The organism is Scandinavium lactucae (assembly GCF_033843265.1).
Lineage (GTDB): Bacteria > Pseudomonadota > Gammaproteobacteria > Enterobacterales > Enterobacteriaceae > Scandinavium > Scandinavium lactucae.
Map to the genome: position 1 here is coordinate 1 of NZ_JAWXRD010000028.1, position 57,671 is coordinate 57,671.

General features: G+C 56.7%; 47 protein-coding genes (1 of these 47 running past the window's edge). 24 read left to right on the top strand and 23 right to left on the bottom strand.

The genetic code is table 11. The features are described from left to right. Positions 1 to 144: 144 nt before the first annotated feature. The 3 genes from eptB to SIK69_RS09510 all read right to left on the bottom strand — a co-directional run bounded on the left by eptB (position 145) and on the right by SIK69_RS09510 (position 4,217). Positions 145 to 1,827: a kdo(2)-lipid A phosphoethanolamine 7''-transferase gene (gene eptB / locus SIK69_RS09500; protein WP_319627153.1), complete on the bottom strand. Its 1,683-nt coding sequence runs from the start codon at positions 1,825 to 1,827 to the stop codon at positions 145 to 147. Positions 1,828 to 2,072: 245 nt separating this feature from the next. Beyond that, positions 2,073 to 3,275, bottom strand: coding sequence for an L-lactate MFS transporter (locus SIK69_RS09505; RefSeq protein ID WP_319627154.1), 1,203 nt, complete (start codon positions 3,273 to 3,275; stop codon positions 2,073 to 2,075). A gap of 231 nt (positions 3,276 to 3,506) precedes the next feature. Next, positions 3,507 to 4,217 (bottom strand): autotransporter domain-containing protein, encoded by a 711-nt coding sequence (locus SIK69_RS09510; RefSeq protein ID WP_374941300.1) that lies wholly within the window; start codon positions 4,215 to 4,217, stop codon positions 3,507 to 3,509. 143 nt (positions 4,218 to 4,360) lie between these two features. Between SIK69_RS09510 and tag the strand changes: the two genes are divergently transcribed. Then, entirely contained in the window at positions 4,361 to 4,942 is a 582-nt protein-coding gene (gene tag, locus SIK69_RS09515; RefSeq protein WP_319627155.1) for a DNA-3-methyladenine glycosylase I, read from the top strand. Beyond that, positions 4,920 to 5,360 carry an N-acetyltransferase gene (locus SIK69_RS09520; RefSeq protein WP_319627156.1) on the top strand — a complete coding sequence of 147 codons (441 nt, stop codon included), beginning with the start codon at positions 4,920 to 4,922 and terminating at the stop codon, positions 5,358 to 5,360. The genes tag and SIK69_RS09520 overlap by 23 nt, the downstream gene beginning before the upstream one ends. On the opposite strand, the gene SIK69_RS09525 is transcribed toward SIK69_RS09520, so the two are convergent. Beyond that, positions 5,329 to 7,662, bottom strand: a complete 2,334-nt coding sequence (locus tag SIK69_RS09525) for a molybdopterin guanine dinucleotide-containing S/N-oxide reductase (RefSeq protein ID WP_319785977.1) — start codon at positions 7,660 to 7,662, stop codon at positions 5,329 to 5,331. The genes SIK69_RS09520 and SIK69_RS09525 overlap by 32 nt on opposite strands. A 167-nt stretch (positions 7,663 to 7,829) precedes the next feature. Between SIK69_RS09525 and SIK69_RS09530 the strand changes: the two genes are divergently transcribed. The 6 genes from SIK69_RS09530 (at position 7,830) to ghrB (ending at position 13,798) form a co-directional block, all read left to right on the top strand. Then, positions 7,830 to 8,492 carry an OmpA family lipoprotein gene (locus SIK69_RS09530; protein WP_319627158.1) on the top strand — a complete coding sequence of 221 codons (663 nt, stop codon included), beginning with the start codon at positions 7,830 to 7,832 and terminating at the stop codon, positions 8,490 to 8,492. 132 nt (positions 8,493 to 8,624) lie between these two features. Then, positions 8,625 to 9,641, top strand: coding sequence for a LacI family DNA-binding transcriptional regulator (locus SIK69_RS09535; RefSeq protein WP_319627159.1), 1,017 nt, complete (start codon positions 8,625 to 8,627; stop codon positions 9,639 to 9,641). 110 nt (positions 9,642 to 9,751) lie between these two features. Then, positions 9,752 to 10,498, top strand: coding sequence for a sugar phosphate isomerase/epimerase family protein (locus tag SIK69_RS09540; protein WP_319785978.1), 747 nt, complete (start codon positions 9,752 to 9,754; stop codon positions 10,496 to 10,498). A 3-nt stretch (positions 10,499 to 10,501) separates the two neighbouring features. Then, positions 10,502 to 11,443, top strand: coding sequence for a sugar kinase (locus tag SIK69_RS09545; protein ID WP_319785979.1), 942 nt, complete (start codon positions 10,502 to 10,504; stop codon positions 11,441 to 11,443). Between the two features lie 80 nt (positions 11,444 to 11,523). Then, the gene (locus SIK69_RS09550) at positions 11,524 to 12,804 is read left to right on the top strand and encodes an MFS transporter (protein ID WP_319785980.1); all 1,281 of its coding nucleotides are present in this window, start codon (positions 11,524 to 11,526) and stop codon (positions 12,802 to 12,804) included. A 22-nt stretch (positions 12,805 to 12,826) separates the two neighbouring features. Further along, on the top strand, positions 12,827 to 13,798 hold the full coding sequence (gene ghrB / locus SIK69_RS09555; RefSeq protein ID WP_319785981.1) for a glyoxylate/hydroxypyruvate reductase GhrB: 972 nt from the start codon (positions 12,827 to 12,829) through the stop codon (positions 13,796 to 13,798). Positions 13,799 to 13,845: 47 nt separating this feature from the next. Here ghrB and SIK69_RS09560 read toward each other — a convergent pair whose 3' ends face one another. Then, positions 13,846 to 14,556: a DUF3053 domain-containing protein gene (locus SIK69_RS09560; protein WP_319627164.1), complete on the bottom strand. Its 711-nt coding sequence runs from the start codon at positions 14,554 to 14,556 to the stop codon at positions 13,846 to 13,848. A gap of 387 nt (positions 14,557 to 14,943) precedes the next feature. On the opposite strand from SIK69_RS09560, the gene SIK69_RS09565 reads away from it, so the two are divergent. Beyond that, on the top strand, positions 14,944 to 16,311 hold the full coding sequence (locus tag SIK69_RS09565; RefSeq protein ID WP_319785982.1) for an MFS transporter: 1,368 nt from the start codon (positions 14,944 to 14,946) through the stop codon (positions 16,309 to 16,311). 250 nt (positions 16,312 to 16,561) lie between these two features. Beyond that, positions 16,562 to 16,852 (top strand): HTH-type transcriptional regulator, encoded by a 291-nt coding sequence (locus SIK69_RS09570; protein WP_319627166.1) that lies wholly within the window; start codon positions 16,562 to 16,564, stop codon positions 16,850 to 16,852. Between the two features lie 32 nt (positions 16,853 to 16,884). Here the strand turns inward: SIK69_RS09570 and SIK69_RS09575 are convergent, their stop codons facing one another. From SIK69_RS09575 to SIK69_RS09595, 5 genes are all read right to left on the bottom strand, one after another. Next, positions 16,885 to 18,507, bottom strand: a complete 1,623-nt coding sequence (locus SIK69_RS09575; RefSeq protein ID WP_319785983.1) for an ABC-F family ATP-binding cassette domain-containing protein — start codon at positions 18,505 to 18,507, stop codon at positions 16,885 to 16,887. Positions 18,508 to 18,797: 290 nt separating this feature from the next. Next, on the bottom strand, positions 18,798 to 19,319 hold the full coding sequence (locus tag SIK69_RS09580) for an anti-virulence regulator CigR family protein (protein WP_319785984.1): 522 nt from the start codon (positions 19,317 to 19,319) through the stop codon (positions 18,798 to 18,800). 212 nt (positions 19,320 to 19,531) lie between these two features. Next, positions 19,532 to 21,601, bottom strand: a complete 2,070-nt coding sequence (glyS, locus tag SIK69_RS09585) for a glycine--tRNA ligase subunit beta (protein WP_319627169.1) — start codon at positions 21,599 to 21,601, stop codon at positions 19,532 to 19,534. 9 nt (positions 21,602 to 21,610) lie between these two features. Continuing rightward, entirely contained in the window at positions 21,611 to 22,522 is a 912-nt protein-coding gene (gene glyQ / locus SIK69_RS09590) for a glycine--tRNA ligase subunit alpha (protein ID WP_319785985.1), read from the bottom strand. 147 nt (positions 22,523 to 22,669) lie between these two features. Beyond that, on the bottom strand, positions 22,670 to 22,972 hold the full coding sequence (locus SIK69_RS09595) for a YsaB family lipoprotein (protein WP_319627171.1): 303 nt from the start codon (positions 22,970 to 22,972) through the stop codon (positions 22,670 to 22,672). 184 nt (positions 22,973 to 23,156) lie between these two features. Here SIK69_RS09595 and SIK69_RS09600 point away from each other — a divergent pair, with 184 nt between their 5' ends. Beyond that, a complete protein-coding gene (locus SIK69_RS09600) occupies positions 23,157 to 24,152 on the top strand; it encodes an acyltransferase (protein ID WP_319627172.1) in 996 nt (331 codons plus the stop codon). Here SIK69_RS09600 and SIK69_RS09605 read toward each other — a convergent pair. The 4 genes from SIK69_RS09605 to xylA all read right to left on the bottom strand — a co-directional run bounded on the left by SIK69_RS09605 (position 24,108) and on the right by xylA (position 28,534). Further along, positions 24,108 to 25,064, bottom strand: coding sequence for a GlxA family transcriptional regulator (locus SIK69_RS09605; protein WP_319785986.1), 957 nt, complete (start codon positions 25,062 to 25,064; stop codon positions 24,108 to 24,110). The genes SIK69_RS09600 and SIK69_RS09605 overlap by 45 nt on opposite strands. Beyond that, complete coding sequence (locus SIK69_RS09610) at positions 25,061 to 25,600, bottom strand: isochorismatase family protein (RefSeq protein WP_319627174.1); 540 nt, start codon at positions 25,598 to 25,600, stop codon at positions 25,061 to 25,063. Before SIK69_RS09610 ends, SIK69_RS09605 begins: the two co-directional genes overlap by 4 nt. Before the next feature lie 89 nt (positions 25,601 to 25,689). After that, positions 25,690 to 27,144: a xylulokinase gene (gene xylB / locus SIK69_RS09615; protein WP_319785987.1), complete on the bottom strand. Its 1,455-nt coding sequence runs from the start codon at positions 27,142 to 27,144 to the stop codon at positions 25,690 to 25,692. A gap of 67 nt (positions 27,145 to 27,211) precedes the next feature. After that, the gene (xylA, locus tag SIK69_RS09620) at positions 27,212 to 28,534 is read right to left on the bottom strand and encodes a xylose isomerase (protein WP_319785988.1); all 1,323 of its coding nucleotides are present in this window, start codon (positions 28,532 to 28,534) and stop codon (positions 27,212 to 27,214) included. Positions 28,535 to 28,902: 368 nt separating this feature from the next. On the opposite strand from xylA, the gene xylF reads away from it, so the two are divergent. The 4 genes from xylF to xylR all read left to right on the top strand — a co-directional run bounded on the left by xylF (position 28,903) and on the right by xylR (position 33,910). Beyond that, positions 28,903 to 29,895 (top strand): D-xylose ABC transporter substrate-binding protein, encoded by a 993-nt coding sequence (gene xylF / locus SIK69_RS09625; protein ID WP_319785989.1) that lies wholly within the window; start codon positions 28,903 to 28,905, stop codon positions 29,893 to 29,895. 64 nt (positions 29,896 to 29,959) lie between these two features. Next, positions 29,960 to 31,501, top strand: coding sequence for a xylose ABC transporter ATP-binding protein (locus SIK69_RS09630; protein ID WP_319785990.1), 1,542 nt, complete (start codon positions 29,960 to 29,962; stop codon positions 31,499 to 31,501). After that, a complete protein-coding gene (gene xylH, locus SIK69_RS09635; RefSeq protein ID WP_319785991.1) occupies positions 31,479 to 32,660 on the top strand; it encodes a xylose ABC transporter permease XylH in 1,182 nt (393 codons plus the stop codon). Before SIK69_RS09630 ends, xylH begins: the two co-directional genes overlap by 23 nt. Positions 32,661 to 32,731: 71 nt before the next feature. Continuing rightward, positions 32,732 to 33,910 (top strand): D-xylose utilization transcriptional activator XylR, encoded by a 1,179-nt coding sequence (gene xylR, locus SIK69_RS09640; protein WP_319627180.1) that lies wholly within the window; start codon positions 32,732 to 32,734, stop codon positions 33,908 to 33,910. A 65-nt stretch (positions 33,911 to 33,975) separates the two neighbouring features. Here the strand turns inward: xylR and SIK69_RS09645 are convergent, their stop codons facing one another. Then, the gene (locus tag SIK69_RS09645; RefSeq protein ID WP_319627181.1) at positions 33,976 to 34,803 is read right to left on the bottom strand and encodes a protein bax; all 828 of its coding nucleotides are present in this window, start codon (positions 34,801 to 34,803) and stop codon (positions 33,976 to 33,978) included. A gap of 314 nt (positions 34,804 to 35,117) precedes the next feature. Here SIK69_RS09645 and SIK69_RS09650 point away from each other — a divergent pair, with 314 nt between their 5' ends. Together SIK69_RS09650 and avtA are read left to right on the top strand one after the other, a co-directional pair. Next, positions 35,118 to 37,148, top strand: coding sequence for an alpha-amylase (locus SIK69_RS09650; RefSeq protein ID WP_319785992.1), 2,031 nt, complete (start codon positions 35,118 to 35,120; stop codon positions 37,146 to 37,148). Positions 37,149 to 37,290: 142 nt separating this feature from the next. Next, positions 37,291 to 38,547, top strand: a complete 1,257-nt coding sequence (gene avtA, locus SIK69_RS09655; RefSeq protein WP_319627183.1) for a valine--pyruvate transaminase — start codon at positions 37,291 to 37,293, stop codon at positions 38,545 to 38,547. A 22-nt stretch (positions 38,548 to 38,569) separates the two neighbouring features. Here avtA and SIK69_RS09660 read toward each other — a convergent pair whose 3' ends face one another. Beyond that, positions 38,570 to 39,391, bottom strand: coding sequence for an AraC family transcriptional regulator (locus tag SIK69_RS09660; protein ID WP_319785993.1), 822 nt, complete (start codon positions 39,389 to 39,391; stop codon positions 38,570 to 38,572). 248 nt (positions 39,392 to 39,639) lie between these two features. Between SIK69_RS09660 and SIK69_RS09665 the strand changes: the two genes are divergently transcribed. Then, positions 39,640 to 41,040 (top strand): MFS transporter, encoded by a 1,401-nt coding sequence (locus tag SIK69_RS09665; protein ID WP_319785994.1) that lies wholly within the window; start codon positions 39,640 to 39,642, stop codon positions 41,038 to 41,040. A 10-nt stretch (positions 41,041 to 41,050) separates the two neighbouring features. Then, positions 41,051 to 43,006 carry a glycoside hydrolase family 127 protein gene (locus SIK69_RS09670; RefSeq protein ID WP_319785995.1) on the top strand — a complete coding sequence of 652 codons (1,956 nt, stop codon included), beginning with the start codon at positions 41,051 to 41,053 and terminating at the stop codon, positions 43,004 to 43,006. A 191-nt stretch (positions 43,007 to 43,197) separates the two neighbouring features. On the opposite strand, the gene SIK69_RS09675 is transcribed toward SIK69_RS09670, so the two are convergent. Further along, entirely contained in the window at positions 43,198 to 43,689 is a 492-nt protein-coding gene (locus tag SIK69_RS09675) for an REP-associated tyrosine transposase (RefSeq protein WP_319627341.1), read from the bottom strand. A gap of 277 nt (positions 43,690 to 43,966) precedes the next feature. Here SIK69_RS09675 and SIK69_RS09680 point away from each other — a divergent pair, with 277 nt between their 5' ends. The 3 genes from SIK69_RS09680 to SIK69_RS09690 are packed head-to-tail and all read left to right on the top strand — an operon-like array spanning position 43,967 to position 47,176. After that, positions 43,967 to 44,422, top strand: a complete 456-nt coding sequence (locus SIK69_RS09680; protein ID WP_319627187.1) for a MarR family transcriptional regulator — start codon at positions 43,967 to 43,969, stop codon at positions 44,420 to 44,422. A 26-nt stretch (positions 44,423 to 44,448) separates the two neighbouring features. After that, on the top strand, positions 44,449 to 45,624 hold the full coding sequence (locus SIK69_RS09685) for an HlyD family secretion protein (protein WP_319785996.1): 1,176 nt from the start codon (positions 44,449 to 44,451) through the stop codon (positions 45,622 to 45,624). A 10-nt stretch (positions 45,625 to 45,634) separates the two neighbouring features. Beyond that, positions 45,635 to 47,176, top strand: a complete 1,542-nt coding sequence (locus tag SIK69_RS09690) for a DHA2 family efflux MFS transporter permease subunit (protein WP_319785997.1) — start codon at positions 45,635 to 45,637, stop codon at positions 47,174 to 47,176. Between the two features lie 89 nt (positions 47,177 to 47,265). Here SIK69_RS09690 and exaC read toward each other — a convergent pair whose 3' ends face one another. The 6 genes from exaC to SIK69_RS09720 form a co-directional block, all read right to left on the bottom strand. Next, complete coding sequence (exaC, locus tag SIK69_RS09695) at positions 47,266 to 48,804, bottom strand: acetaldehyde dehydrogenase ExaC (protein ID WP_319627190.1); 1,539 nt, start codon at positions 48,802 to 48,804, stop codon at positions 47,266 to 47,268. Positions 48,805 to 48,890: 86 nt separating this feature from the next. After that, on the bottom strand, positions 48,891 to 50,750 hold the full coding sequence (gene selB, locus SIK69_RS09700; protein ID WP_319785998.1) for a selenocysteine-specific translation elongation factor: 1,860 nt from the start codon (positions 50,748 to 50,750) through the stop codon (positions 48,891 to 48,893). After that, positions 50,747 to 52,135: an L-seryl-tRNA(Sec) selenium transferase gene (selA, locus tag SIK69_RS09705; protein ID WP_319785999.1), complete on the bottom strand. Its 1,389-nt coding sequence runs from the start codon at positions 52,133 to 52,135 to the stop codon at positions 50,747 to 50,749. Before selA ends, selB begins: the two co-directional genes overlap by 4 nt. A 93-nt stretch (positions 52,136 to 52,228) precedes the next feature. Then, the gene (locus SIK69_RS09710) at positions 52,229 to 52,837 is read right to left on the bottom strand and encodes a glutathione S-transferase (protein ID WP_319786000.1); all 609 of its coding nucleotides are present in this window, start codon (positions 52,835 to 52,837) and stop codon (positions 52,229 to 52,231) included. 62 nt (positions 52,838 to 52,899) lie between these two features. Then, a complete protein-coding gene (locus SIK69_RS09715) occupies positions 52,900 to 54,036 on the bottom strand; it encodes an HlyD family secretion protein (protein ID WP_319627194.1) in 1,137 nt (378 codons plus the stop codon). Between the two features lie 5 nt (positions 54,037 to 54,041). Next, positions 54,042 to 54,368: a DUF3302 domain-containing protein gene (locus tag SIK69_RS09720; protein WP_319627195.1), complete on the bottom strand. Its 327-nt coding sequence runs from the start codon at positions 54,366 to 54,368 to the stop codon at positions 54,042 to 54,044. Between the two features lie 539 nt (positions 54,369 to 54,907). Between SIK69_RS09720 and SIK69_RS09725 the strand changes: the two genes are divergently transcribed. Both SIK69_RS09725 and mtlD read left to right on the top strand, forming a co-directional pair. Continuing rightward, complete coding sequence (locus SIK69_RS09725; protein ID WP_319627196.1) at positions 54,908 to 56,830, top strand: PTS mannitol transporter subunit IICBA; 1,923 nt, start codon at positions 54,908 to 54,910, stop codon at positions 56,828 to 56,830. A 105-nt stretch (positions 56,831 to 56,935) separates the two neighbouring features. Next, positions 56,936 to 57,671, top strand: the 5' portion of a protein-coding gene (mtlD, locus tag SIK69_RS09730) for a mannitol-1-phosphate 5-dehydrogenase (protein WP_510463470.1). Its footprint extends 413 nt past the window's final position; 736 of the gene's 1,149 nt are visible here — the first part of the coding sequence; it begins with the start codon at positions 56,936 to 56,938; the stop codon falls past the right edge of the window.

The window sequence follows — 57,671 nt, forward strand, 5'->3', positions numbered from 1 at the left end:
CCTCCGACCCACTGGTCCCAAACCAGTTGCGCTACCAAGCTGCGCTACTCGCCGAATGCGGAGCGCATCTTACTGCTGCGATGCTACCCCGTCAATCCCTTTTCCACAAAAGCCAGACTGATTGGCGATAAACTCGCCATTGATTTACTGGCCTTTTGCCGGAACGTGACACCAGTTGTTGTTCTCGTTGATCCCGCCGTCTGGCGAGGTGTATCCAAGACAGCCCATGATGGTGTCATATAGCTCCACATGACGACGTGGCACCTTCATGTCGGCTTCCTTCTTCAACTGCTTAAACGCCTGCTGATGCGCGGGGTTTTCCAGATACTTATCGGACATCCACACCAGCATTGGCACCCGGAACTGCTCTGGTGGGGCCAGGTTGCGCGGCGTACCGTGCAGGTGCTCTTTCTCGTTGATCGACTCACCGTGGTCAGCGGCGTAGAAGACGATGGCCTTCTTATCGCGCAACTGGTCGAGCACGTCGCTGATAAAGGTATCCACGTACAGTACCGAGTTATCGTAGGCGTTAATCAATTCTTTCTTGCTGCAATAATCATTGATGCCGACACACTCTGGCTGCCATTGGGCAAAATCGCGGGTGTAGCGCTGGTAGTAACTCCAGTGCGACCCTTTGGTGTGCAGGATAATCAAATGCTTACCGTTCGGATGGCCTTCCAGCGATTGCGCCACTTCAGGCAACAGCAGTTTATCTGCCACGTCTTTGCCACGGTTACGTGGCTCAGCGCCAATCTGCTCGCGATAAGCGATGTTATCGGCCATGGTGTTGCTGTAGAACCACATCTCACTCTGCATCGCGAACAGATCTGAGCTAAAGCCCAGCTGTTTCAGCACCGCAAACACGTTCTGCTCTTTCAGCGTACGCTGAGGATTGTCCTCCGCCCCGCCCTGACGCACAAACATGCAGCGCAGTGACAGCTTGGTGGCGGTGTCGCAGGATGTGCCGCGATAGGCCACCAGGTTTTTCTCCTGCGACAGCTTCGGCGTAGTATTCCGGTCATAGCCGAGGATGCCCATGTGATCCCAGCGGGTCGTTTCCCCGATGATAAACACCACGTAGGTGTCATCCAGGTCGTTACCCGGTGCCACGTAGGTGAATTTCTTCGCCGGGTTGATTAAGGATCGACTGTCAGAGGATTCGTCCACCTGCGCCCAGGCATATAACCCGAGGGCCGACACCCAGTTTGAGGGCAGGTAGGAGTTGGCTATCACCCCCCCGTAGCTCGGCATATCACCCTGAGACGTTTTCTCGACCTGTTTTTGATGGCGATCCATCAAACGAATCGGGGCCCAGACCAGCAGCCCGGCCATCAGCACCACGGCAAGATTACGCGTGCGCTGTCCACGGGTGCGCAGCTGGCGTAACAGCGTATAGCGGCAGCGGTTGCTCCAGATGAAGAACAACGGCGGCAGGCTCGAGAGCACGGTCCACATCAACAGGCCGCGACCCATCACTTCTTTGGACAAGTCAACGTCGGTGGTCATCACCGAGGCCACGATGCCATAGCCAATGACCACGTTCATAAAGGTCATGTAATAACTGGCTGCGGCGGAAATAATCACCACCAGAGAAGTAAGAACCTGCCACGGACGGCGGCCAAACAGCGACAGCAAGCGCAGTAAGAAGAAGGTGGCAAGGACTGAGCCACAGAGTTCGATGACGGCAAAAATTCCATTTTGTGCCGAGAAATCTTCGAAGTAACCCAAGAGACGACGGACCAGCACCGCACCATTCAGGAACAGGCCGATGTAGAGCGCAAGGAACAGACACAGCCGTTGTTGCGTTAACGATTTAATATAATTCATTCAAGCAAAACCCTGGGAAAAGGGGTACAAAAAACCCACTTATCTATCGGTATGACAGTAAGCAGATTAAGGAATCGCGTAAGAAACGGTTATCAGAAACGTCTATAAGCGCCACAAGTAGACCATAGCGGAAGGGAAAAGTGTCATCAGGAAGTGTGATCCGGGCAATATTTACAAAAATAATTACCCGGACCGAATGATTTATTGCAGGAATGTGTTAAGAGCGGGTTAAAAGTCTTTCTAAATCAGGCGTGGGCCTGTTGAAGAGCCTGGGTTTTTGGCTGACGAATGGTGGTCGACAGCGCCAGAGAGAGGATCAGCAGGGCAAAGATGACGCAGAAGGTCACGTAGAAACCGCCGAACAGGGAGGCGATAATCGAACCACAGATGCTGCCAATCCCGAAGCCGAGATAAATCACTCCGTAGTTTTTCGCCAGGTTGTTCAGACCGAAGAACTCGCTCACCAGCGACGGGAACACGGTGATGGTGCCGCCGAAGTTGAAGGCCACACAGGCAATCGCCGCGAAGAAGCTCACCGCATTCAGCGGGGCGAACAGCAGTGCAGCCATACCGACCAGGGAAATGACCTGCCCGATAGTAATCACCCGGATACGAGCAATTTTGTCGGACAGGATCCCGAGTACCAGACGGCCACTCAGGTTGGCGATGGAAATCACAGTCACCGCATTCGCCGCGGTCATCACGTCCAGATGGACCATGCCCTGGGCGATATCTTTCGCCACGCCAATCACATACAGACCGCTCATGCAGGCGGTGAGGAACATCACCGCTAACATCCAGTACTGCGGTTTACGCATCGATTCCGCGAGGGTGAAGTCATTCTCAACCACGCCGTTGGTGGTTTTCACTTCCTGCTGCGGGGCGTCTTTCATTAGCGTCGCGCCGAAGACAATCATCACCAGCACAATCGCGCCCCAGATAATAAAGGTCTTCTCCAGGCCTACGGTCGCCAGCAGATGGCTGTCGATGAATTTAAAGCCGAGGCTGCCCAGGCCGTATGCCCCGATGGAAAACGCAGAAATCAGCCCTTTACGCTCGGGGAACCACTTCACGCAGTTCGACAGCGTCAGCAGATAGCCCGCACCGTCCGCCAGCCCTACCAGCACGCCCGCACTCAGCCACAGCATCAGCAGGTTGTTGGCATGAGCGGTGAGGAAGAAACCGACCCCGAGCAGGATGCCCGAGGCCATGGTGACGCGTTTCACCCCAAAACGTTCCTGCAATTTCCCGGCGACGGAAGACGAAATCGCCAGACCGAGGCTTAACAAACCGAAGGAAAATGCCACCTGACTCACCGGTGCATCCAGTTTCGCAGACAGCGCACCGTTGAACAGACTCCAGGTATACACCGAGCCCAGTGCAAACTGGGTGATAATTGTCCCGACCAGCGTCAGCCAGCGAGTAGAAGGGCGGATTGCAGCGTTCATCGCGTATTTGCCTTATCAAGATTAACTGCTGCCAAAATAACGAAGTGCCGTTGATGCCTGGTTAAAAAAGGCATGAACTGCCGTCAGTGCGGAATGAAATGCATTGAGAGGAGAATGAATGACATTGCGGAAAACGAAATACGCCTATTGTTAGTGCTTACTATCGCGCTACAAGCCGCCGTTATTGTGAATTAACAGGAAACGCGATGTACTTAAAACGCTGAATAAATGTTAAAAACGGGCGCTCACCCCCATGATATAGAGGTAATTCGGGCCTTCACTGAGATTATCGGCCTGCGACAGCGACGCATAGGCGGCGATGCTCGGATTGAGCAGCATATCCGCGCCGACGGTGACATCCATCCAGTTACCGTCCTGGGTGGTAGTCGGGGTGCGGTTCAAACCCGACTGCGTTTTCCACTGATTGTCGCCGAACTGTTGGTTGTAGCTGATTTGCGCCCATGGATGCACGCCCCACAGCGGCTGTGAATCAAAGCGCCAGCCCAAGGTGCTGATGCTGGCGTGCCACATAGGGTCGTTGAGCGCGGTAGTGCTGGTCCCGCTGTCGCCAAACTCATTCCAGGTTGAGGTAGCGGACCCGTCATAGTGCCAGCTCGCCACCGGCCCGGTGGTGAACAACGCGCTCAGGGGGATATTCCACACCATGCTCAGGGTGCGCGTTGCATCCATCGGTGTATCATCGGGGAGGTTCATGGCCACGCCGGGCTGAATTTGCGCCGCACTGATGCGCTCCGCCAGAATATCGTCATAACGCGGTTGGTGATCGCTATCCCAGGTATAGCGTTCAGGCGTATTACTTTGTGGGTCAGTAACGATATATTCCTGTTGCCAGGCAAATGAAGATGTCACCAAAGACATCCACACAAAAAAAGATACCGGGCACAGACCACCCCGGAAGCCATTGCATTTCTTAACACTCATTTTTGCGACTCCGAAAGAGCCGAATCCGGCATTGTTGTTATGATTTTTTTCGCGACTGCGTATTACTAAATATTGTCATTTTATTTCTGTCGTCAAGGCAGGTTGAACAATTCTTCATCGACATCAAACAGTGGGAGAATCAGATGGAACGTTGCGGTTGGGTCAGTCAGGATCCGCTTTATATCGACTATCACGATAACGAATGGGGGGTCGCCCAGCGGGATAACCAAAAACTGTTTGAAATGATCTGTCTGGAAGGCCAGCAGGCGGGGCTTTCGTGGATAACGGTGCTGAAAAAACGTGAAAATTATCGCGAGGCCTTTCACCAGTTCGACCCGAAAAAAGTGGCAGATATGAATGAAGAAGACGTTGAAAAACTGGTGCTCAACGCAGGGATCATTCGTCATCGGGGAAAAATTCAGGCCATCATCGGTAACGCCCGTGCCTTTCTGGCGATGGAAGCCAACGGCGAACCCTTCGCTGATTTCGTCTGGTCGTTTGTCGATAACCAGCCACAGGTGAGGCACGCCACCACGCTGGCAGAAATCCCCACCCACACCCCCGCGTCAGATGCGCTGGCAAAAGCGCTGAAAAAACGCGGCTTTAAGTTCGTCGGCACCACGATTTGTTACTCCTTTATGCAGGCCTGTGGGCTAGTGAATGACCACACCACCGGCTGCGTCTGCTATCCGGGAGGGGATAATGATCCGCAAATGGCAAAGTAGCAATCGCCAGCCGCTGTTAACGCTGTGGCTAGAAAGCACCCTTTACGCGCATCCGTTTATTGAAGAAAGTTACTGGTACGACAGCGAACCGCTGGTGCGCGACGTGTATCTCCCCGCCGCGCATACGTGGGTATGGGAAGAAGAAGGCGAGTTGCAGGGATTCATCAGCGTAATGGACCAGCGCTTTATCGGGGCATTGTTTGTCGCCCCGCCCTGCATCGGGCGCGGCATTGGCCGGGCGCTGATCGCCTACGTCTGCGATCGCTACCCGGATTTAAGCCTTGAGGTGTATCAGAAAAACAGCCGGGCGGTGAATTTCTACCATGCGCAGGGTTTTCGGATTGAAGACAGCGCATGGCAGGATGAAACCCGGCAGCCGACGTGGATTATGCGCTGGCAGGCGGATCGAATGCTGTAAGCGGCAGCGCCGGTCCGCGGTATTTCTCCAGCCACACCAGGGCCGTATTTCCCGCACAGCCATTCCCCAGCTTCGAGCTGGGGATATCTTTGGTCAGCACGTTCACCGCCCCGTTTTTGCAAATCCCGCCCGCTTCAGGGTCGAGATCTGGCCATGCGCCTTCATGCAGACAAATCACGCCCGGACGAATGCCGTCGGTGACCACTGCTCCGGCCAGCACCTGCCCTCGCCCGTTCCACACCCGCACCAGGTCGCCATCGGCAATCCCGCGCATGTGGGCATCGTCAGGATGAAGCGTCAGCGGCTCACGCCCCGCTACCGCATAACGCTCGCGCAGCGAGGTGTAATTAAGCTGGCTGTGCAACCGGTGCGCCGGATGCGCCGATAGCAGCTGAAGCTGTTCTGGCTGCGCGTTGCCGTGCCATTCATCCGGCTCAAGCCAGGTTGGATGGCCCGGACAATCGGCATAGCCAAACCCGGCGATACGCTGCGAGTAAATCTCAATCTTTCCGCTGTCGGTTTTTAACGGATTGGCCTGCGGATCGTCCCGGAAGGCGGCGAAGCGCACGAACTGCGCGTTCTGCTCGCTCTGCGGCATCTCTATCAGCTGATTAGCCTCCCAGAACGACGGGAACGGCGGGAGCGTCACCTGCTGGCTGGCCCCACGCTGCCCGGCAATCTGATAGAAAGTCTCCAGCCATTGCAGGTCGGTTTTGCCTTCGGTAAAGCGTTCGCGCCCGCCCGCCTCCCAGCGTTCGCTCAGCTCGGCGAACACCTCAAAATCATCCCGCGCCTCATCACGCGGCGACACCACGCGTTTCATCGGCACCAAATGCTGATTGCTGTAGTCGCCGGTCATGGTCAAATCGTTGCGTTCAAACGAGGTGGTCGCGGGCAGGACGATGTCCGCATGACGCGCGGCGGCGGTCCAGAAACACTCGGAGATGACGATAAGTTCCGGCTTCTGCCAGGCGCGGATCAACCGGTTGGTGTCCTGATGGTGGGTAAAGTTGGCCCCACCCGCCCACCAGACAAAACGAATATCCGGGAAATGGCGGTCCATGCCGTTGTGCTGATACGGCGCGCCGGGGTTTTCCAGGGCTTCAACAATGCGTGCCACCGGGATTTTATCCACTGCATCGGTGCCATTGGCCACGCTACCCTGCATCGACGCCAGAACCGCCGCACGCCGGGTCGGGTTGCCGCCGTTAGCAAAATGATAAGAAAGGCCGAAGCCACCGCCCGGGGTGCCGATTTGCCCCAGCATCGCCGCCAGCGTGACCAGCATCCAATGTTTCTGCTCGCCAAACTGCTGACGCTGCATCCCCCACCCGGACATCAACATGGTGGTGTTTTCATGGAATAACTGTGCCAGTTCGCGAATTTTCGCCGCATCAATGCCGCATATCTCTGCCGCCCATTCGGCGTTTTTCGCCACGCCGTCGCGTTCCCCGGTCAGGTATGCCGCAAAATGGTCATAGCCGGTGGTGCAGCGTCCCAGGAACGTAGCATCGTGCCAGTTGTTTTCCACCAGGGTGTGGGCGATGCCGAGCATCAGCGCCACGTCGGTACCCATGTGCGGGGCAATCCACTCCATTTTGTCGCCAAAGAAGTCGACGGTTTCTGAGCGCATCGGGTCGATACAAATCAGTCGTTTACCGCTGTTTCGCAGTTTGTCGAAGAAGGTAATGCCCTGCTCATCCGACGCGTTCCAGGCAATTTTCAGGGTGTTCAGCGGGTTGGCGCTCCACAGCACCACCACGTCGGTATGTTCCAGAATCAGCGGCCAGCTGGTCTGCTGCTGATACACCTCATTTCCGCCAACCACGTACGGCATGATGGCCTGCGCGGCTCCGGTAGAATAATCCCCCAGATGCCCGGTGTAGCCGCCTGCGAGGCTCATGTAACGCTGCAACAGAGTGGCGGCCTTGTGCAATACCCCGTTCGAGCGCCAGCCGTATGACCCGGCAAAAATCGACGCCGGGCCATGGGTGGCGCGAATGCGTTGATGTTGCTGGTGAATCAAATCCAGCGCTTGATCCCAGCTTACGCGGACAAACTCATCCTGGCCGCGCACGCCCTGTGGGCTGTCCGGTGAGGCGAGGAAACCTTTACGCACCATCGGAAATCGCACCCGCGTTTTGCTATGTACCTGGTCACGGACCACGCTTTGCAGCGAGTTCTCAAAAGTGCCAGATAATGCACCGCGCGAGGCCAGCACGGTATCGCCATCAGTTTCGACCAGCATCGGCCCCCAATGGGCGGCGGTCAGAACGGTTTTTGTTGTAGATGAGTTTGCCAAAACGGGCTCCTGATTAACGGATGCAGGTGTTGCGACGGCGTATTTTTCATCACCATTCGATTTATTTACACATTTTCGGATCGTTCTGGAATTTTCCACACAATCGCACGTCATAATCAACCGCCACGTTTGCGCTGGCAAAGAATAAAAAGGATTAAGGAAAGAAGATGAAAAAACGCGTGATCATGATTGCAGCAATGGTAAGCGGTGCGCTGGCCCTTTCAGGCTGTACCACCAACCCGTATACCGGCGAGCGTGAAGCCGGGAAATCCGGCATTGGGGCGGGCATTGGCGCGTTAGCGGGGGCGGGCATCGGGATGCTCTCTTCCTCGAAGAAAGACCGCGGTAAAGGCGCACTGATTGGGGCCGCCGCCGGGGCCGCCGTCGGCGGTGGCGCGGGCTATTACATGGATGTGCAGGAAGCAAAACTGCGTGAGAAAATGCAAGGCACCGGCGTGAGCGTCACCCGTAGCGGCGACAACATCGTGCTAAACATGCCGAATAACGTCACCTTTGACAGCAGCAGTGCCAACCTGAAACCGGCCGGGGCCAACACTCTGACCGGGGTAGCAATGGTGCTGAAAGAGTATGAAAAAACCGCGGTGAATGTGGTCGGCTACACCGACAGCACCGGCAGCCAGGACCTGAACATGCGCCTGTCTCAGCAGCGTGCCGACTCGGTCGCCAGCGCACTGATCACTCAAGGCGTGGCCGCCAACCGCATCCGCACCACCGGGATGGGTCCGGCGAACCCTATCGCCAGCAACAGCACCGCCGAAGGCAAAGCGCAGAACCGTCGCGTAGAAATCACCCTCAGCCCGCTGCAGTAATCGTTGTTCCGGGCGGCGGCGCTGTCGCCCCCGGTCAACACCTCGCCCTGCCATAACCCCTCCAGCATTAACGGCTTGCCATCGTCTATTTTCGCGCTAAGGTGTTCACACATTCAGGTGAAGGAAGCCCTCATGGCGAACAAGGCACGAGCCACCATCAGCGACGTAGCGAAAGCGGCAAAAACCGGTAAGACCAGCGTGTCACGGTATCTTAATGGCGAAAAGCACCTGCTTTCCGATGCCCTCCTGGCGCGTATCGAACGCGCTATTGCCGATCTCGATTACCGCCCAAGCCTGATGGCGCGCGGCCTGAAGCACGGGCGTACCCGGCTGATAGGTCTTATCATCGCCGATATCACCAATCCCTACTCCGTCAACGTGCTCAGCGGCATTGAAGCCGCCTGCCGCGAGCAAGGGTTCACCCCATTGGTCTGTAACACCAATAACGAGGTGGATCAGGAACGCCATTATCTCGACCTGCTGCGCAGTTATCAGGTGGAAGGGATCGTGGTCAACGCCGTGGGGATGCATGAAGAAGGGCTGAATCGTCTGCAACAGTCGGCGCTGCCGATGGTGCTTATCGACCGTAAAATTCCTGATTTCGCCTGCGATGTGGTCGGGCTGGATAACACCCAGGCCGCCACCACCGCCACCGAACATCTGGTCGAGCAGGGCTTTGAAGCCTTACTGTTTCTCAGCGAGCCGCTCGGCAGCGTCAATACGCGCCGGGAGCGTCTGGCCGCATTTCGCGCCACCCTGGCACGCTATCCGGGGATCAGCGCCGCGAATACCGAAGTGCCGCTCAATGACGGGGCGATGATTGATAACGCCCTGCGCCAGTTCCACGCCACCCATCGCGGAATGCGCAAAGCGGTTATCTCTGCCAACGGCGCACTCACGTTACAGGTGGCCCGCTCGCTCAAACGCCTCGGCCTGCACTGGGGCAGCGACATCGGCCTGCTCGGGTTTGACGAGCTGGAATGGGCCGAACTGGCGGGCGTCGGCATTACCACCCTCAAACAGCCTACCTGGAAAATCGGCCATGCCGCCGTAGAGCAGGTGGTACGCCGGATCGAAGGCAGCAACGAACCTATTCGTGAACAGGTTTTCTCGGGCGAACTGATCGTCCGCGGATCCACCAGCCGCTAATTCCCTTGTGATGGCGATCATAAATCGGGCAAGCCGATCTTTTCTTTGGAACCGGTTCCATCTAGCGTATTAAAGAGAAACCCCTTCTCTTTTCACTCTGGAGTGACCAGATGGCCAGAAAAATTATCGTTGTCACCGCCGCTTACGGCCACGATCGCCTACAGGCTCTGGGTGGTCAGCGTGCCGTTTTGCCCGTGATTGCCGCTGCGGGTGCCGACGGCGTTGAAATTCGCCGTGAACTGTTCACCCCGCAGGACATTGACGCCCTCCCGCAGCTGGGCGCAGAAATTACTCAACACCTGCTGCTGGCCTGTTATTCCGCGCCAGAAGCGCTGTTCGAGGCCGACGGCAACCTGAACCCACGCCTGGGTGCCCTACTGCTGGAAGCCAAAGCCCTTAACGCGCTGTGGCTGAAACTGTCACTCGGCAACTTCACCCAGCCCACCGCGCTGGAAGCGCTGCGCGCTATGCTGGCGGAGGGCAACGTTCCGCTGGTGGTGGAAAACGATCAGAGTGAATACGGCAAGCTGGCCCCGATGCAGCGCTTCCAGGCCGCCGTTCAGGAGCAGAATTTATCGGTCAGGCTAACCTTTGATATGGGCAACTGGCTGTGGCTGGGTGAATCCCCTGAACAAGCCGCGCACCATCTGGCTCCCTCGGTCGGCTATGTGCATGTGAAAGCTGCTGTCCCGCATCATAACGGTTGGCGTGCCGTGCCTCCGGATGCCGATCCGCGATGGTCTGCCCTGCTGCAATCCTTACCCACCGACGTACCGCGTGGGATTGAGTTCCCGCTTGAGGGCGACGATTTGGTCGCCGTCACCCGGCGTTATGTCCACTGGTTACGCGAGGAGTAAGCCATGAATCAGGCACTGGATGTCATTACCATTGGCGAAGCCATGGCGATGTTTGTCGCCCAGCAACCCGGCCCGCTCAGCAAGGGTGAAACCTTTGTGAAACGCATTGCGGGTGCCGAGCTGAACGTCGCTACCGGCCTGGCACGACTGGGGCTGAACGTCAGCTGGGTCAGCCGCGTGGGCGATGACAGCTTCGGCCAGTTCGTGCTGGAATCTCTTCAGCAGGAAGGGATCGACCCCGCAGGCGTCACCCTCGACGCACGCTATCCGACCGGATTCCAGCTCAAATCTAAAGTTGAAAATGGAACCGATCCCATTGTGGAATACTTCCGCAAAGGATCGGCGGCCAGCCACCTCAGCCCGGACGATTTTAACGTCGAACTGTTCACTCGCGCGCGCCATTTGCATCTCAGCGGCGTGGCGGCGGCGCTGTCAGCCAGTTCATTTGAATTACTCGATCATGCCGCGAAGGTCATGAAAAAGGCCGGAAAAACACTCTCTTTTGATCCGAACCTGCGCCCGGTGCTATGGAAAAGTGAAGCCGAGATGGTCGAGAAACTCAATCGCCTCGCCTGCCAGGCCGACTGGGTGCTGCCGGGTCAAAAAGAGGGTCAGATCCTCACCGGCGAAAGCTCGCCCGAAGGCATTGCTGAGTTCTACCTTAGCCGGGGCGTGAAAACGGTGGTGATTAAAACCGGGGCCGACGGGGCTTGGTATCAGACCGCAAGCGGTGAAAAAGGGGCTATTGCAGCGGTAAAAGTCGAGAACATCGTCGATACCGTCGGTGCAGGTGATGGTTTTGCCGTGGGGGTGATCAGCGCCCTGCTGGAAGGCAAAACCGTGGCGCAGGCCGTTACGCGCGGGAACAAAATTGGTTCGCTGGCGATTCAGGTGCAGGGCGACAGCGAAGGTCTGCCCACCCGGGACGCGCTCGGCGAGGCATAACGCTCAGAACATGACCCAACAACGCTACCCTGTACCCTACCAACAGCGGTAGCACACACCTCACCAACAGAGGCTCGCTTATGAACCGTTCAAGCCATGCAACCAAACGCTGGTGGTACATCATGCCAATCGTGTTTATCACGTACAGCCTGGCGTATCTCGACCGCGCAAACTTCAGTTTCGCTTCCGCCGCCGGGATCAACGACGATCTCGGCATTACTAAAGGCGTCTCCTCGTTGCTCGGGGCGCTGTTCTTCCTCGGTTATTTTTTCTTCCAGATCCCCGGGGCGGTGTACGCCGAACGGCGCAGCGTGCGCAAACTGATTTTCGTCTGCCTGATCCTGTGGGGCGGCTGCGCGTCGCTTACCGGGATGGTGAACAACATCCCGATGCTGGCGGCGATCCGCTTTATTCTCGGAGTGGTGGAAGCCGCAGTGATGCCCGCGATGCTGATTTATATCAGTAACTGGTTCACTAAATCAGAACGTTCGCGTGCCAATACTTTCCTGATCCTCGGCAACCCGGTGACGGTACTGTGGATGTCGGTGGTCTCCGGCTACCTGATCCAGTCCTTCGGCTGGCGGGAAATGTTCATCTTCGAGGGCATTCCGGCGGTGATTTGGGCATTCTGCTGGTGGGTGCTGGTGAAAGACAAACCGACCCAGGTCGGCTGGCTGTCAGAGGCCGAAAAAACTGACTTACAGCAACAGCTCGATCGCGAACAGCAGGGCATCAAAGCGGTGCGTAACTATGGCGAGGCCTTCCGTTCGCGCAACGTGATTTTACTGTGCCTGCAATATTTCGCGTGGAGTATTGGGGTGTACGGTTTTGTGCTGTGGCTGCCGTCGATACTCCGCAGCGGTGGGGAAAACTTAGGTATGGTGGAAGTGGGCTGGCTGTCGTCGGTGCCTTATCTGGCCGCCACTGTGGCGATGATCCTTGCCTCGTGGGCATCGGACAAAATGCAAAACCGCAAGCTGTTCGTCTGGCCGCTGCTGCTGATTGCAGGCTGCGCCTTTATCGGTTCGTGGGCCGTCGGGGCCGATCACTTCTGGATTTCTTACACCCTGCTGGTGATTGCCGGGGCCGCGATGTACGCCCCATACGGGCCGTTCTTTGCGATTGTGCCGGAGATGCTGCCGCGTAACGTCGCCGGTGGCGCGATGGCGCTGATCAATAGCATGGGCGCGCTCGGCTCGTTCTTCGGCTCATGGTTTGTCGGTTACCTGAATGGGGCCACCGGCTCGCCGTCCGCCTCCTACATTTTTATGGGGGTGGCACTTTTCGTCTCTGTGTGGCTGACTTTAATTGTTAAGCCTGCTAATAATCAGAAGATCCCTGTCGGCGCACGCCACGCCTGAACCTTTGACACTGGAGAGAGGAATGAAACCGTCCGTCATTCTCTACAAAAAGTTACCTGACAACTTGTTACGCCGCCTGGAAGCCCACTTCACGGTGACCCGCGTCCATGACCTGAGGGAAGAGACCGTCCGCAGCCACGCGCAGGCATTTAAAGAGGCCGTGGGCCTGCTCGGCTCAAGTGAAAAAGTGGACGCCGCGCTGCTGGACAACATGCCCGCGCTGCGCGCCACGTCGACCATTTCCGTGGGCTATGACAATTTCGACGTCGAGGCCCTCAACGCCCGCAAAGTGCTGTTGATGCACACCCCAACCGCGCTGACCGAAACGGTGGCCGATACACTGATGGCGCTGATCCTCAGCAGCGCGCGCCGGGTGGTAGAAGTGGCCGAACGTGTGAAAGCCGGGGAGTGGACCAAAGGCATCGGTCCGGACTGGTTTGGCACCGATGTGCATCATAAAACCATCGGCATCGTCGGCATGGGCCGTATCGGTCTGGCGCTGGCGCAACGCGCGAATTTGGGCTTCGGGATGCCGGTGTTGTATAACGCCCGTCGCCAGCACAAAGAGGCCGAGGCGCGTTTCAACGCCCGCCACTGTGACCTCGACACCCTGTTGCAGGAAGCCGATTTTGTCTGCTCTATCCTGCCGCTGACCGACGAAACGCGTCATCTGTTTGGCGCGGCGCAGTTCGCCAAAATGAAATCCTCGGCGATATTTATCAACGCCGGACGTGGCCCGGTGGTGAACGAGAAAGCGCTAATTGCCGCGCTGAAAGAGGGTGAAATTATGGCCGCAGGGCTGGATGTCTTCGAGCAGGAACCGCTGTCGGTAGAGTCTCCGCTGCTGTCGATGCCTAACGTGGTGGCGCTGCCGCACATCGGCTCCGCAACACATGAGACGCGCTACAACATGGCGGCTACGGCGGTGGATAATCTGATTGATGCGCTGAACGGTAACGTGGAGAAAAACTGCGTCAACCCGCAGGTGGCTTGACGGAAGAGAGGAGCCGGGCAGGCAGATGTGCCGCCCGGCTATTTCACTTAACGCGTGGCGTTAACCGCTGCGGTCCAGGCCTGATTAAACGCCTGGTGCTGGGAAGCCAGCGGACCAATCAGCGAGTTGTACTGGCTCGCCTGTTGAGAGGTCGGGAACTGAATACCGTTGGCAACGAAGCTCACCTGGGTGTCCTGCTGCGCGATAAAATCGCCCACCTGCACCAGCTGCTGGGTGAAGATCTGTGCCGCTGGGATCAGCGGTTGCATCGCATTGGCTGGCAGGGTCACGACTTTGTTGTACACCTGGTCATAGACCGGCTTAAGGTCGTCGTTCTGTTTCAGCGCCGCATGGGCCGCATCGGCCTGCATTTTGGCGTTTTCCAGCTGCTGGCTCAGTACGCCGAGCGAGCCATTAGCCTGACGCAGCGGTTCACGCTGGGTCAGGTAATCCTGCGGAACGCGAATAGCATTCACGCTGTCCACCACCGGACGCAGACCGGCATCCATCGCCTGGCTCACCTGCTGCGAGTAGCCATAAATCACCGCGTAATCGGAGACGAACGGACCAAACTGTTTTTTCTGATCGGTGGTCAGCGTTGGCAGACGTTCGCCGCTACGCATCACGGAATTCTGTAGGAAGTCGATGAACGCTTTGCGCTGATCGCCTTCTTTATCGAAACATCCACTCAGGCTAACTACCATCAATAACGCCGCAATAGACGCAAACCAGCGAGAGCAGGACTTTCCTGTCGCCATTTTCATACTCCTTCAGCCAAAAAAGCGCAAACTGGCACACACGTGCCTGACGTTGACAAGGATAGTCGACGAGCGCCTCGCAGGATAGACTTTCCTTCAATCACGCAGGGAAAAGTCGCACACGGTCCTCTCGCGGGATAAATGTTAATTATTTGTTGCCCACATCACAAATCACATCTTTATCGCTCTGCGCAACTTCACGCTTAACTTACTGAAAGACTACTCTTTTCTTCATCGTACGCGTCATCATCGCCACACGACGGACGATAATCGCACGCTTCCCCCGCTCGCCCCGTTGTCGAAAAACCGTGCAGATGGTTTGATTGAATGAACGATTAACGGATAGATGTTCGGTAATCGCACATTTTACCTTCCAGGAATCGCGCCATGACCAAAACCACAACCGATATCCAGGCCTTTATTAACGACAATCCATTCACCAAATATCAGTGGATGATCCTCGTGCTGTGCTTTATCACCGTCGCGATGGACGGGTTCGACACCGCCATCATCGGCTTTATCGCCTCTGACCTCGTGCAGGAATGGGGGGTGCAAAAATCCGCCCTCGGCCCGGTAATGAGCGCCGCGCTGGTCGGGCTGGCGGTGGGTGCCCTGACCGCAGGCCCGATGGCGGACCGCATTGGCCGTAAAAAGGTGCTGATTCTTTCCATCATCGTCTTCGGTAGTTTCAGCCTGCTGACCGCGGCAGCAACCAGCCTCAATCAGCTGACGCTGCTGCGCTTCCTGACCGGGCTGGGCCTCGGGGCGGCGATGCCGAATGCCGCCACGCTGATGAGCGAATATGCACCGGAACGCCGTCGGGCATTGCTGGTCAACCTGATGTTCGTCGGTTTCCCGATTGGCTCATCGCTGGGCGGGTTCATTTCGGCCTGGCTTATTCCGCATTACGGCTGGCAGAGCGTGCTGATCCTCGGCGGCGTCATGCCGTTGATCTTAGCGGTGGTGCTGATTTTCCTGCTGCCGGAATCGGTCCGCTATCTGGTGGCGAAAAACAAATCGCAGGCACAGGTGGCGACCATTCTGCGACGCATCGCCCCGCTGCCCGCCGATCCCCACTTTGTGCTGCATGAAACCGGCGGCATGCCGGATAAAACGGCTCTCGGCGTGATTTTCTCCCCACGCTACGCACTGGGGACGGTGATGCTGTGCCTGACCTACTTTATGGGCCTGCTGATTTTCTATTTACTCACCAGCTGGCTGCCGTTGCTGATCCGCGAAACGGGTGCCACCCTGAGCCAGGCTTCGATTGTTACCGCCCTGTTCCCTCTCGGCGGCGGGATTGGCGTGCTGGTGCTCGGCGCGCTGATGGATAAATTCAATCCGAACAAAGTGGTGGCCGTCGGCTGGCTGCTGACCGGGGTATTCGTGTGCCTGGTCGGCTTCTCCACCAGTAGTCTGGTGCTGATGGGGGTGATGGTGTTTATTGCGGGCAGCATTATGAACGGCGCGCAGTCCTCAATGCCCGCGCTGGCGGCAGGATTCTACCCGACTCAGGGCCGGGCGACCGGCGTGGCGTGGATGCTCGGCATCGGGCGTTTCGGCGGCATTCTTGGAGCCTTCAGCGGCGTATTCCTGATGCAGGCCCAGCTGTCGTTTGAAACCATCTTTATGCTGCTGGCTATTCCGGCGCTGCTGTCGGCCACGGCATTAATGGTGAAATATGCCCTGACTCTCCCAAAGCGTCAGTCCGCAACCACCTCCAGCGATCTCCCTAAGGCGACACAAAAAGCCTGAGACGAACACGGCGGGTGCCTGCACCCGCCTTTGCCAGAACTTTACTAACGATTTACAAAAAACGTTCTGAATAACTTTCCCGTTTCTTTATCAAATAATTAGTCGGCGTCTGCCCAGAGCTGAAACGGGTCCGGGAACCGATATCGCACGAATAGTCACCTCCGTGACCACTCCTCATCCTTTTTACTGACTATTCTTAAGAGGCTCTGAGTTGTTCACGTATCCACCGTGTGATGTAGAGGAGTTCTCAATGGAATCTAAAGATCCTATGTTTGAACTGTTGAGCAGTCTTGAACAAATCATTTTCAAAGACGATTCGCAGAGAATTACCCTGACCCAAAAGCCCACAGCCTTTACCGAGTTTGAGCAACTACGTAAAGGCTCCGGTTTGAAGATAGATGATTTTGCCCGAGCGATGGGCGTCAGCGTTGCCATGGTGCAGGAGTGGGAGTCGAGACGAGAGAAACCGTCGCCCGCCGAACTGAAGCTGATGCGCTTGATTCAGGCCGATCCACGATTAAGTAAGCAGCTGATGGAATGAAGTGACGACCCCCGCCTTGCGGGGGTTTTTGTTTACCTCTCACTGAACACCCAGCCTGACGCCTGCCATTCAAGGCTGTGGGTCAGCTGCAAACCATTTAAAAACGCCTCGTCATGAGACACCACCAGCATCGCACCGGGGAAGTTTGCCAGCGCGGCTTCGATGGCCTGCGTCGACGCCAGGTCCAGATGATTGGTCGGTTCATCTAACAGCAGCAGTTGGGTGGCTTCCCGCCGCCAGAGCACGCTGGCAAGGGCGGCTTTCAGGCGCTCGCCCCCGCTGAGCGATGACAGCGGCAGTCCCACCTTCTCTGCGGTCAACTGCAACTGGGCCAGGCGGCTGCGCAGTACCCCCTCCTCCAGCGGCGTATCGGCGAGACTCAAGTGTTCCATCACCGACTGCGACAGACTGAACTGGCTCAGATGCTGATCGAGCCAGGCGGCATTGACTGACAGTTTGCAACTGCCGCTCGCCGGGGGTTCCAGGCCCAAAATGGTTTTGAGAAAGGTGGTTTTTCCGCAACCGTTCGGACCCCGGAGCGCCACCCGCATCGGGCCGTCGAGACGCCAGGTCAGCGGCGCGAGCGCGCTATGTGCCAGCACCAGATTGTGCAGTTCCAGTACCTGTTTACCCGCCGCAACCTGATTCCCCGGCAGCGTCATCATCACAGGCATTTCATCCTCTACCCGCTCACGCGCCTGATTGACCGCCGCGTTCAGGGCATCGTTCTGCTCGCGATGCTGACGGCGCAGCGTGCCGGGCCGGGCTTTCGCCGCACCTTTATAGGCTACGCGTTCGAACGAGGCGATATTCAGGGAATCGACGGTGCGTAGGGTTTGGGCCGAGCGTCGCTGGCTATTATCGTGTTCTTTTTGCAGCCTGGCGCGGGTCCGGCGGCGCTCAGACGCCGCGTGGTCCAGCGCAGAACGCGCCGCCTGCTGTTCCGCATCACGTTGTTGCTGGTAGACCTCAAAATTACCGCCGTACTGCCGCAACGTTCCGGCTGAGAGTTCCAGAATGCGCGGCAGTTGCGCCAGCAATGCCCGGTCGTGGCTGGCAATCAGCGCCCCGCCGCGCCACTGGGCAAGTTGCTGATAAAACCACGCCCGCCCGGCGCTATCCAGGTGGTTAGTTGGCTCGTCGAGCAACAGATAATCGGCCCCGGAAAGAAACGCGGCGCACAGCAGCGCTTTCACGCGTTCGCCACCGCTCAGGGATGACGCCGGGCGATACGGGTCAAACTCCGGCAACGATAACGCCGTAAACGCGGCAGCCAGACGTTCTGATATATCCCAGTTATCCTCGAGCACATCCCCGTCTTCCGGCAGCATTTCACCCTGAATCACCCGATGCAGGGCGGAGAAGATGTTCGTTAATCCAAGCAAATCCGCCAGCGTACTTTGCGCAGCCAGTTCCGGCTGCTGAGCCACGTAAGCCACATTGGCAAAATATTCGATATGGCCTTGAGCGGGCGTTTCTGCGCCTGCCAGCAGCTGTAACAGACGGGTTTTCCCGCTGCCGTTACGCCCAACCAGGCCACACAGGGAACGTTCAAGGGAGAGATCCAGCGGACCGAATAACACATCGCCCGTCGCAAACTGACAGGTGACCTGATGCAAAATAAACGCAGGGGATTGCGCACAAAAATGAGCCATAAGCACTCCTGAATGAAATCAAAAACCATCCCCGCCAACGCGATTGCGTTATGTCAGGGCCGAATTCATCAGTCGTGATTGTTCATTTTCGGGATGCGCTCCAGAGAGAAGAGAAAAGTCGGGAGACAGGATAGCCGGATTCCGGCCAGGATTTCAAGGTTAAATGTTCGCCAGTGGGGCAGGGATAAAACGTCCGGTAATCATCTACGCTCAGTGAGTTTGCGAGCACGCTTCAGGAAATAACAGGAGTCATGAATCACCGGATGGCGATTCATGACTGAAAGACGGGATTAATCAAAAACACCCTTAATGATCGACGTCACGATGGCGGTACTCAGGGCAACCAGTACTAAATCGTTGCCGACGGTCTGCCATTCATAGCCTGGATAATAGGGCAGTTGATTGAGCATCGAACCGGGAACCGTTCTTTTTGCAATGCCTGGAGGTAACGGCTTACCCCGGGCGAGATTTTTAGCAATCCCGGGAGGGAGCGGTTTGTAACCGGTCAGGCCCAGGTTGACTGCGAGCCTGCGGGCATCAGAGGAACTGATATCGGAATCCACGTGATCAGGCTTGCCGTAGTTTTTCCTGCTGCCGTGATCGCCAGATGCGTTGCCTTTCCCATTTCCGTTACCTTTATTGCCGTGATCGCCGCTGTTTCCATGATTACTGCTATTACCACTGTTTCCGCTGTTACCCTGTCCGTTGCCATTGCCGTTTCCGTTTCCGGGATTCGCCATCACAGGCAACACCACCAGAGACAGACTCAGCGCGGTGACCGCCGCCGTCATAAAGCCACGATGTTTACGCATGTTGATTACCTTCAAGTAGGTGATTCTCAATCAACATAGGCCACACTCCTACTTTCGTGCCATGACATTTGTCTTAAATATCTGTACTGCCACTCTTTTTGCGAGCACGCTTCAGGAAATGATAAAAACGGAACACAGGATTGTGTCTCTGGAGGAGTGGGACGCATATAAAAAACCCGCCTTTCAGCGGGTTGATTTATACGTATAACCGATTACTGCAGCAGGGAAATATCCGCGACTTGCAGGAACAGCTCACGCAGTTTGCTCAGCAGCGTCAGACGGTTGAGACGCACCTCTTTTTCGTCGGCGTTAACCATCACGTTCTCGAAGAACTCATCCACCGGCTCACGCAGGGACGCCAGTTCGATCAGCGCATCCTGATAACGGCCTTCGGCGAAGAACGGCTGCAGCTTATCGCGCAGCACCACCAGGTGAGTCGCCAGCTTGATTTCCGCCGCGTCTTTCAGGACCGAAGCGTGAACGGTATCGTTCAGCGTTTCGTCAGACTTGGCCAGAATGTTGGAGACACGCTTGTTGGCAGCGGCCAGCGCAGCGGCTTCATCCAGGGTACGGAAGTGCGACACCGCCTTCATACGGGCATCGAAATCTGCCGGACGGGTCGGACGACGCGCCAGCACGGCCTGAATGGTGTCAACGGTGTAACCTTCGTCCTGATACCAGGCGCGGAAACGGCCCAGCATGAAGTCGATTACCTCATCAACCACGTTAGCGTTGGTCAACTTGTCACCGTACAGACGCACCGCTTCTTCGGTGAGCGTTTGCAGATCGAGGTTCAGGTTCTTCTCAACGATGATACGCAGAACGCCCAGCGCAGCACGACGCAGCGCAAACGGATCTTTGTCGCCTTTCGGATGCTGACCGATCCCGAAGATGCCCGCGAGGGTATCCATCTTATCGGCAATCGCCACGGCACAGGCGACCGGGTTGGATGGCAAATCGTCACCGGCAAAGCGCGGCTGATATTGCTCGTTCAACGCCACCGCCACGTCTTCGGCTTCGCCGTCGTGACGCGCATAGTGCATACCCATGATGCCCTGAGTGTCGGTAAATTCGAACACCATATTGGTCATCAGGTCACATTTCGAGAGCAGGCCCGCACGCGTAGCATGATTCACATCCGCGCCAATCTGTCCGGCAATCCAGCCCGCCAGGGCCTGAATGCGGTCAGTTTTGTCACGCAGCGTGCCGAGTTGTTGCTGGAACAGAACGGTTTGCAGGCGTGGCAGATGGTCTTCCAGACGCTTTTTACGGTCAGTGTTGAAGAAGAATTCAGCATCCGCCAGACGCGGACGAACCACTTTTTCGTTCCCGGAAATAATCTGAATCGGATCTTTCGACTCAATGTTGGTCACGAAAATAAAGTTCGGCAGCAGTTTGCCGTCGTTGCCATACACCGGGAAGTACTTCTGGTCACCCTTCATGGTGTAGACCAGCGCTTCAGCCGGAACGGCGAGGAATTTTTCTTCGAATTTCGCGGTTAGCACTACCGGCCATTCGACCAGGGAGGTGACTTCTTCCAGCAGGCTTTCGCTCAGATCAGCGTTACCGCCGATTTGACGCGCCGCTTCTTCAGCATCCGCCTTGATTTTGGCTTTACGCTGTTCGTAATCCGCCACAACCTTGCCGCGTTCCAGCAGGATCTGCGGATACTGATCGGCGTTGTCGATGGTAAATTCCTGCTCACCCATAAAGCGATGACCGCGGATCACGCGATCGGAAGCAATGCCCAGGATGGTGGCAGGCACCACGGTGTCGCCCAGCAGCAGGGTCACGGTGTGGACCGGACGCACGAACTGCACATCGGACGCACCCCAGCGCATCAGTTTAGGGATCGGCAGCTTCGCAAGCGACGTGGCGACCATCTGCGGCAGCAGCGCTTCGGCGCTTTCGCCTTTGACGTGCGCACGATACAGCAGCCATTCACCTTTATCAGTGACCATACGCTCGGCCTGATCAACGGTGATACCGCAACCACGCGCCCAGCCTTCTGCTGCTTTGCTCGGCTTGCCTTCGGCGTCAAACGCCGCAGACACCGCCGGGCCACGTTTTTCAACTTCGCGATCTGGCTGTGATTCCGCCAGTGCCGCGACTTTCAGCGCCAGACGACGCGGAGCCGCAAACCACTCTACGTTACCGTGCGCGAGACCCGCGTTATCGAGTTCTGCTGTAAAGTTCGCAGCGAAGGATTCCGCCAGGTTGCGCAGGGCTTTTGGTGGCAGCTCTTCAGTGCCGATTTCCACCAGGAAAGTTTTTTCAGACATGGCCGCCTCTTATTTATTCTTGTTGCACATCGGGAAGCCGAGGGCCTCACGGGAAGCATAATAGGCTTCTGCCACGGCTTTGGTCAGGGTGCGAATGCGCAGAATGTAGCGCTGACGCTCGGTGACCGAGATGGCTTTACGCGCATCCAGCAGGTTAAAGCTGTGGGCGGCCTTCAAAATACGCTCATAGGCAGGCAGCGGCAGCGGGTTTTCCAGCGCCAGCAGCTGTTGTGCTTCTTTCTCATACTGCTCGAAGCAGGAGAACAGGAAGTCGACATCGGCATATTCGAAGTTGTAGGTGGACTGCTCCACTTCGTTCTGATGGAACACGTCGCCGTAGGTGGTTTTACCCAGCGGGCCGTCGCTCCAGACCAGGTCGTAAACGCTGTCTACGCCCTGAATGTACATTGCCAGACGTTCCAGACCGTAGGTGATTTCACCGGTCACCGGCTTACACTCCAGGCCGCCAACCTGCTGGAAGTAGGTGAACTGCGTCACTTCCATGCCGTTCAGCCACACTTCCCAACCCAGCCCCCAGGCACCCAATGTCGGGTTTTCCCAGTTGTCTTCCACGAAACGAACGTCGTGAATGGTCGGGTCCATACCCAGCTCTTTCAGAGACCCAAGGTACAGCTCCTGAATATTGTCCGGCGATGGCTTAATCACCACCTGGAACTGGTAATAGTGCTGTAAACGGTTCGGGTTTTCGCCATAGCGACCATCGGTCGGGCGGCGGGACGGCTGCACATAAGCCGTCGCCATTGGCTCAGGGCCCAACGCGCGCAGGCTGGTCATTGGATGAGAGGTGCCAGCGCCTACTTCCATGTCCAGTGGTTGAACAATGGTGCAGCCCTGACGAGCCCAGTAATCCTGTAAGGTCAGGATCAGGCCCTGGAAAGTCCTGGTATCAAACTTTTGCATATTTTTAGTGCTGGATACGTGTGGAATTAAGGAAGGGTCAAGTATACCCGCTGGCTGCGAGATATACAGTATGAATGGCAGTTGTTTGCGGAAAATTGAGGGAATATTGGGGAAACGCCAGGCATTTCCCTCCGGCAGCGTCGCCTGTTAGCGCATCGAAAGGTGTAAAAATTGCCCTTCTGCATCGAAAGAACAGACGAAACTCTCTTTCTTTGGCGTATTGCCCCGTAGCTCATAGCTGCCCTGGAATTGCTCGAAGCCAATCAGTTCCACTTTCTGCGGCCCGGTATTGTACCGCGCAGCCGCTTGGCTCTTGCAAAGCTGCTCCATATCCAGCGAACTCACCGGCGGCATTTTCGCGCGTTGCGCTTTTTGCTCCGGTGCGTGGTGAGCACTGCACCCCGCCAGCAGCGCGACCAACAATAGGGATAAACCACACTTCATCATCATTTTTGGTTACGGCCTTCTTCTTTGCCTGTTATTGTCATTTTAAGACTAGTTGCTTTTTCAGACCGCGCATTCCGCAAATGCGTTCCGTGATCGACAAGCGCCCCGGGACAAATCAGAATTTTCCATTGCATCAGCGGCTACAATCGCAGGTCAGAGTTTTTTTCATCTTCACTATGGGGAACGGATGTCGGGAAAGATTAGCTGGATTACCAACCTGCGAGGGATTGCCTGTCTGATGGTGGTCATGATCCATACCACTACCTGGTATGTCACCAACGCCCACAGTATCAGCCCGTTCAATTGGGATGTCGCCAACCTGCTGAATTCTGCCTCGCGCGTCAGCGTGCCGCTGTTCTTCATGATTTCTGGCTATTTGTTCTTTGGCGAACGCAGCGCGGCTCCGCGCCATTTCCTGCGTATTGGGCTCTGTTTACTGTTTTATAGCGCCGTGGCGCTGATTTATATTCTGCTGTTTACCCATATCAACGTTGAACTCTCCCTGAAGAATCTGCTGCAAAAGCCGGTGTTCTATCACCTGTGGTTTTTCTTCGCGATAGTCGTGATTTATCTGCTCTCCCCGCTGATTCAGGTGAAAAGCGTCAATGGCTGGATGCTACTGGCGCTGATGATAGTGCTCGGGATCGTCGCCAACCCGAATACCGTGCCGCTGAAAACCGGTGGATTTGAATGGCTACCGGTGAATTTATACATCGACGGCGACACGTTTTACTACGTGCTGTATGGCCTACTGGGGCGTGCGTTGGGGATGATGGACACCGACAAAAAACCGCTGACGCTGCTCTGTGTCGCGCTGTTCGCGGCCTCAGTGTGGGTGATTTCGCGCGGCACGCTGCACGAACTGCAATGGCGCGGGAATTTCGCCGATACCTGGTATTTGTATGCCGGGCCGATGGTGTTTATCTGTGGCGTGACGCTGTTTACGCTGGTAAAAAATACGCTAAACAGCCGCGAACTGCCGGGATTACGCACAATTTCTCAGCACTCACTGGGGATTTACGGGTTTCATGCTCTGGTGATACATGCGTTGCGTTCCGGCGGCGTTGAACTCAAACGCTGGCCAATCCTGGATATCGGCTGGATCTTCTGCGCAACCCTCGGCGTCAGCCTGCTACTGTCAATGTTGTTGCAGCGCATCGACACCCGCAGGCTGGTGAGTTAACGCCCGCTGACGCGCCCGATGCAGCTGGCGGGCCGAAGTAAAGCCCGCCGCCTGTGCGGCTTGTTCTACCCCGCAGCCCTGCAACAGTTGCTGTTCTGCCAACGCCAGCCGAAGCTGTTCCAGATAATCCCGCACGCTGACCCCCAGATGCTGCTTAAACAACCGTGTGAGATGGCGCGGGGTGACGTGGGCCCGGTCGGCAATATCGGCTAGCGGCCAGGCGCGCTGCGGGGCGGCGGTGAGCGCGTCCTGCGCCCGATGAATGGCTGGATGCAGATGATTCCGGTAGCGCAGCCACGGCGAGAGCTGCGGGTCATCACCTGAACGGCGGAACCACACCACCATCTCCCGCGCGACCGCCATCGCCTTCTCCGGGCCATACAGTCGGTTAATCAGATGCAGTGCCAAATCGATGCCCGAGGTGATCCCGGCGCTGGTCCAGATCCCCTTGTCCTCAATGAAAATACGGTTCTCTTTGACCATCGCCCCTGGGGCTGCGGCCTTAAGACGCGAAATCACATCATGATGGGTAGTGCATTGCACTCCGTGTAACAGCCCGGCTTTCGCCGCCAGCAGCGAGCCAGAACAGACACACATCAGGGTGATTTTCCCGCTGTGCAGAAGAGGCTGCTGGCGGGTGAGCCAGCGGCGTACAAGCTCGGCCTGGGGAGTAGAAAAGAAGTGGTTTGAATCGCAGACCCCGGGCAACACCAGCAGGCTGCCCGCTGGAAGCGTGTCCGGTAATGGCTGAATATTACCCATCGTCATGCCGATGGAAGTCGGCACCTGGGCGTCTGGCCCGATGTAGTGCAGACGAAATGCGTCACCCGCCAGCACAAACGTTTCTGCCGGGCCGGTCATATCCAGCGACAGCACGCCGGGCAACATCACGAACCAGACATCGGTGGTCATAGCGCTTCAAGCGTCTCCGTTACGGTTTTTACGCTGGCAAAACGCCCTTCGAGCACGGTTTCCGTGCGGTGGCGCAGCGTCTCAACGTCCAGCGTAACGCCTTTGTGGGTCATCGGAAAGGTCAGCGTAGCCTCGGTGACAAACGTCACCTGATATCCGAGGTCAGATGCCACGCGGGTGGTGGTTTCACAGCACTGTTCGGTCCGCAATCCACAGATAATCAGGTGGTTAATATCACGGCTGCGTAGCCAGAAATCCAGCCCAGTATCGGTAAAGGCGTTATGCACGTGCTTATAAAAAATCACCTGAGGCTGATGACGTAAAAAGGACATCGGTTTCACAAAGCCACTTTCCAGCGAAAAAGGTCCCTGGTCGTCGACGTGGAAAATATCCACCACCGGGATATCACGCTGCTCACACCCGGCGATCAGCCGCTGCATCGCAACCTGAAACGCGGGAAAATCGGCGGCTGTCCAGAATGGACGCTGTTCGAAAGATTGCTGAGTATCGATGTTAATCAGGGCGGTGCGGGACATAATGAGACGCCTTTTCATGTGGATGTAGGCCTATTGTGGCCACGAAAAGGCGTCTTGCTAAGGTCAAAAAAGGACAGCTAACCGTTCATTCAGGACATCAGGGGTTTGAGCTGCTGATAAAGCTGGCGGAAGGTTTCACGCCGTGGGGCATAGGCCGCATTTTTCGCCGCATCGGGCTGATGCGTCTGTTCCAGCGCCAGCTGCGGAAGCAGGTCCGCAACAGGTTTACCAGGGTGCATTGCCAACTGCGCCAACCGCGCTGCACCGAGTGCCGGGCCGACGTCACCGCCGGTACGATAGTCCAGCGCCATGCCGCTGATATCCGCCAACATCTGACGCCAGTACGCGCTTCGTGCCCCGCCGCCAATCAGGGTCACGCTTTCAGGCGTAATCCCGCAGCCATGTACCACGTCCATGCCCTCTGCCAGCGCAAATCCGACACCTTCGAGCACCGACAGCGCCAGCTCCGCCGGGCCATGTTGGTGCGTCAGGCCAAAGAACACGCCTTTGGCATTCGGATTATTGTGCGGCGTACGTTCCCCGGATAAATACGGCAGGAACCACACCGGATCAGCGTTTTTATCCGCCGTTTGCGCGGCCGCCAGCAGCGCAGGCACATCGCCCAGGCCCGTCAGCTTCGCCGCCCAGTCGAGGCACGATGCCGCGCTGAGCATCACCGACATCAAATGCCAGCGGCCCGGCAGCGCATGACAGAAACTGTGTACCGCGCTTTCCGGCTTGCTGAGAAAGCCATTGCTGACGGCGAAGTAGACCCCGGAAGTCCCGAGCGACAGCATTGCCTGTCCGGCCTCGGCCATACCGACGCCGACCGCGCCCGCGGCATTATCGCCGCCGCCCGCCACCACCGGTATCGCAGGCATATTCCACGCCTGTGCAACAGATGCCCGTAAAGTGCCGGTAATGTCGCAGCCTTCGAACAGCGCGGGCAAGTTGTCGCGACTCAGCCCACTGGCCTGAAGCATTTCATCGCTCCAGTCGCGCTTCGCCACGTCCATCCACATTGTGCCCGCCGCGTCGGACATGTCGCTGGCGAACTCGCCGGTCATGCGCAGACGCAGATAATCTTTCGGTAACAACACTTTATCAATCTGCGCAAACACCTCAGGCTCGTGGCGTTTAACCCACAGTAATTTTGGTGCAGTAAAGCCGGGCATCATCAGATTCCCGGTGATTTCCCGCGAGCGAGGCACCGATGCTTCGAGCAGGGCGCACTCTTCGCCACAGCGCCCATCGTTCCAGAGAATAGCGGGCCGCAGGACGCGTTGCTGTTTATCAAGCAGTGTCGCCCCGTGCATCTGCCCGGCAATCCCTAATGCCTTCACCTCTGCCAGCGAATGCTGCGCGCCCAACGCTTTCATCGCGCTGTCCGTTGCCCGCCACCAGCTCTCAGGATCCTGCTCGGACCAAAGCGGATGCGGGCGCGAGACGGTCAGTTTCTCGGTGTGCGAGGCCAGCACGTCGCCCTGCTCGCTGAGCAGAATAGCTTTGACGCCAGAAGTGCCAAGATCGATCCCGATATACATAGTGACGATTCCTTAATTGAACATGCCCGGCGACGCGAGGCGTACCGGGCTTCAGGCGATAACGAGCTTACTTGTCGAACAGGTAATGATTAACCAGGTTTTCCAGCTGCTCCTGATGCCCGCTCTGATGCTGCGGAGACAGGTTATGCTGTTCAGCGTACTTCGCAATGTCGGTGAGTGACATCTGGCCTTTGAGGATCTGCTGGCCCAGTTCACCATTCCAGCCCGCATAGCGACGCGCCACGCGTTTATCCAGCTCGCCGTCTTCAATCATGCGCGCCGCCACTTTCAGTGACAGAGCCATGGTGTCCATTGCGCCGATGTGACCGTAGAACAGATCATATTTGTCGGTGCTCTGACGGCGCACTTTGGCATCGAAGTTCAGGCCGCCGGTGGTGAAGCCGCCCGCCTTGATAATTTCATACATCACCAGCGCGTTTTCTTCCACGCTGTTCGGGAACTGATCGGTATCCCAGCCAAGCTGCGCGTCGCCGCGGTTAGCATCGACAGAACCGAACAGGCCCAGCGCAATCGCGGTGGCAATTTCGTGGTGGAACGAGTGGCCCGCCAGGGTGGCGTGGTTCGCTTCAATGTTCAGTTTGATCTCTTTTTCCAGACCGAACTGCTTGAGGAAGCCGTACACGGTAGCCGCATCGTAATCGTATTGGTGCTTGGTTGGCTCCTGCGGTTTTGGCTCGATAAGCAGCGTACCGCGGAAACCAATCTTGTGTTTGTGCTCGACCACCATTTGCATGAAGCGGCCAATCTGCTCGCGCTCCTGACGCAGGTCGGTGTTGAGCAGCGTTTCATAGCCTTCACGGCCACCCCACAGCACGTAGTTTTCACCGCCGAGCTGATGGGTCGCGTTCATCGCGGTCACCACCTGTGTGGCGGCCCAGCTGAACACTTCCGGGTCAGGATTGGTGGCGGCACCTGCGCCGTAGCGCGGGTTAGTGAAGCAGTTCGCCGTGCCCCACAGCAGCTTAACGCCGGTCTGTTGCTGTTTTTCCGCCAGCACGTCGACCATCTGCGCAAAGTTATTCAGATACTCTTTCAGCGACGCGCCTTCCGGGGAAACATCAACGTCGTGGAAGCAGTAGTACGGCACGTTCAGCTTATGGAAGAACTCGAAGGCCACATCGGCTTTGCGTTTGGCCAGCGCCAGCGCTTCGCCGGGCTGCTGCCATGGACGGTCAAACGCGCCCACGCCGAACATGTCTGCACCATTCCAGCAGAAGGTATGCCAGTAGCACGCCGCAAACCGCAGGTGATCTTCCATGCGCTTGCCGAGCACCAGCTCATCAGGGTTATAGTGGCGGAAAGCCAGCGGATTTTGCGTTTTCGGGCCTTCATAACGGACCCTGTCGAGTTGGTCGAAATAAGCTTGCATAATTGAACTCCATTAGACGCGGCGAATACCAGGTTGTGGGCTAATACTGTTACCTGTTTGGCGGTTGCTCAATTACGTTATTTCACACTGAGATTAAGAGAATCCACAAACGTGCGCTGGCTCGCAAAATATTTCCTCATTGACTCTTTTTTCGGCCTTGCTTCCAGACATCAATGCAACAAATAGCTGAAACGATTTAAAATCAGATCGCGGTCATAAATCAGCAAAGAAACCAAATATCGTAACCAGAAGATAAAAATCTATAATTGCCATAAATCCCTCCCGTGCTAAAAATTTGCAGCGTATCCGTCGTACCTGTTTCTTTTATCGCCAATCTCAACACCCCTACACCCAGAAAAGGCCCTACGATGAAGATAAAGAACCTCTGCCTCACGCTCTGCGCCTCGCTGCTGCTGACAAGCTTTGCAGGCATCGCCAAAGAAGTGAAAATCGGGATGGCTATCGACGACCTGCGTCTGGAACGCTGGCAAAAGGATCGCGATATATTTGTAAATAAAGCCGAATCATTAGGTGCAAAAGTATTTGTGCAGTCGGCGAACGGTAACGAAGAAACGCAAATGTCGCAGATTGAAAATATGATTAACCGCGGCGTCGATGTGTTGGTTATTATTCCTTACAACGGTCAGGTGCTCAGCAACGTCATTAAAGAAGCCAAACAGGAAGGCATAAAAGTGCTGGCGTATGACCGGATGATTAATAACGCCGATATTGATTTTTATATTTCTTTTGATAATGAAAAAGTCGGTGAAATGCAGGCCCAAAGCCTGATTGATAAAGTGCCGTCGGGAAATTACTTCCTGATGGGCGGCTCGCCGGTGGATAACAATGCCAAGCTGTTCCGTGCCGGGCAGATGAAAGTCTTAAAACCGTATATCGACGACGGCAAAATTAAGGTCGTGGGCGATCAGTGGGCCGACGGTTGGCTGCCGGAAAATGCACTGAAAATTATGGAGAACGCGCTCACCGCCAATAACAACAAAATTGATGCCGTGGTGGCGTCGAATGATGCCACCGCCGGGGGGGCGATTCAGGCGCTGAGCGCCCAGGGGCTGGCGGGCAAAGTTGCCATTTCCGGCCAGGATGCTGACCTCGCAGGGGTGAAACGCATTATTGCCGGTACTCAGACCATGACCGTGTATAAACCCATCACTCAACTCGCCACCACCGCCGCTGAAATCGCGGTGGAATTGGGCAACGGCCAGCAGCCTAAATCTGACGCGACGCTTAATAATGGCCTGAAAGACGTGCCTGCACGCCTGTTAACGCCAATTGAGGTCAATAAAACCAACATCGACGACACCGTGATTAAAGACGGCTTCCACAAGAAGAGCGATCTGTAATTCCGCGCGCCCCTCTCTCGAGAGGGGCATTTCCCTTCAACGTGGAACGCTACACGGAGTCGCTATGCCTTATCTACTTGAAATGAAGAGCATTACCAAAGCCTTTGGCGCGGTAAAAGCTGTCGATAATGTCAGCCTGCGCCTTAACGCCGGGGAAGTGGTTTCCCTGTGCGGGGAGAACGGGTCGGGAAAATCGACCCTGATGAAAGTGCTGTGCGGCATTTACCCCTACGGCAGCTTTGAGGGCGAAATTGTGTTTGCCGGTGAACCGCTCCAGGCGGCGCACATTCGCGACACCGAGCGCCGGGGCATCGCCATTATTCATCAGGAGTTAGCGCTGGTGAAGCACCTGACGGTGCTGGAAAACATCTTCCTCGGAGCGGAAATCACCCGCCACGGTATTCTCGATTATGACCAGATGACCCTGCGCTGCGAGAAATTACTCGCCCAGGTGAGCCTCGCCATTTCGCCCGATACCCGGGTGGGCGATTTAGGGCTGGGGCAACAGCAGCTGGTCGAAATAGCCAAAGCGCTGAATAAACAGGTACGCCTGCTTATTCTGGACGAACCGACGGCGTCGCTTACCGAACAAGAAACGGCAGTATTGCTGAATATTATTCGTGACCTGCAAAACCACGGCATCGCCTGTATTTATATCTCCCACAAACTTAACGAAGTGAAAACTATCTCGGATACCATTTGCGTGATCCGTGACGGGCAACACATCGGCACCCGCGACGCCAGCGGGATGAGCGAAGACGACATCATCACCATGATGGTCGGTCGCGAGCTGACCGCGCTGTACCCGAACGAACCCCATACGCCCGGTGAGGAAATCCTGCGGGTGGAAAACCTTACCGCCTGGCATCCGGTTAATCGTCATATCCGGCGGGTGGATAACATCTCCTTTTCCCTGCGACGCGGGGAAATACTCGGTATCGCCGGGCTGGTCGGGGCCGGACGAACCGAAGCGGTGCAGTGTCTGTTTGGCGTCTGGCGCGGACGCTGGGAAGGCAAGGTGTTTATCGACGGCCAGGCGGTGAACATTGAGAACTGCCAGCAGGCGATTGCCCACGGCATCGCGATGGTGCCGGAAGACAGGAAGAAAGACGGCATCGTGCCGGTGATGGCGGTCGGGAAAAATATCACCCTCGCCGCGCTGGACCAGTTTTCCGGACCGCTCAGCGCGCTGGATGAGGCCGCAGAGCAGAACTGTATTCTGCAATCCATTTCCCGCCTGAAGGTGAAAACCTCTTCGCCAGACCTGTCGATTGGCAGGCTCAGCGGCGGTAACCAGCAGAAGGCGATTCTGGCCCGCTGCCTGCTGCTCAACCCGCGTATTCTGATCCTCGATGAACCGACGCGCGGGATTGATATCGGCGCGAAATACGAAATCTACAAACTGATTAATCAATTGGTGCAGCAGGGCATTGCGGTGATCGTCATCTCTTCCGAACTGCCGGAAGTGCTCGGCCTGAGCGACCGCGTGCTGGTGATGCACGAAGGCAAACTGAAAGCGAACCTGGTCAACCATCAGCTGACCCAGGAACAGGTAATGGAAGCGGCTCTGAGGAGTGAACGTCATGTCGAAAAACACGCCGTCTGAACTGAAGCTCGAGACGCGGGTGCCTGTCGCCTTCGCCGGGCTTAAAAATCTCAATTTACAAGTGTTTGTGATGATTGCCGCGATAGTCGTCATCATGCTGTTCTTCACCTGGACCACCGACGGCTCGTACCTCAGCGCGCGTAACGTCTCAAACCTGCTGCGCCAAACCGCCATCACCGGCATTCTGGCGGTGGGCATGGTGTTTGTGATTATCTCGGCAGAAATTGACCTGTCGGTGGGCTCGATGATGGGCCTGCTCGGCGGCGTGGCGGCAATCTTCGATGTCTGGCTCGGCTGGCCTTTACCGCTAACCATCGTGGTCACGCTGGCGCTGGGACTGGTGTTAGGGGCGTGGAACGGTTGGTGGGTGGCGTATCGCAAAGTGCCTTCGTTTATCGTGACCCTCGCCGGGATGCTGGCGTTTCGCGGCATTCTGATTGGCATCACCAACGGCACGACCGTCTCGCCGACCAGCCCGGCAATGTCGCAAATCGGTCAGAGCTATCTCCCGGACGGCGTTGGCTTCATCATCGGCGTGGTGGGGCTGATGGCCTTTGTCTCCTGGCAATGGCGTGGTCGGCTTCGTCGTCAGGCGCTTGGGCTGAGTAACCCGGCCACCACGCGCGTGGTGGGTCGTCAGGCGATCACCGCCGTGATTGCGCTGGGCGCTATCTGGATGCTAAACGACTATCGCGGGGTGCCAACGCCAGTGCTGATCCTCGCCCTGTTGCTGCTGGCAGGCATGTTTATGGCTACCCGCACCGCGTTTGGTCGGCGCATTTACGCTATCGGCGGCAACCTGGAAGCCGCGCGCCTGTCGGGCATTAACGTCGAACGCACTAAGCTTGCGGTGTTCGCCATTAACGGCCTGATGGTGGCTATCGCCGGATTAATTTTAAGCTCGCGTCTTGGGGCCGGGTCGCCTTCCGCGGGGAATATCGCCGAGCTCGACGCCATTGCTGCCTGTGTGATTGGTGGCACCAGCCTCGCAGGCGGCGTGGGAAGCGTCGCGGGCGCGGTAATGGGCGCGTTTATTATGTCTGCGCTGGATAACGGAATGAGCATGATGGACGTGCCGACTTTCTGGCAATATATCGTTAAGGGTGCCATTTTGCTGCTGGCGGTGTGGATGGATTCAGCCACTAAGCGGCGGGCCTGATCGCGGCAGTTTCCGCTACGATGGCGGTGCCTTCGGGTATCGCCATTCTTGTCTCTTCAGGAAAGCAAAATATGTTTGAAAAGCGCCACCGCGTCACGCTGTTATTCAACGCCAATAAAGCCTATGACCGTCAGGTCGTGGAAGGCGTGGGCGAGTATTTGCAGGCGTCGCAGTCGGAATGGGACATCTTTATCGAAGAGGATTTTCGCGCCCGCATTGAAAACATTAAAGAGTGGCTCGGTGACGGCGTGATTGCCGATTTTGACGACCCAACTATCGAAGCCCTGCTCGGCGATGTGGAGGTGCCAATCGTCGGCGTGGGCGGCTCTTACCACCGCCCGGAGCAATATCCCGCGGTGCATTATATCGCCACCGATAACCACGCTCTGGTGGAAACCGCGTTTTTGCATCTGAAGGAAAAAGGCGTCCACCGTTTTGCGTTTTACGGTCTGCCCTCTTCAAGCGGTAAACGCTGGGCGATGGAGCGCGAACATGCATTTTGCCAGATAGTGGCGAAAGAGAAATACCGTGGCGTGGTGTATCAGGGCCAAGAAACCGCGCCGGAAAACTGGCAGCATGCGCAGAACAGGCTGGCGGACTGGCTGCAAACGCTACCGCCACAAACCGGGATTATCGCCGTGACCGATGCCAGAGCGCGCCACATATTGCAGGCCTGCGAACATTTGCACATTCCGGTGCCCGAAAAGTTGTGCGTGATTGGCATCGACAACGAAGAGTTGACGCGCTATCTGTCACGCGTGGCGCTGTCGTCTGTGGCACAGGGTACGCGTCAAATGGGCTATCAGGCCGCTAAGCTGTTACACCGCCTGCTTGATAACGAAAGCCTGCCACTGCAACGTCTGCTGGTTCCCCCGGTGCGCGTGGTGGAACGCCGCTCGACGGATTACCGATCGCTTGACGACCCGGCGGTCATTCAGGCGATGCACTACATCCGCAATAACGCCTGCAAGGGCATTAAAGTGGAACAGGTGCTGGATGCGGTAGGGATTTCGCGTTCGAATCTGGAGAAACGCTTTAAAGAGGAAGTGGGGGAAACCATTCACGCAGTCATTCACAGCGAGAAACTGGAGAAGGCCCGCAGCCTGCTGGTTTCAACTTCATTATCGATTAACGAGATTTCGCAGATGTGCGGTTATCCTTCGCTGCAATATTTTTATTCAGTATTTAAAAAAGAGTACGACGCCACGCCGAAAGAATATCGGGAGCGTTTTGGTGAAACGTTGATTTAAAAACTAAAAATTTAAAAACAAAAACGCCTTCCGATGGAAGGCGTTTCTTAGCTGACGGGTTGCCATTACATATGGGCGGCAATCAGACGCTGGTTATCCTGGTACATACTGAACAGGAAGTTATTATAGCTCGACCCACGAGTCGAATAGCCTTTCAGTTTGTGGATCATCGCACTGGCCGTGACTTCCTGGTCCGTTTTACGCAGCTGCGCACGGGACTTACGGAATGACTTATAAGCCGGATGCGTGTTCAGGTTCACCACATAGGCATCCACAGACTCTTTGACCGAGTCAAAGTGAGAGTAGCCTTTCACCTTGCCGCTCCCCGCAGGACATTTGCCTGAACCACATTTCATGCCGAACAGGTTGTTGTTGTTGCGCGCCAGTTTGGACGTACCCCAACCGCTTTCTGCTGCGGCCATGGTTGCCACCATGCTGCCAGGAATAATATCCACACGCTCAAGCAGCGAGTTCCACGGAATTTTACGCGTATTCCCGGACCAGCTGATTTTGTAGCGCTGGGTAATTTTTTTCATGCGCGCACGTTCAGACGGTGACCAACGACCATCGTACTGCTTGGAAACAAGCCAGTTACGATCGGCGGTGATTGCCGCATTTTGGCTGGTAATATAAGGCATTACGGTCCGGAGAAACGCTTTTTTACGAGGTGTTCCGGAAGGGTATTTTCGCAAATCAGGAAGTGAACTACTCTTTGCACTATTGCGAGAATACTCTTGTTTACTGCTAACCTTACTACTACTGCTTGCCTTTATTATCGGGGCTTTGTGACTCGTTGTTGCTGTGTGCGTCTTTGCCAGCACGCTACCTGAAAATGCACAGGTGAGTAACATGAGTATCGCGGCCCCATATCGTCGAATGGGAGTCGATATCATTAGGTCTCCTGGTCGGAAAAAATCATTCCAACACCTTGTTTTATTCACATAACTGCGAAATGAATCGCGAATCATAGCAAAAATACCGTGTGGACGCACCCAAAGAAATAATCCAATTCCGAAACGATGTCACGCATAAACTACTCCCTTTCGACTCATAAGCCTGAAATTGCTGGCGTAATCGCAGAAATTCCTTTTCTAATTTGAAGCCGATCACTCACCCTGCGCCATCCTCCCCTTCAATGTGGTTCAGGGATGAGGGGCCGGATGGGGTCTGCTGGCAAAATGTACAAAAACCGACTCAGGTGAACGAAATGAAACGTGCCGCCCTTATATTGCTTCTGCTGCCCGAAATCGCCCTGGCGGCCTGGACTGCGCCGGATTTTCCTGCCTTCAACGCGCAAGCCAGCGGAAAATTTGTCAGTCAGAAAACGCTGACGAAGGGTACTCGTCCGCTGACGTTAAATCTTGACCAGCAGTGCTGGCAGCCCGCCTCGGCCATCAAACTCAATGAGATGTTGTCGCTGGAACCCTGTCAGGGCGCGACACCGCAGTGGCGACTGTATCGTGACGGGGAATACACCCTGACCGTCGATACCCGCTCCGGCACGCCAACGCTGATGCTGAGCGTGGAAAGCGCCGCCACGCCGTCGGCAAAGGTCGAGACCCGCCAGTGTCCACGGTGGGACGGTAAACCACTCACGGTGGATGTCAGCAAAGTCTTTACCGAAGGCAGCAAAGTCCGTGATTTTTACAGCGGCCAGACCGCGACGGTGAGTGGCGGGAAAATCACCCTGCAACCCTCCCCTGACAGCAACGGCCTTCTGCTGCTGGAAAATGCACAGTCAGACTCGTCCGCCGACTTTAACTGGCACAATGCCACCGTCTACTTTGTACTGACCGATCGCTACGTGAATGGTGATCCCGCCAACGATAGCAGTTACGGTCGGCATAAGGACGGATTGCAGGAGATAGGCACTTTTCACGGCGGAGATTTGCAGGGACTCGCCAGCAAGCTCGATTATTTGCAGCAGCTTGGGGTGAATGCACTGTGGATAAGCTCTCCGTTGGAGCAAATTCACGGCTGGGTCGGCGGCGGCACCAAAGGCGACTTCCCGCACTACGCCTATCACGGCTATTACCCGCAGGACTGGACGAAACTTGATGCCAACATGGGCAACGAGGACGACCTGCGTCATCTGGTGGACGAAGCGCACAAACGCGGGATCCGCATTTTATTTGACGTGGTGATGAATCACACCGGCTACGCCACCCTGGCCGACATGCAGCAATATCAGTTTGGCGCGCTGTATTTGCAGGGTGAGGAACGCAAAAGCATACTCGGCGAGCACTGGACCGACTGGAAACCCGGCCCCGGCCAGAGCTGGCACAGCTTTAATGACTACATTAACTTCAGCGATAAACCCGCATGGGACAACTGGTGGGGCAAAAAGTGGATCCGCACCGATATCGGCGACTACGACAATCCCGGCTTTGACGATTTAACGATGTCGCTGGCTTTCCTGCCGGACGTCAAAACCGAATCGAAGGAAGCGTCTGGCCTGCCAGTGTTCTATCAACACAAGCCAGATACCGCAGCTAAAGCGATTGCAGGCTTTACGCCGCGCGACTATCTGACCCACTGGCTGAGCCTGTGGGTGCGCGATTATGGCATCGACGGTTTTCGCATTGATACCGCCAAACACGTTGAGCTTCCGGCCTGGCAACAACTGAAAACCGAGGCCGCCGAGGCGCTGGCGCAATGGAAGAAAGCCAATCCGGGCAAGTCACCGGATAATGGTCCCTTCTGGATGACCGGCGAAGCCTGGGGCCACGGCGTGCTAAAGAGTACGTATTACCAGAACGGCTTCGATGCGATGATTAACTTCGATTATCAGGATCAGGCGGCGAAAGCGGTGGATTGCCTGGCGAATATCGACCTCACCTGGCAGCAGATGGCCGACAAACTGCAAAACTTCAACGTGCTGAGCTATCTCTCATCGCATGATACCCGGCTGTTCCGCGAGGGCGGTAGCGAGGCCGCAGAGCTATTGTTGCTGGCCCCCGGCGCGGTGCAGATATTTTATGGCGATGAATCGGCGCGTCCGTTCGGCCCGACCGGGTCTGATCCGTTACAAGGCACGCGTTCGGACATGAACTGGCAAGACGTCGGCGGTAAAGAGGTCGCAACCGTTGCTCACTGGCAGAAACTCGGCCAGTTCCGCGCCCGTCACCCGGCGATTGGTGCGGGCAAGCAAACCACGCTTTCATTGCCGCAGGGTTACGGCTTCATGCGCGAAAAGGGCGAGGACAAAGTGATGGTGGTGTGGGCAGGAAAACCCTGAAGTGTAAAACAGAGTAATCATCCGCATTGTGAGCCATAAGCAGTCGAAGGAACCAAAGGCGCAACCCTTGCCCGGTTTGCACCTTGCTGGCGCAGGGGTTATGGTTAGCCCCTAACCAGTAAGACCGACAGAACACCTGCATATGACTTTTTCACTTTTCGGCGACAAATTCACCCGTCATTCCGGTATCACCCGCCTGATGGAAGATCTCAACGATGGTCTGCGTACGCCAGGCACCATCATGCTCGGCGGCGGCAACCCGGCGCAAATCCCGCAGATGAACGACTATTTCCACCAGCTGCTGGCGGATATGCTGGAAAGCGGTAAAGCCACTGAAGCACTGTGCAACTATGATGGCCCGCAGGGTAAAACCGAGCTGCTGGCAGAGCTGGCGAACATGCTGCGCGACGAGCTGGGTTGGGATATCGGACCACAGAACATTGCACTGACAAACGGCAGTCAAAGCGCGTTTTTCTACTTGTTTAACCTCTTTGCTGGCCGTCGCGCCGACGGGACCACCCGAAAGGTGCTGTTCCCGCTGACCCCGGAATACATTGGCTATGCCGATTCCGGCCTTGAAGAAGACCTGTTTGTCTCGGCCCGGCCAAACATCGAGCTGCTGCCGGAAGGCCAGTTCAAATACCACGTTGATTTCGAACACCTGCGCGTCACCGACGACACCGGGATGATCTGCGTTTCGCGTCCAACCAACCCGACGGGTAACGTTATCACCGACGAAGAGTTGATGAAGCTGGACGTGCTGGCCAATCAGCATGGCATTCCGCTGGTGATTGATAACGCCTACGGAGTGCCGTTCCCGGGCATTATCTTCAGCGAAGCGCGTCCGCTGTGGAACCCGAATATCGTGCTGTGCATGAGCCTGTCGAAGCTCGGCCTGCCCGGCAGCCGCTGCGGCATTATCATCGCCAATGAGAAAATCATCAGCGCGATAAGCAATATGAACGGCATCATCAGCCTCTCTCCCGGCGGAATTGGCCCGGCGATGATGTGCGAGATGATCAAACGTAAGGACCTGCTGCGCCTGTCGGAAACGGTGATTAAACCGTTCTATTACCAGCGCGTTCAGGAGACGATCGCCACTATTCGCCGCTATTTACCGGAAGAACGCTGCCTGATCCACAAGCCAGAAGGGGCGATTTTCCTCTGGCTGTGGTTTAAGGATTTACCGATCACCACCGAAATTCTTTATCAGCGCCTGAAAAAACGCGGCGTGCTGATGGTGCCGGGCGATTTCTTCTTCCCGGGGCTCGATAAACCCTGGCCGCACACGCATCAGTGTATGCGTATGAACTATGTGCCGGATCCGCAGAAAATCGAAGCGGGTGTTAAAATCCTTGCCGAAGAAATAGAAAACGCCTGGCGTGAAAGCGGGTGCTAAGCCCGGCGGGTACTGAAAATACCTAGCCGGAATTAATATGCTCTTTGCAGTAGCGACGCTTCCACGCCGCGGGTGTGAGCCCGGTGTGTTTGCGGAAGATTTGTCGGAAATAGCCGCTATCGTTGAATCCACAGCGTGCCGCCACTTCGGTTAACGACAGCGAATCACTGATCAACAGCTTCTCGGCCGCCATTACCCGCTGACGATGCAGCGACTCGGTCAGCGTCAGGCGAAACGTGCGCCGATAGACGCGACCGAGATAGTCCGCATTGCAGTGCAGCTCTTTGGCGAGCGTTGAGGTAGAAATCGGCAGATGAAACTGGGTGCGGATACTCTGCTGTGCCTTCCACGCCAGCGCCACGCCGGGACTGTCGCCCACGCTTTCCTCTACGCCAGCCGCCGAAAGCTGCTGGAGGATCAGCAGCAAAATGCACTCCAGCGCAATGCTGCGATGCACGTTCTCCTGCTCGCTCAGGAACTGGCGAAACAGGGCGATGATGTACTGCGGATGGCTCACGCTGGTGTGCTGGGGAATACTCAGTAACGTCTGGCGCAGGGCCGAGTCTACCGCGCTTTCCAGCCAGTCAAAATGCAGCCAGTAAAATTTTAAATCGCCCGGAAACTGGCCCTCGCCAACGTGCTGACACCCCGGACGCAGCAGCAGGCTTTCACCCGCCTGCACCCTAAACAACTGCCCTTCCTCGCGGATCTTCAGCTCGCCGCGTTCAACAAACACCAGTTCCCAGGAATTAAGCCTGCGCGCCGGATGGCTGCCCACCCCACGGGAAATGAACAGGCCACCGTTCTGCACGCGAATCGGAAACGCTATGGATAATTCGAGCATGGATATGTGTTTTCCCGCTTATCGAAAGATAAAAATCCACATTTGCTATTGATTATAAACAAAAATAACAACATCACCTGACAGCGATCACAGTTTGCACATCAGGTCGGAATCCTCATCTTTTTATACTTTTCCCTTCCCTTGTTGCGCGGGCGATTCCGGGCAGAATTGAGGATGTACCTTACACATCACATCCGAAGCCCGCGAAAAAGCGGGTCATACCCCCTGACTTACGTGAGGAGTTTTCGATGACTTCTGCTCCGATTACACAAACCGAACTCGCCCAGCAGTCCATTAACGACGCGCTGTCGCTGCGGGAGAAAATCGGTTACGGGCTGGGCGACGCCGGCGGGACGGTGATCACCTGCCTTATCATGAACTTTCTGACCTTTTTCTATACCGACGTTTTCGGTTTGACCCCGGCGCTGGTCGGCACGTTGTTTATCGCCCTGCGCGTGTTCGATGCGATTTCTGACCCGATTATGGGCGTGATCGCCGACCGAACCCAAAGTCGCTGGGGACGCTTTCGCCCCTGGCAGCTGTGGATTGCACTGCCGATCGGCATTATCGGCGTCCTGACCTTTACCGTGCCCGACGTCAGCATGAGCATCAAAATCGTTTGGGCATTCGGCACCTATCTGCTGCTGTCCATCAGCTACACCGCCATCAACGTGCCCTACTGCGCGCTGATTAACACCATGACCACCCGCCATACGGAAGTGCTGGGCTGCCAGTCCTGGCGCTTTGTGCTGTGTGGCGTGGCGGGGTTTTTAGTCTCCGTCGGGCTACCGTGGCTGGTATCCGTTTTCGGTAAAGGCGACGTGGCGCACGGCTGGCAAATGGGGGTCAGCATTCTGTGCGGCGTGGCGGTGGTGATGTTCCTGTGCTGCTTCTTCTGGGTACGCGAGCGGGTGCCGCTGGACGCGCTGGGCAAATTTACCCTACGCCAGCACATCGCCGGGCTGCGGAAAAACGATCAGCTGCTGCTGATGCTGGTAATGTCCTTCCTGCTAATTAACGTCTTTAACATCCGCGGTGGCGGCTATATGTACTTCATCACCTACGTATTACAGGGCAGCACGGCGTACACTTCGCTGTTCTTCACCATGGTGACCTTTGCCTCAATTTTAGGGTCGATCCTCGTCAATCCGCTGACCAAACGCGTCGATACCGTCAAACTTTACTCTTACACCAATCTGGTTTTAGCCGCACTGGCGGTGGCGATGTGGTTTCTGCCCGTTGGTCCGGCATGGCAGACGCTGTGGCTGGTTGTCATCCTTGGCAACGGCATCATTCTGGGCTTTACGCTGCCGCTGCACTTCGGCCTGATGGCCTTCGCCGACGATTACGGCGAGTGGAAAAACGGGGTGCGTTCCTCAGGCATGAACTTCGCGTTTAACCTCTTTTTCATCAAACTCGCCTGGGCCTCCAGCGCCGGGATTGTCAGCCTGGTGTTTGTCTTGGTGGCCTATCAGCCCGGCATCGGTAACCAGACGGCGGCCTCGCTGCACGGCATGACCGCGATGGAAACGCTGCTGCCCGCCGTGTTCCATCTGCTGCTGGCCTTCACCCTGCGTACCTGCAAACTCAATAACCCGATGATGTCGCGCATCGCCAGCGATTTACGCGTGCGCCATGTTCAGTCTTAAGGAGACCGTTATGTCCGTGATGGAAGTCGATCTACACAAGCTCAAAGTCAACGATCCGTTTCTTGGGCAGTATCAGCAACTGGTTCGTGATGTGGTTATCCCCTATCAGTGGGACGCGCTGAACGACAGGATCCCACAGGCCGATCCAAGCCACGCTATCGAGAATTTCCGTATCGCCGCCGGGCTGTCAGAGGGTGAGTTTTACGGCATGGTTTTCCAGGACAGCGACGTGGCGAAATGGCTGGAAGCCGTGGCGTGGTCGCTGTGCCAGAAGCCGGACCCGGCGCTTGAAAAAACCGCCGATGAGGTAATTGAACTGGTGGCCGCCGCCCAGTGCGACGATGGCTATCTCAATACCTATTTCACCGTCAAAGCCCCGCAGGCGCGCTGGACCAATCTGGCGGAATGCCATGAGCTGTACTGCGCCGGACACATGATTGAAGCAGGCGTGGCGTTCTTCCAGGCGACCGGCAAACGTCGTTTGCTGGAGGTGGTCTGTAAACTTGCCGACCACATCGATAGCGTGTTTGGCCCTGCCGAGTCGCAACTGCACGGTTACCCCGGTCATCCGGAAATCGAGCTGGCGTTAATGCGCTTGTTCGACGTGACGCAGGAACTGCGCTACCGCGAGCTGGTGAACTTCTTCGTCGAACAGCGGGGAACACAGCCGCATTTCTACGACATCGAGTATGAAAAACGAGGAAAAACCTCGTACTGGAATACCTACGGCCCGGCATGGATGGTGCAGGATAAAGCCTACAGCCAGGCGCATCAGCCGCTGGCTGAACAGCAGAGCGCCATCGGTCACGCGGTGCGTTTCGTCTACCTGATGACCGGCGTGGCCCATCTGGCGCGGCTCAGTCAGGACGAAGCTAAGCGTCAGGACTGCCTGCGCCTGTGGAACAACATGGCCCAGCGTCAGCTGTATATCACCGGCGGGATCGGTTCCCAGAGCAGCGGCGAAGCCTTCAGTAGCGATTACGATTTACCGAACGACACGGTGTATGCCGAAAGCTGCGCCTCGATTGGGCTGATGATGTTCGCCCGCCGAATGCTGGAGATGGAAGCCGACAGCCAGTACGCCGACGTAATGGAGCGTGCGCTGTATAATACCGTGCTCGGCGGGATGGCGCTGGATGGCAAACACTTCTTCTACGTCAACCCGCTGGAAGTGCATCCTAAATCGCTGAATTTCAATCATATCTACGATCACGTCAAGCCGGTGCGCCAGCGCTGGTTCGGCTGTGCCTGCTGCCCGCCGAATATCGCCCGGGTGCTGACCTCGCTCGGGCACTATATCTACACCCCACGTGAGGACGCGCTGTACATCAACCTGTATGTCGGCAACAGCGCAGAGATTGCCGTCGGCGATGAGACGCTGCGCCTGCGTATCAGCGGCAACTTCCCGTGGCAGGAAAAAGTCACGATCGCCATCGACTCGGCGCAGCCGGTGCAGCATACCCTGGCGCTGCGCCTGCCCGACTGGTGCGATGCCCCACAGGTGGCGCTCAACGGCGTGCCGGTAGCGAAGGATATCCGCAAAGGGTATCTGCACATCAACCGCCGCTGGCAGGAAGGCGACACCCTGACGCTCACCCTGCCGATGCCGGTGCGTCGGGTGTATGGCAATCCGTTAGTGCGCCACGTCGCCGGGAAAGTGGCGATACAGCGCGGGCCGTTGGTGTACTGCCTTGAACAGGCGGATAACGGCGAAGAACTGCATAACCTGTGGCTTCCCGATGCGGCAACCTTTAACGCCTTCGAAGGCAAAGGGCTGTTCGCACACAAGGTGCTGATTCAGGCCGAGGGCTATAAGCACACCGCCGTCCAACCCGAGCAGCAGCCGCTTTGGCATTACGACCGCTCACCCGCCACGCGTCAGGCGCACACCCTGACCTTTATTCCGTGGTTCAGCTGGGCCAACCGCGGCGAAGGCGAAATGCGGATTTGGGTCAACGAGGGGTGATTTTTCCGTTTGCCGGGCACAATGAAACACGCCACCCGATTGAAACGGTGGATGATATCTATTCCTGGGCCGATATTCTAAAAGCCACGGCGGCGCTTTATCTTTAAATGTTAGGGCTTCCCGCCCGGCGGCGGAGCTGCCGGGTCTACGGTTGGAAGGGTAGGCCCGGCAAGCGAAGCGCCGCCGGGCAATTAAACTCGCTCTCCGGCAACCATTTCGGCTGTATCGCCCGCCCAATCCAACAGATAAAGCCCATTACGTACATCGCGATGAAAGGTGGAGAACGGCCACGATTTCACCTGCTTAACCCACCCATGTTTCACAGGATTGATGTAGATGTAATCCATGTGCCGACGGTAATCCTGTTCATCCCGAATGGTGTGCTCCCAAAAGCGGGGCTGCCATATCTCTCGCGCACCCAAATCACGGGTAAACCGTTTTTTGATATCCCGCCAGCGACCCGAAAAATCGCTGTCATTTTCCGGTAGTGTCCACAGGCAGTGCATGTGTTCGGGTAAAACCACCCAGGCGTTAATGTGAAACGGCTTATGGCATTTGACCTGTGTTATCGCGCGTTTTAGCAACGCAATCTGACGCACCAACAGGTCACTGCGCCGATCTCTGAGATTGACGGTGAAAAACCACGACCCACCTTTAATGTAGTTACGGCGATAATTTGACATGGTGTGCTCTGCATACTTGCCCGGCGGCGCGAGCTTGCCGAGCCTACAACGTCCACCATACTGCACCCTACCGCGTATCGCCGTCGGTGATTTTTCATTCGGGAAAGCTTGCCGCAAAAAAGTTAATGCGCCGTGCAATCGACAGCATTTTTTGCGGGCATAGACGCAAACCTCCTCAGCCAAACGGTTTGTCAATCCGTGTGCTTTACACTGACACTATTTGACAATTATTGACCGGGCAGTAATCATAAAGTTAATTACTGACCAGGCAGCTATTATGACAACGCACACGCAGTCTCCCGCTAAAAACCTGCATCTGGGTTTACTTTTTCATCTGACTAACCAGTTTAAAGATCAGCTCATTGGGCATTATTTCTCTGGGGCAGGCATTACTGCACCGCAGTTTAAAGTGTTGATTAATATCTATAAAGGCAACACCAGCCCGGCGGAAATTTGCAAGAGCCTGCTGATGGATACTGGCGCGATGAGCCGGATGGTTGAGCGCATGGTGAAGAGTGGGCTTATCGAACGTCATCGTAATGCGCAGGACAAACGCCAGGTGATTCTGGCCCTGACCGAGAAAGGACAGTCGCTGTGCAATACGTTTCAGAATGAAGCATTAAACACCATTCTGGCGGAGCTCACCGCCCGTCTGACCGCCGAAGAATCCCAGCAACTACAAGCCCTTATTATCAAAATGCTGCCGGATGAATACACGGCACCCCATCGCTAAGTTCCCGTTTTAAGGCTCTGAACATTATGGAAAACACCGCTCCTGAAGCTACTCAGCGTCCAAGCCGACGCAAACGTAACTTCGCTATTTTACTGCTGATCCTGGTGCTGGCCGCCGCGGGCTGTCTTGCCTGGTATCTGCTGTATGCCCGCTATTACGAATCCACCGACGATGCCTACGTCAACGGCAACCAGGTCACGCTCACCCCGCAAATTGCCGGGACCGTGACCCAGGTGACGGTGGACGAAGGCGATTTCGTGCAGAAAGGCCAGCCGCTGGTGCTGCTCGACCCGAGCGATACCGAAATCGCATTGCAGCAGGCCGAAGCTGACCTCGCCAGCACCGTGCGTCAGGTGCGTGGGCTTTACAGTACCGCCGATAATTACCGTGCCCAGGTCGACGCGAAAAAAGTTGCCCTGCAAACGGCGCAGAATGACTACAGCCGTCGGCAGAAAATTTTCACCAGCGGTGCCATCGCGGCAGAAGATCTGTCGCATTACCGTGATGCGGTGACCAGTGCAAAAAGCGATTTGCTCGCCGCGCAACAGGCGTTGAAAACCAATCAGGCGATGGTCGATGACACCGTGATCGACAGCCATCCGGAAATTAAAACCGCCGTCGCGACGCTGCGTCAGCGCTATCTGGATAACGCCCGTAGCACGATCGTCGCGCCGGTCAGCGGGTATGTCGCCAAACGCGCAGTGCAGCTCGGGATGCGTGTCACATCCGGCACCACGCTGCTGTCGATCGTGCCGCTGAAGGAAGTGTGGGTCGATGCCAACTTTAAAGAGAGCCAGATGCAGGACATGCGTTTGGGGCAAAAAGTGACCCTGAATGCTGACCTCTACGGCGATGACGTGCAGTACCACGGCACTATCGAAAGCTTAGGTATCGGCACCGGCAGCGCGTTTTCCCTGCTGCCTGCGCAGAACGCCAGCGGAAACTGGATAAAGATCGTGCAGCGCCTGCCGGTGCGCATTCTGCTCGACGAACACGACATGCAAAAACACCCGCTGCGGATTGGCCTGTCGATGAACGTAAAGGTCGATATCCGTGACCTCGATGGCCATCTGCTGCCACAAAAAACCGTCAGCCAGCCGCGCTTTACCACCGACGTGTACAACACGCCGATGGCCGCCGCCGACAAACTGGTCGCACAAATCCTGCGTGACAACAGCCGCGCCGTAGCCGCACAGCGCTAAGAGAGACCGCATGTCTGAACCGAAGGCGGCCTATACGCCCCCGAGCCTGTTTCTGGCGACGCTGGCGCTGTCGCTGGCCACCTTTATGCAGGTGCTGGATTCCACTATCGCCAACGTGGCGTTGCCAACCATTTCCGGCAACCTCGGGGTGAGCGCCGATCAGGGCACCTGGGTTATCACCTCGTTTGCGGTGTGTAACGCCATCGCCCTGCCGCTCACCGGCTGGTTTACTCGTCGCTTTGGCCAGCTACGGCTGTTTATCGCCTCGGTGGTGTTTTTCACTCTGACTTCGTTCCTGTGCGGATTTGCCCATAGCATGACGGAGCTGATTATTTTCCGTGCATTGCAGGGCTTTTTCGCCGGGCCGATGTTCCCGATGTGTCAAACGCTGCTGCTGATTATTTTCCCGCCGATGAAGCGCAGTATGGCTCTGGCGCTGCTGTCGATGGTCACCGTGGTGGCCCCCATCGTGGGGCCGATCACCGGTGGCTGGATAACCGATAACTACTCGTGGCCGTGGATTTTCTACATCAACGTGCCGATCGGGATTTTTGCCTCGATTGTGGTCTGGACCCAGCTGCGCGGGCGCGAAGAAACCACCCAGTCTTCGCCTGTCGACTACATCGGCATTGCGCTGTTAGTGCTTGGCGTCGGGCTATTGCAGGTGGTACTCGATAAGGGCAACGATGAGGACTGGTTCGCCTCGACGCCGATTATCGTGATGTCGATTGTGTCGGCGGTAAGCCTGATTGCCTTTGTGATCTGGGAGCTGGATGACAAGCATCCGATCGTTAATCTGCGACTGTTTAAGGACCGCAACTTCGCGATTGGCACCCTGGCGCTGATGCTCGGCTATGCGGCATTCTTTGCCATTAACATTATTCTGCCGCAGTGGCTGCAAACGCAGATGGGCTATACCGCGATTTGGGCGGGGCTTGCCGCCGCGCCGATGGGCTTTTTACCGCTGCTACTGACGCCGATCATCGGGCGTTACGCCACCAAAGTGGATTTGCGTATTCTGTGCTCGGTGTCGTTCCTGACGATGGGCGCGTCCTGCCTGATGCGCGCGCAATTCTCCACCGATGTAGACTTCCGCACCATCGCTAGCGTGCAGATGTTTATGGGGATCGGCGTGGCGTTCTTCTTTATGCCGCTCACCACCATCGTGCTGTCGAATCTGCACGGCAATCAAGTGGCGGAAGGCTCCGGGCTGGCGACATTTTTCCGCGTGCTCGGCGGGTCGTTTGCCTCGTCGCTGACCACCTGGATTTGGCAGCGCCGCGAAATCTTCCATCACGCGAATCTGGCGGAGAACGTGTCGCAGTACAATCCGGCGGCGGTGGACTACGTACAGAAGATGGGTGGCCCGACGCAGCAGCACTTTGCGCTGATCGATAAAACCATCGAACAGCAGGCGTACATGATGTCGACCATCGATTATTTCTGGATATTAGGCTGGGGCTTTATGGGGCTGGTGCTGATTATCTGGTTTACCCGGCCGCCGTTTGTGAAGTCCGGTGCGCCGAGTGCCGCCGCGTCTGCGGGTCATTAAGACAAAAGAAATGCCGGTGGCACGATGCTTACCGGGCCTACGCGTTATTTGTAGGCCCGTGCAAACGAAGTGCCGCCGGGCGTTTCCCGTTAGAACAACCCTAACGGTTTATCGGAGTAGCTCACCAGCAGGCACTTGGTTTGCTGGTAGTGTTCGAGCATCATTTTGTGGGTCTCACGGCCAATCCCGGACTGCTTGTAGCCCCCAAAGGCGGCATGGGCCGGATAGGCGTGATAGCAGTTGGTCCACACGCGCCCGGCCTGGATCCCGCGGCCCATTTTGTAGGCCAGATTGCCGTTGCGGCTCCACACGCCCGCCCCCAACCCGTACTGGGTATCGTTGGCAATCTCCAGCGCCTCCTCCATGGTTTTAAAGGTAGTGACCGACAGCACCGGGCCAAAAATCTCTTCCTGGAACACCCGCATATTATTTTTGCCAAACAGGATAGTCGGCTCGAGGTAATAGCCCTCTTTCAGTTCCCCGTCGAGCACCTTGCGGCGTCCGCCGGTCAGCACGTCCGCGCCCTCTTTCTTGCCGATATCAATGTAGTTGAGAATGGTGTCCATCTGTCCGCTGGAGACCTGCGCCCCCATTTGAGTGATGCTGTCGAGCGGGTTGCCGCTACGAATACTCTCCACCCGGCGAATAGCGCGTTCCATAAAACGGTCATAAATCGATTCATGCACCAGGGCGCGGCTTGGGCAGGTACAGACCTCGCCCTGGTTGAAGGCAAACAGCGCCAGCCCTTCCAGCGCTTTTTCAAAGAAGGCGTCCTCTTCGTCCATCACGTCGGCAAAGAAAATATTCGGCGATTTGCCGCCGAGCTCCAGGGTCACCGGAATGATGTTCTGGGTGGCGTACTGCATGATTTGCTGGCCGACTTCTGTCGAACCGGTGAAGGCCACTTTATTGATGCGTTTTGACGTCGCCAGATATTCACCGATTTCCCCGCCCGCGCCGTTGACCACGTTAACCACGCCCGGCGGCAGCAGATCGCCGATGATCTCCATCAGCATAAGCACCGACAGCGGCGTCAGCCGTGCAGGTTTGAGGATAACGCAGTTCCCGGCAGCCAGCGCCGGGGCCATTTTCCAGCTCGCCATCAGCAGCGGGAAGTTCCACGGAATGATTTGCCCGACCACGCCAAGCGGCTCGTGGAAGTGATAGGCCACGGTGTCGCTGTCAACTTCGCTGATCCCGCCCTCCTGCGCACGAATACAGGAGGCAAAATAGCGGAAGTGATCGATAGCCAGCGGCACGTCGGCGGCGGTGGTTTCACGGATAGGTTTGCCGTTATCCCAGGTTTCCGCCGTTGCCAGCAGCTCGATATTCTGCTCCATGCGATCGGCAATTTTCAGCAGGATTGAGGCCCGGTCCTGCACCGAGGTGTGCGCCCATTTGTCTTTGATTTTGTGCGCCGCATCGAGCGCCAAATCAATGTCTTTGGGCCCGGACGAGGCCACTTCGCATAGCAACTGGCCGGTTACCGGGGTCAGATTTTTGTAGTATTCACCGTCCGCCGGAGCGACCCAGTTGCCGCCGATAAAGTTGTCGTAACGGGGTTTAAGCTTCAGCGGGTAACCATAAACACCGGGCTGGATGCCCGTGGAGGGAGGATTGTTGGTCATTACCGTCTCCTTGCAGTGGGGTGTCCTGTAAGGGTAGACGCGGCTGGCGATTTATTCGCCAGCCGTTTATCGCTTTACGAGCGCGGTCACGGATTGCGGTTATCGGCGGCCGGGAACAGCATGCCATCACGCAGGAGATGATCGTTGCCGCGACGGCGGGTAAAGCCGATGCGGTCGAAATATTCGAGGATTTGAATGGCCAGCTTACGCCCGACGTTGAGGCTGTCGCGGAAATCAGCGGCGCAGGTTGAGCCACGCGCGGTATCCAGGCCGCGAATCAGCCCGGCAAACTGCACGATACGGTCGTTGCGGTAGTAACGGTCTTTGACGATGGCGGTGATCATCCCCTGCTGCGCCGCCTGCCGCAGCGTGGCGCGCATGACCTGCTCATCGATGCCGGTGTGCTGCGCCAGATCGCGCACCCACCACGGCTCGTCACCAAACAACGGCTGCGCTTTGTGCCAGACGCTGGCCTGCTCGTCGGTAAATCCGGCTTTGTGGCTCGGCAAATGCAGCCAGCCGTGATGGCTGTCGATCAGGCCAGAAGCCCGCATTTTCTCCAGCAGCATCAGCACCAGCGCTTCGTCTTCCATCGGCAGCGCAATACGACGCAGACGCTCGCGCCCGGGGCCGGGCTCATCCCGGTGCTGGTCATGATAGGTCGTCAGCGCGTTGAGCAATTTTTCCTGCCAGCGGGCGGCCAGGCTGGCGCTGAGAAGGCTGTCACCCGCCATCAGCACGTCGGCCTGGGCGGTGAGTTGCGCCAGGCCCGCCGCGTTGAGCTGCCGCGCCCAGCCAAATTCGCTCAGGCGAAGCGCATCGCGTTGCAAATGGATATCCAGCGCCTGAGCACTGTTTTCAGCCGCCGCCAGTGCTGTCAGCCAGCTCAGGTACTCCGGTTTCCGCTTACCGCGACGCGGCGGATTCAGCGTCACCACCCGCGCACCCGCCAGCGTGACGCGGGCCGAGATATCGCGCAGCACCAGCCGATCGTTGTCTGCCAGCCACAGCGGCGTGTCGAGCACCAGTTCCGCCAGCGTGTTGTCCAGCAGCGACACCCGCCCGGTGATATGGCTCGCCGCGTGATGAATGTGCAGCGGCTGCCACTGGCTGAGCGGCGTGTGGCAGTGCAGCTCGACAATCACCCGCTCTGATGGCTCACCAGGCTGTTGCGCCAGCAGCCAGTCGCCGCGAGTGAGGTCTTCTTTCTGCGCATCGCCAGTGATGTTCAGGGCGATACGCTGCCCGGCATGGGCCTGGTCGACGGGCTGATTCTGCGCATGCAGGCCGCGTACGCGCATCGGGGTGTTGACGCCCGTCAGCCACAGCGTATCGCCAATTTTAACCTCGCCAGACAGCGCGGTGCCGGTTACCACCAGCCCGGCACCTTTGACGGTGAACGCCCGGTCGATAGCCAGACGGAAACGCTGATGCGCCACCTGCTGGCGTTCAGCCAGCTGTAAAAGATGCGCCCGCAGGGCGTCGATGCCGTGCATTTGCGTGGCGGCGGTCTCAAAAACCGTTACGTGGTCAAAGCCATATTCGCGCAGAACGTCCTGAACTTGCCGATGAACCTCGGCAATTCTGGCGGCATCTGCGCGATCGACTTTGGTCAAGGCCACCGTCAAGGTCGGTTTCCCGGTCAGCTGTAAAATCGCCAGGTGCTCACGGGTTTGCGCCATCACCCCGTCGTCACAGGCCACCACCAGCAGCGCATGATCGATCCCGCCGACGCCCGCCAACATATTCGCCAGAAACTTTTCGTGGCCCGGCACGTCGATGAACCCAGGCACGCGTCCATCCGGTTGCGGCCAATAGGCGTAGCCCAGATCGATGGTCATCCCGCGCGATTTTTCTTCCGGCAGACGGTCGGCGTTAACGCCGGTGATCGCCTGCAACAGGGTGGTTTTGCCATGGTCGACATGACCGGCGGTGGCAATAATCATTTCAGCACACTCTCCATGAATTGCGCCTCATCCTCGAGGCAGCGCAGATCGAGCCACAGGCGTCCGTCATAAATACGCCCTAATATCGGCCTCTCGAGCCGACGCCAGCCTTGTGCCAGCGCGTCGAGGGTCGCGCCGCGCCCGTCGTTAGGCGTGAAGGTCAGCGCGTGGGACGGCAGTCGGTCAACGGGCAGCGAACCGCTGCCGATTTGCGATAAACAGTTTTCCAGCCGCACGGTGAACGCCGGGTAATGCACCTGAAACGCGGTCAGCAGCCGTTCACCCTGGGCATGAATGTCGTCCCGCTCGCGGGTTAACAGACGCAACGTCGGCAGCGACTGACGTAATTTTTCCGGGTGCAGATATAGGCGCAATGTGGCTTCCAACGCCGCCAGCGTCATTTTATCCGCCCGCAGCGCCCGCTTGAGCGGATGCTGTTGCAGCTTCGCAATCAGCTCGCGCTTGCCGACGATAATTCCGGCCTGCGGCCCGCCGAGCAGCTTATCGCCGGAGAAGCTCACCAGACTCACGCCGCTGGCAATCAGCGCCTGCGGCATCGGCTCTTTCGGTAAACCATACTGGCTTAAATCCACCAGTGAGCCGCTGCCTAAATCAGCCACTACCGGAATGCCCTGCTCCTGGCCGATGGCCGCCAGCTCGGCTTCATCCACCGCTTTGGTAAACCCTTCCACGCTGTAGTTGCTGGTGTGGACTTTCATCAGCAGCCCGGTGCGCTCGCTGATGGCTGCCCGGTAGTCGCGCGGATGGGTGCGGTTGGTGGTGCCTACCTCATGCAGCGTACAGCCCGCCTGGCGCATCACGTCCGGGATACGGAACGCGCCGCCGATTTCCACCAGCTCGCCGCGAGAGACCACCACTTCTTTACCGTTGGCCGTCGCCGCCAGCATCAGCAGCACCGCCGCCGCATTGTTATTGACGATGCAGGCGTCTTCCGCTCCCGTCAGGCGGCAGAGTAAATCCGCCAGGCCACGATCGCGATGCCCGCGTCCGGCGTCATCCAGCGAATATTCCAGGGTGACCGGGGCACGCATCACCTGGCTTACCGCCGCCACCGCGGCTTCCGCCTGAATGGCACGCCCGAGATTGGTGTGCAGCACGGTGCCGGTCAGGTTAAACACCGGACGCAGCGGGCTTTGTGCCTCCGCCGACAATCGCCCGGCAACGGCCTGCGCCCAGTCTGCGCCCCAGGCAGGCAGTTCGCCCTGCTCGCGGATAGCCGCCCGGGCCTCGGCCTGTAGCTGACGCACCACTGTCACCACCTGGCTATGCCCGGCGTGGTCAATGAGCGAGGTAAAAGCCGGGTCGCGCAACAGGCGATCGGTGGCGGGTATTTGACTGAACAGCGAAGGGTTTTCCGGGGTCATGAGCAAGCCTGTGGTATGCCCCCTCCCGACGGGAGAGGGGAATAAACGTGCGGGAATTGTACTGCGGTTAGGGGCAGAACGATATTGATCGCGCTAGGCTTTTGGCGGTTCTGTGCGCGCAAAACTGTCGCGCTGGAACAGCGTTTCCACCAGCTTCACCAGATGCGGACGCGTGGCGCACCAGCCCGGCGATACGCGGCGGAAATTGAGGTAGCCCACCGCACAGGCCACGGCGATGGTCGCCAGGTTCAGTTCATCGGCCTTCAGCGTGCCATCGGCGGTATAGGCTTCCAGGGCATCCAGCGCGCGGGTAATTTTCTCGCGCTGGCGAACCAGTTCTTCCGGTGATTGCTGGGCGGCCGGACGCGCCTGTTCCCGCACAGATACCAGGCCCGCATCCATTATGCCGTCGGCCAGCGACTCCAGCTGGCGCATCCGCAGCGCCGCTTTGGGGTCGCGCGGCACCAGCGCCGGGGCGATATCCAACAGTTCGATGTACTGCGCAATCAGCGGTGAGTCGTACCAGCATTCACCGTCATCGGTCACCAGCGCGGGCACTTTGCCGAGCGGGTTATACTTCGCCACGCCGTTTTCGGCGTTGTACGGCATCTCGTTGATAAACTCGAACGTTATCCCCTTTTCCAGCAGGATAACCGAAATTTTACGCACAAACGGACTGGTATAACTGCCAATCAGTTTCATCGCCTGCTCCCTTCATCATCCGCAAAAATATCAGTATGGCGCAGGCGCATTAAAAATTCAGGTTAATGATCGAGATACAGATAGTGCATCCAGCTGGTCATGCGCAGCAGCACTTTGCGCATTACCGCCACGTGGCTGAAATGGTCGGAATAGACCGCCACCTGCGCAAAAATGCCGTCAGGGAGGGCCTCCACTTGCGCATTCGGTTGCAGTTCGATAAGGGCTAATACGCCATCGCTCCCGGGCGTGACCGTTAACGATTGCAGGGTGCCCTGTGCCTGATACGAGCCGCCGGGAACGACGGGAATGACACTGGTCAGTTTCCCGACGAAAACCTGCCCCGGTAGCGCATTGAACACCACTTCGGCCTCATCGCCCGCTTCGAGGCGCAGCAGCGAGTTTTGCCGGAACTGAGCGATAATTTGCCGTTTTTGCTCAGGGATAAACACCATCACCGGGCGCAGCGGCAGGGCAGCCGCGTAGGTGCCGGGGCGAATCAATACCTGGGTGGCATAGCCGTCGCTGGGAGCGCGCACAATGGTTTGATCGAGGTTGTAGCGGGCCTCCGTCAGCTGTGCCCGCAGGCTCACGATCTGCGATTGCTCGCCGTTAATCACGCTGTCGAGCTGGCTTTTTATCTGCGACTGCTCGGCAACCGACGATTTCACCAACGCATCCTGGGCGAGATAATTTTGCCGGGCATTGTCGATATCACTTTCTGAGAATGGATTCACCCTCGCCCTGCTGCCTTGCAGATAGCGCTGATAGTCCTTGTACAGGCGGTCGCGTTCAGCACCGACGCGCTGGGTATTGGCGATGGCCTCGTTCAGTTCTCCCTTCATGGCATCGGCATTATGGATAGCCGTCACCAGATCGGCCTCAAGGCGGCTGACCCGAGCCTGATAGCGGGTCGGATCGAGCTTAAACAGCACGTCGCCTTTTTTAATCAGTTTATTTTGCTGATCCGTCACTTCGCTAACGATACCCGTTACCTGAGGGGTAATGGGAATAGAGATCACCGCTTTTTGCGCCTGAGCGGTATAAGGATGGTTGTAATTCATTAATAAGATAAGCCCGCTAACGATAAACACGCCACCTAATGCTGCGGTCGGCACTGTCCATTTATTTACCGGGATTTTGAATATTTTAAATATCGCCCAGGCCAGCGCGACATAGGTCAGAATAATGAGCAAATCCATGATGGTTACTCCGCTGGCGAGCGTGATGTTTCCGCGAGTTTTTGCTCAAGCTCCGTGACCCGGCGCTGCAACTGAGCGAAAGATTCCTGTTCTGCCTGCTGCATTCCCCAGCCGCGCTCCGGGCGGTAAAGGGTGGCCCAGATCCATAAAAACGGCCAGATGACGTGGAGGGTAAACAAACTCACCCAACCCGCGACGTGAATCGCATCGGCATGAGGGTGATTACGCGATTTGGCGATAAGATAAGGAATATCATGCAAAATAATGATCCCGTAAAAAATCACCAAAAAAACGAAAATAAGCACACCCAACGCAAAATAATTAAGAAACATAGCCGCCTCGAAATTATGACATGCCCATCGGCACGCGCCCCATTGCGAAGCGCCTGAGTGATCACTGAAAAAATAATCGTTAGTCGGTCATATTGCTATAACACAGAATCACTAAACTCGCCGTCCGTTGCCCTGGAATTAACTCACCGCGATGACACAGCGAAATGCAGAACATGCGGGCGGTCACAGTTGCCCGCGCGCAGATGAAAATACTTTGTGATGTTAATCACATAACAACAACAAATCCCCGACAACAAAATGTGATTAACATCACATTAACAGCCCTTTGGAGGTGATTTTTCAGCCGACGCACTTTTTTCATCCCGTCATTTTGTGACAACGATCACGTCAATTACGCCTCATCACCCCATATTAGCGTGACTCAGATCACACAACCTGGGGCTCGCTGGACAGTTGAACGATTCAGTGCCAGATTTCGCATCATCAACAGGGTCCGGCTACCTCTGCCGCTACTTAACAACAAACCAAACCTCGGGCTTTTAGCCTGCGCGACAGCAAACATAAGAAGGGGTGTTTTTATGTCATCCGATATCAAGATCAAAGTGCAAAGCTTTGGTCGATTCCTCAGCAATATGGTGATGCCAAACATCGGCGCGTTTATCGCGTGGGGTATCATCACCGCGTTATTTATTCCAACAGGGTGGTTGCCAAACGAAACGCTGGCGAAGCTCGTCGGCCCAATGATTACTTACCTGCTGCCATTGCTGATCGGTTATACCGGTGGTCGTCTGGTTGGCGGTGACCGCGGCGGCGTGGTCGGTGCGATTACCACCATGGGCGTTATCGTCGGTGCGGATATGCCGATGTTCCTCGGCGCGATGATTGCCGGTCCACTGGGTGGCTGGGCGATTAAGCGTTTTGACGCCTGGGTAGACGGTAAGATCAAATCCGGTTTTGAAATGCTGGTGAACAACTTCTCTGCGGGCATCATCGGTATGATCCTCGCAGTACTGGCGTTCCTCGGCATTGGTCCTGCGGTTGAAGTGCTGTCCAAAGTGCTGGCTGCTGGCGTTAACTTCATGGTTGTGCATGACATGCTGCCGCTGGCGTCTATCTTTGTTGAACCGGCGAAAATCCTGTTCCTCAACAACGCCATCAACCACGGTATCTTCTCGCCGCTGGGTATTCAGCAGTCCCATGAGCTGGGCAAATCCATCTTCTTCCTGATTGAAGCTAACCCGGGTCCGGGTATGGGTGTTCTGCTGGCATACATGTTCTTTGGTCGCGGTAGCGCCAAACAGTCTGCGGGCGGGGCGGCTATCATCCACTTCCTCGGCGGTATTCACGAAATTTATTTCCCGTATGTGCTGATGAACCCACGTCTGATCCTGGCCGTTATTCTCGGCGGTATGACCGGCGTGTTCACCCTGACTATCCTCAACGGCGGCCTGGTGTCTCCGGCCTCTCCAGGCTCTATCCTGGCGATTCTGGCGATGACGCCGAAAGGCGCTTACTTCGCTAACATTGCGGCGATTGTGGCGGCAACAGTCGTCTCCTTCGTGGTCTCCGCTATCCTGCTGAAAACCAGCAAAGTGAAAGAAGAAGACGATATCGAAGCGGCAACCCGTCGTATGAACGACATGAAAGCCGAGTCCAAAGGTGCCGCCAATCCGCTGACCGCGGGTGACGTAACCAACGATCTGAGCCACGTGCGTAAAATCATCGTCGCCTGTGACGCCGGTATGGGTTCCAGCGCCATGGGTGCAGGCGTGCTGCGTAAGAAAGTGGCAGATGCGGGTCTGAGCCATATCTCTGTGACCAACAGCGCTATCAACAACCTGCCGCCGGATGTCGACCTGGTGATCACTCACCGCGACCTGACCGAGCGTGCGATGCGCCAGGTGCCGCAGGCCCAGCATATTTCGCTGACCAACTTCCTCGATAGCGGCCTGTACACCAGCCTGACCGAGCGTCTGGTTGCCGCCCAGCGTCACGAAGATAACGAAGTGAAAGTGCGCGACAGCCTGAAAGACAGCTTCGACGCTGACGACAGCCACCTGTTCAAACTCAGCGCGGAAAACATCTTCCTCGGCTGCAAAGCGTTCAGCAAAGAAGAAGCCATCCGCTTCGCCGGTCAGGAACTGGTGAAAGGCGGCTACGTTGAACCTGAGTATGTGGAAGCGATGCTGGAACGTGAAAGACTGACCCCGACCTACCTGGGTGAATCTATCGCGGTACCGCACGGCACCATCGAAGCGAAAGACCGTGTACTGAAAACCGGCGTGGTATTCTGTCAGTACCCTGACGGCGTGCGCTTCGGCGAAGAGCCGGACGACATTGCCCGCCTGGTAATTGGTATCGCAGCGCGCAATAACGAGCACATCCACGTTATCACCAGCCTGACCAACGCGCTGGACGATGAATCTGTCATCGAGCGCCTGGCGACCACTAACAGCGTGGGCGAAGTTCTGGCACTGATTTCGGGTAACAAAGTCGCCTAACGGCAACCCCCCTCTCCTGTAACAGGGAGAGGGTTCCGGTGAGGGGAAATTCGCCGTCCCTCACCCGAGCCCTCTCGGGTAAAAACATTGATGAAGGTTGAGACTATGAAAGCATTACATTTTGGCGCAGGTAATATCGGACGTGGCTTTATCGGCAAACTGTTGGCTGACGCGGGTATCACCTTAACGTTTGCCGATGTGAATCAGGTGGTTCTGGATGCCCTGAATGCCCGTCATAGCTATCAGGTGCATGTGGTTGGCGAGAACGAGCAGGTAGAAACCGTCTCCGGCGTGAACGCGGTCAGCAGCATCGGCGATGACGTGGTGGAATTGATTGCCGAAGTTGATCTGGTGACCACCGCCGTTGGCCCGGTCGTGCTAGAGCGTATCGCCCCGGCAATTGCCAAAGGTCTGGCAAAACGTAAAGCGGCGGGCAACACCACCCCACTGAACATTATCGCCTGTGAAAACATGGTGCGTGGCACCACGCAGTTGAAAGGCCACGTTGACGCAGCGCTGGCTGACGGCGATAAGGCCTGGGTTGCAGAGCACGTGGGCTTTGTCGACTCTGCCGTGGACCGTATCGTCCCGCCGTCTGAATCAGCGACTAACGACCCGCTGGAAGTGACCGTTGAAACCTTCAGCGAGTGGATTGTCGATAAGACCCAGTTCAAAGGCACGCTGCCGACGATCCCAGGAATGGAATTAACTGATAACCTGATGGCATTTGTGGAACGCAAGCTCTTCACCCTGAACACCGGGCATGCTATAACCGCGTACCTCGGTAAGCTGGCAGGTCATCAGACCATTCGTGATGCAATCCTCGATGAGCAGATCCGTG

Coding starts and splice junctions, on each gene's coding strand:
- SIK69_RS09565 (WP_319785982.1), top strand. CDS start 14,944: ATGACCAAAACCACAACCGATATCCAGGCCTTTATTAACGACAATCCA.
- avtA (WP_319627183.1), top strand. CDS start 37,291: ATGACTTTTTCACTTTTCGGCGACAAATTCACCCGTCATTCCGGTATC.
- exaC (WP_319627190.1), bottom strand. CDS start 48,804: ATGACCAACAATCCTCCCTCCACGGGCATCCAGCCCGGTGTTTATGGT.
- eptB (WP_319627153.1), bottom strand. CDS start 1,827: ATGAATTATATTAAATCGTTAACGCAACAACGGCTGTGTCTGTTCCTT.
- SIK69_RS09715 (WP_319627194.1), bottom strand. CDS start 54,036: ATGGATTTGCTCATTATTCTGACCTATGTCGCGCTGGCCTGGGCGATA.
- SIK69_RS09545 (WP_319785979.1), top strand. CDS start 10,502: ATGAATCAGGCACTGGATGTCATTACCATTGGCGAAGCCATGGCGATG.
- glyQ (WP_319785985.1), bottom strand. CDS start 22,522: ATGCAAAAGTTTGATACCAGGACTTTCCAGGGCCTGATCCTGACCTTA.
- SIK69_RS09605 (WP_319785986.1), bottom strand. CDS start 25,064: ATGACCACCGATGTCTGGTTCGTGATGTTGCCCGGCGTGCTGTCGCTG.
- SIK69_RS09510 (WP_374941300.1), bottom strand. CDS start 4,217: ATGAGTGTTAAGAAATGCAATGGCTTCCGGGGTGGTCTGTGCCCGGTA.
- SIK69_RS09520 (WP_319627156.1), top strand. CDS start 4,920: ATGATCCGCAAATGGCAAAGTAGCAATCGCCAGCCGCTGTTAACGCTG.
- selA (WP_319785999.1), bottom strand. CDS start 52,135: ATGACCCCGGAAAACCCTTCGCTGTTCAGTCAAATACCCGCCACCGAT.
- SIK69_RS09610 (WP_319627174.1), bottom strand. CDS start 25,600: ATGTCCCGCACCGCCCTGATTAACATCGATACTCAGCAATCTTTCGAA.
- xylR (WP_319627180.1), top strand. CDS start 32,732: ATGTTTGAAAAGCGCCACCGCGTCACGCTGTTATTCAACGCCAATAAA.
- SIK69_RS09575 (WP_319785983.1), bottom strand. CDS start 18,507: ATGGCTCATTTTTGTGCGCAATCCCCTGCGTTTATTTTGCATCAGGTC.
- glyS (WP_319627169.1), bottom strand. CDS start 21,601: ATGTCTGAAAAAACTTTCCTGGTGGAAATCGGCACTGAAGAGCTGCCA.
- SIK69_RS09595 (WP_319627171.1), bottom strand. CDS start 22,972: ATGATGATGAAGTGTGGTTTATCCCTATTGTTGGTCGCGCTGCTGGCG.
- SIK69_RS09710 (WP_319786000.1), bottom strand. CDS start 52,837: ATGAAACTGATTGGCAGTTATACCAGTCCGTTTGTGCGTAAAATTTCG.
- SIK69_RS09505 (WP_319627154.1), bottom strand. CDS start 3,275: ATGAACGCTGCAATCCGCCCTTCTACTCGCTGGCTGACGCTGGTCGGG.
- SIK69_RS09600 (WP_319627172.1), top strand. CDS start 23,157: ATGTCGGGAAAGATTAGCTGGATTACCAACCTGCGAGGGATTGCCTGT.
- SIK69_RS09540 (WP_319785978.1), top strand. CDS start 9,752: ATGGCCAGAAAAATTATCGTTGTCACCGCCGCTTACGGCCACGATCGC.
- SIK69_RS09580 (WP_319785984.1), bottom strand. CDS start 19,319: ATGCGTAAACATCGTGGCTTTATGACGGCGGCGGTCACCGCGCTGAGT.
- tag (WP_319627155.1), top strand. CDS start 4,361: ATGGAACGTTGCGGTTGGGTCAGTCAGGATCCGCTTTATATCGACTAT.
- SIK69_RS09690 (WP_319785997.1), top strand. CDS start 45,635: ATGTCTGAACCGAAGGCGGCCTATACGCCCCCGAGCCTGTTTCTGGCG.
- SIK69_RS09570 (WP_319627166.1), top strand. CDS start 16,562: ATGGAATCTAAAGATCCTATGTTTGAACTGTTGAGCAGTCTTGAACAA.
- SIK69_RS09630 (WP_319785990.1), top strand. CDS start 29,960: ATGCCTTATCTACTTGAAATGAAGAGCATTACCAAAGCCTTTGGCGCG.
- SIK69_RS09665 (WP_319785994.1), top strand. CDS start 39,640: ATGACTTCTGCTCCGATTACACAAACCGAACTCGCCCAGCAGTCCATT.
- SIK69_RS09650 (WP_319785992.1), top strand. CDS start 35,118: ATGAAACGTGCCGCCCTTATATTGCTTCTGCTGCCCGAAATCGCCCTG.
- SIK69_RS09660 (WP_319785993.1), bottom strand. CDS start 39,391: ATGCTCGAATTATCCATAGCGTTTCCGATTCGCGTGCAGAACGGTGGC.
- xylB (WP_319785987.1), bottom strand. CDS start 27,144: ATGTATATCGGGATCGATCTTGGCACTTCTGGCGTCAAAGCTATTCTG.
- SIK69_RS09675 (WP_319627341.1), bottom strand. CDS start 43,689: ATGTCAAATTATCGCCGTAACTACATTAAAGGTGGGTCGTGGTTTTTC.
- SIK69_RS09725 (WP_319627196.1), top strand. CDS start 54,908: ATGTCATCCGATATCAAGATCAAAGTGCAAAGCTTTGGTCGATTCCTC.
- xylA (WP_319785988.1), bottom strand. CDS start 28,534: ATGCAAGCTTATTTCGACCAACTCGACAGGGTCCGTTATGAAGGCCCG.
- ghrB (WP_319785981.1), top strand. CDS start 12,827: ATGAAACCGTCCGTCATTCTCTACAAAAAGTTACCTGACAACTTGTTA.
- xylH (WP_319785991.1), top strand. CDS start 31,479: ATGTCGAAAAACACGCCGTCTGAACTGAAGCTCGAGACGCGGGTGCCT.
- SIK69_RS09550 (WP_319785980.1), top strand. CDS start 11,524: ATGAACCGTTCAAGCCATGCAACCAAACGCTGGTGGTACATCATGCCA.
- SIK69_RS09645 (WP_319627181.1), bottom strand. CDS start 34,803: ATGATATCGACTCCCATTCGACGATATGGGGCCGCGATACTCATGTTA.
- selB (WP_319785998.1), bottom strand. CDS start 50,750: ATGATTATTGCCACCGCCGGTCATGTCGACCATGGCAAAACCACCCTG.
- xylF (WP_319785989.1), top strand. CDS start 28,903: ATGAAGATAAAGAACCTCTGCCTCACGCTCTGCGCCTCGCTGCTGCTG.
- SIK69_RS09680 (WP_319627187.1), top strand. CDS start 43,967: ATGACAACGCACACGCAGTCTCCCGCTAAAAACCTGCATCTGGGTTTA.
- SIK69_RS09670 (WP_319785995.1), top strand. CDS start 41,051: ATGTCCGTGATGGAAGTCGATCTACACAAGCTCAAAGTCAACGATCCG.
- SIK69_RS09560 (WP_319627164.1), bottom strand. CDS start 14,556: ATGGCGACAGGAAAGTCCTGCTCTCGCTGGTTTGCGTCTATTGCGGCG.
- SIK69_RS09720 (WP_319627195.1), bottom strand. CDS start 54,368: ATGTTTCTTAATTATTTTGCGTTGGGTGTGCTTATTTTCGTTTTTTTG.
- SIK69_RS09535 (WP_319627159.1), top strand. CDS start 8,625: ATGGCGAACAAGGCACGAGCCACCATCAGCGACGTAGCGAAAGCGGCA.
- SIK69_RS09685 (WP_319785996.1), top strand. CDS start 44,449: ATGGAAAACACCGCTCCTGAAGCTACTCAGCGTCCAAGCCGACGCAAA.
- SIK69_RS09530 (WP_319627158.1), top strand. CDS start 7,830: ATGAAAAAACGCGTGATCATGATTGCAGCAATGGTAAGCGGTGCGCTG.